The organism is Patescibacteria group bacterium (assembly GCA_041653535.1).
Lineage (GTDB): Bacteria > Patescibacteriota > Patescibacteriia > JACRDY01 > JACRDY01 > JBAZFH01.
Genome location: JBAZFH010000004.1, coordinates 57,398 through 114,450 on the forward strand (window position 1 = coordinate 57,398; position 57,053 = coordinate 114,450).

Consider the following 57,053-nt stretch of genomic DNA (forward strand, 5'->3'; position numbering starts at 1 on the left):
ACAATTAATAAAAATATGATACCAGATGACACCCGTTCCCCTTTTGATCCATCCGGTATTCGTCTTGGCACACCAGCTCTTACCACCCGCGGAATGAAAGAAAATGAAATGCATCTCGTCGCCGAGTTGATTGATAAAGTAATTTGTAATATTGATAACGATGAAGTGAAAGCAGAAGTAAAAAAACAAGTGAAGGAGCTGACTGATAAATTTCCACTCTATCCAGGAATGGAATATTAAAAAAAATAGAATCTGTATAAAGAGAAAAGCGCCTTCCATTTGGTTGGCGCTTTTGTTGATGACTGACTCACAGTGCGAACGAAAGTTGTTCACTATTTTTCTTAGGTGCCGCAGGTTTTGGTTCAGCGGCTAATATAATTTGATTTTTTGGCTTTTTTGCCGGTGGAGTATTTTTTTCTTTAAGTTCCTGCAAGTAATCAGAGTGCAGCATAGCAGCAACTCCGTACTTCACGCAGGATAATTGAATGCCACCGCTCCTAAACAGCCAATTATTTTTGGCTTGCGCGGCCGAAACCGCCCAAGAATATCCCAGTAACTTTCGGTCTGGGACGCTGACTATTACGTATTTTTGCGCAGGCTTTTTAGCCATTAGCGTCCCTCCTTTATATTGTTAATGTGCGATTTTTTAGGCTGAATTAATTATAGCACATCTACGAAAAAAGTCAAGTTTTTTTTGGGGGGGGACAAACTGGGGGCAATTTTTGTATTGTAAGTAAAGAGGAAATAGGCTAAAATGAATGCACTAAAAAACATTTCCTCTATGACCGATATTTTGCAAAAAATACCTCCACAAAACCTCGAAGCCGAACAATCAATGCTCGGCTCTCTTTTGATCGACAAAGATGCAATTATCAAAATTTCCGATATTATTACTTCTGATGACTTTTACAAAGAAGCGCACCGGATTATTTTTGAAGCCATGCTTCACCTTTACGAAAAACGCGAACCGATTGATTTGCTTTCACTGGGCAATCGACTGGAAGAAACTAAACAACTAGAAAAAGTCGGGGGTCGCACTTATCTTGCTACACTAGCCAATGCCGTACCAACTGCCAGTCACATTGTTACTTACGCCCGCATCGTTTCCAAAAAAGCCATACTCCGTAAACTAATCAATGCCGCTACCGAAATTGCCGAGATTGGTTTTTCCGAGAAAGAAGACGTGGAAGATATTTTAGACAAATCGGAAAGAAAACTTTTTGCGGTTTCGCAACAATCGCTTAAACAAGCCTTTACTCCTATCAAAAGCGTCCTCTCTGATGCCTTTGAGCGTATTGACGAACTACATCGTGAAAAAGGCAAACTGCGCGGTATTGCTTCCGGTCTTAAATCGCTTGATAATCTTTTAGCCGGCTTCCAACGCTCCGATCTAATCGTTCTTGCCGCTCGTCCGTCTGTCGGTAAAACCGCCATGGCTCTGGATTTTGCCCGCCACATTGCGGTTAATGAAAAAATTCCGGTCGGTATTTTTTCTTTGGAAATGAGCAAAGAACAATTGGTCGATCGCTTGCTTTGTATGCAAGCCGGCATTGGCTTATGGAAAATGCGCACCGGTAAACTATCGGATCGCGATGATGATTTCTCCAAACTTGGCTACGCCATGGGAGTGCTGTCTGAAGCGCCGATTTTTATCGACGATACTGCTATGACAAACGTCATGGAAATTCGTACCAAAGCACGCCGATTGCAAATGGAACACGGTTTAGGTCTAATCATTCTTGACTATCTGCAACTCATGGAAGGTCGCGGCAATGTAGAAAGTCGCGTTTTGGAAGTAGCTGAAATCACCCGCGCTCTTAAAGGCATTGCCCGTGAACTCAACGTTCCAGTGATTGCGCTGTCACAGCTTTCCCGAGCCGTCGAACAACAAATGGGACCGGCGATACCAAAACTGGCTCATTTACGCGAATCAGGATCTATCGAGCAAGATGCCGACGTGGTAATGTTTATTTATCGTAAAGCCGCCGACCGTAAATATCGCGTCGAAGATCTAACTCACGAAGAACGACATTTAGCGGAAATTCATGTTGCCAAACACCGCAACGGTCCGACTGGTATTATCAAAACGTACTTCGAAGAAGATCAGGTCAGTTTCAAGGACCTAGAGCAAAATTTTACCGAAGAACCACAAATGTCCGAATAAAATAAATTTAAAACGAATTGCAATAATACAATTATGTTTAACAAGATAAAACACCTCAAGGATCTGCGAAATCAGGCCAAAACATTAGAAAATGCCCTGGAACAAAAAACCATTACCGTCGAACGTGGCGGAATTAGCCTGACTATGGATGGCAACCAAGCAATTCGTGAAATCAAAATAAATCCTGAACTAACCCCTGGACAAATCGAAAACATTATTCCTCCTTTATTCAAAGAAGCCAATGATCGTGTACGTCGACTAATGGCCGAAACTATGCAATCAATGGGTGGACTAAATTTTCCTGGAATGTAATAAATATACAGCGCTTTGTGCCGACTTATGGCTAAATTTCCTCCGACAATGCAGAGGCTGATTGAAGAATTTTCCGCACTACCAACCATTGGTCCAAAAACCGCGGAAAGATTTGTTTTTTATTTGCTTAAAAACAAAGATCGCATTACCGGGTTGCAAGAAGCTCTAGAAAATCTAAAAACTAAAGTAACAACATGTGAAACATGTCATACTTTCTCCGAAAAATCTCCCTGCTATATTTGCTCTAACCCCAAAAGAGATCAGTCTGCTGTCTGCGTTGTAGCCAATACCACCGATCTGGCGGCGATTGAAAACACTAATAACTATAACGGTCTCTACCATGTCTTAGGCGGTAGTGTTAATCCGCTGGAAGATCAGCAAAGACTTAATGTTGAAACTTTAATAAACAGAATTAAAAATAATGAAATAAAAGAAATTATTCTGGCTTTTAACCCTGATATCGAAGGCGAATCGACTATTATCTATTTACAAAAGCTGCTCAAACCACTGGGAGCTAAAATCAGTCGTCTGGCTAAAGGATTGCCAATGGGTAGCGATCTGATCTATGCCGATGAAATAACGCTAAGCAGTGCTCTGGAAGAACGTAAAGAATTATAGAATATAATAACATTACCCCTGCAAAATTAAAATATGCCCAAATTAGCTGGGGTTGTTTTGGGCATATTTTCTAGATTTTACAATACAATATTTTATTTACTGAGACTAAAGGTTGGTAGGAGTTGATTTTTTATTAATTATTTTCTTAATTCGTTCAATAAACTCCTCGTTGCTAACACCCTTTTGAATATAATCATCTATTAAAAGTTCCTTTATCCACTTTTCAGCTTCAATCGACAAATCAGCGTTGGTTAACAAAACAATGGGAATATGAGCTGTTTCCTTTTCTTTCTTCAACCTATTAGATGCTGTTAGCCCATCTTCTATGGGCATATTCATATCCATCAAGATAAGATCTGGCTGAAAACGTCTGGCCAGTTCTCTTCCCTGAATGGCATCTGGAGAATAAATAACTTCGTAACCAATCTTTGCGGCTAGACTGCCATAAAGGCGACGCATAACCTCATCGTCGTCAATGATTAAAACGTGAACTTTTTTTTGTAATGTGTCCATATATTTTTCTAATATTTTACAAAAGTATTATTTGACATCAAGATACTCTCTTACTTTTTTTACCAAATCTCGATATTCCCATTCACTCTTAATCATAAAATCTAGAATTCCTATTTTTTTTGCGCGACCAATCGTGCTGGAATCATGGGAGTTACTCCACATAATAACCAGAGCGTCTTTACCCCACTTATCTTTGCGAAGATTCTCTAAAAAATAAAAACCATCAGTATTTGGCATTAAATTATCAACTATAATAAAATCAGGATGTTCTTTAAGTGCCTTATCCAAACCATCTTGACCATTAAATGCTTTGGTTACTAGGAACCCTTCGTGCATAAACTTGTCAGAAATGCCGTTCAAAATAGACAACTCGTCCTCGATGATTAAAATTTTTTGTTGTGAAGCGTTCATAAAATTTTATTTTAATTCTAACCTTTTTGTTCCCTCTTTCTTTTCCATACCCTTAAGCGGAATGGTAACATAAAATGTTGACCCTTTATTTTCTGTTGACTCGAACCAAATTTTTCCACCCGTTTTTTCAAGCGTTGATTTAATTATATATAGCCCAAGACCGGTACCATCAGGATCCTTTACTCGCGCATTATCAGCTCGAAACATTTTTGTAAAAATCTTCGATTGTACAGCTTTGGGAATACCATAACCAGTGTCAGCAACTGAAATGATAAAATCGGATCCATCCTTTTTTACACTAATACTTATTTTTGCTCCTGACGGAGTATATTTAACAGCGTTTGTGAGCAAATTTTGAAAAATCATCTGAATGATATTTGGATCAGCATTAATCAAAGGAACATTTTTCTCAAAATGTGTCTCTATCTGCAACTTTTTTCCCTCGATCTTCATGCCAAGATCCTTCAAAACATCTTCTGCTACCTTTTTAAGATTTAACTGTTCTGGTTCAACGATAAAGACGCCCAGATCAACTCTCGAAACATTAAGAAGTGCGGTTATAAGACCAATCATTCTGTCATTGGCATTTTTTATTTCCACAAGATATTCGCGTTGTTTGTCATTAATCGGTCCAACATCCTCATCGAGAAGCATGCCAACATATCCCTTTAAAGCAGTAAGGGGCGTACGAAGCTGATGCGAAGCAATAGAAACAAATTCATCTTTTGCTACGTCAAGTGAACGCAGTTCTTTATTTATTAATTCAGTTTTTTTGGCAATTACCGCTAGTTGTTTGGCCGTTGTTACCAGTTTGTTTCTGACAGTTTCCTTTTCCTTAGCCACTATCGCGAGTTTGCGTCTGACACTTTCTGCTTCTTTGGCGGTCATAGCCAATTTCTTTGCCGTTGTTACCAGTTTGTTTCTGACAGTTTCCTTTTCCTTAGCAGTTACGGCTAGTTGTTTAGCGGTAACAACCAATTTACTCCTAGTCTTCTCTTTCTTTTTAGCCGAAACCCTTAGCTTAAGAATCGTATTATCTGTAGTAGAAATAACAGTTTTTTTGTTCATATACAAAAATTATTTTTTTGTTTTATAGCCTGGTATGCAAAATTAAAACCTTAGTCTATTTTATTCAAAAATTGATAGCGAAAAGGTAGAAATAAGACAGTCTCGCATTCCTTAAATTTTATTATAGCACGATAATTGAGGTCCATAAACGTCCCGGAACGATATAATGCTAAAAACCAAGCCAAATCACGCCTATTGCGCCAGACGGTTAACAACAAAAAATGTTTAAATTGAGATATTTTATATAAAGACTCACCGCCAATCACCGCTAATATTTTTTAAAAAAAATCACCCCATAATCATCGGGTTACTAAAAACACCCCCATAGTCGGGGGTGTTTTTATTTTAGTCAATTTTTTCGATTTGGATTTCGGTGAAACTCTGACGATGACCGACATTTTTGCGGTAACGAGTTTTTCTCTTATATTTCACAACGGAAACCTTTTCAGCTCGACCTTGTTTTACAATTTTAGCAATGACCTTTGCCCCGCTAACCACTGGTTTTCCCACCTTCACGTCATCACCGTCAGCTACAAGTAAAACATCGTTAAACTCAAAATTATCGCCTTGTTTGGCGTTAATTTTCTCAATTTTGACTTTATCTTTGGCAGCTACAGTATATTGTTTGCCGCCGGTTTTTATTACTGCAATTTTCATATGGGCGTATTATAAACCATTATTTTTCCCCTGTCAACAAACTAACGGCATCCCCTATTTTTATATTATTTTTCTCACAAAAACCAGCATTTACTTCCAAAACAGCATTAACCGGATCCGAAGATTTAACAACGGGAATATAAGCGCCTATTGGTAGCGAAACATTTTTTTCTACACCTACTATTCTATTATCTTTAATCCAAATTATATCTAAAGAAAAAAACATGTTTTTCATCCAAAAAGAGCGGATTGCATAATCAGGATAAATAAATAACATTCCAGTATTAGAATCTAGCTTTGCTCTACCAGACAAACCTTTATTCCTCCTGGTTGTATTATCGGCGATCTCTACCGCGATATTTCTACCACCTATTCTCACTGTGCCATAGTGATTTTTTTCAAAAAAATTTTGTTTGACAAATAAAACTAAGAAAACAACAATGATCAAAAAAACTACCGATAAATAAAATTTATTTTTGAAAGTCAGTGGCATAAAATCTCATTAATTCTCTAGCTACTGCCGCTGCTGTGCGGCTGCCCTCTTCACCTTCTTCGACCAACACAGTAATAACAATTTGTGGATCGCGGTATGGAGCAAAGCAGGTAAACCAAGCGTGATTAGCTTTATTACTGTTCCATTGCGCTGTACCGGTTTTTGCCGCCACTTTGATTGGTAACTCGGCAAAAGACCTGGCCGAACCAGCAAGCACGGCTTCACGCATACCCTGACGTACAATTGCTAAATTTTGCGCTGGAGCTATATTAGAGCTGACAACCAATGGTGAAATATTTTCCTCTCCGATACTACCTACTATTTGCGGCTGATACATCGTTCCACCGTTAGCAATAATAGCCGTCCAATTTGCCACCTGAATCGGCGTAACCAGCAAATTACCCTGTCCAATAGATAAATTGTAAGTATCACCCAAATACCACTGTTCTTTAGCGGTTTCATTTTTCCATTGCACTGTTGGTACAAAACCGTCTGCCTCATTATTTGAATCAATACCGGATTTTTTTCCTAAGCCAAATTTTTCCAACCACTCAGCTATTTTTTCCGGACCCAAACCGTTAAATTCATAACCAGCGGTAGGATTGCCACCAGTAGGAAAGCCTCCTCCAATCATATAAAAAAACGTATTAACTGACTCGGCAATGGCTTTATAAACATTAGTTATACCATGACCGCCAGCTTTCCAATCGGGAAAAAACCACTGTCCTATACTGATACCACCGGTACTATTAAAACTGGTGTTAGCCGTAATTATATTTTCACTTAAAGCGGCGGTCGCCATCACCGGCTTGATAGTTGAACCGGAAGGATAAACACCAGATACCACGCGATTGAATATTGGTTTATTTTGATCAGCTAAAAGCTCGGCGTATTTAGCGCTAGATATTCCTGCGGCAAAATCATTGGCGTTGTAAGCCGGCAAGGAAACAAGCGCTAAAACCTTCCCGTTTCGCGGATCAAGAGCAACAACTGCCCCACGTTTTTTATTATATTGCGTCAGAATACTCTGTAACGCCTCCTCTGCCTTAGCCTGTAATTCATAATCAATATTAAGAGTCAAATCCCTACCCGCTTTAGCTGAATTTTCAGTTATTGTTTGCACTTCCCTACCCCGAGCATCAACCTCTACTTGTTTTTTACCGTTATTCCCTCTCAGTTCTTTTTCGTTAACTAATTCCAAGCCGGTTTTTCCGATGCTGTCATTTAAAAAATAATCATGACTGCGCTTTTCTTCATATTCTTCCTGAGTCAAAAAGCCAGTATAACCAAAAACATGCGATAAGGAAATGGTTTTTTTATCGCCATCACTTAATAAATATTGTCTCTGCGCACCTTCTTCCAACAAAACTCCCGGCAGATCAAATTGATTGATGGTAAATTGAATAATCTGACCATAATCTATACCTTGCCTTAAAACTATCGGCTGATAAGGATATTTTTTATTGGCGTCGATCTTCTCCTTTATTTCATCAATACTAACACCTGCTAAACCAGCTGTTCTTTCTAAAACATTTTCCATCCGATCTTTTTCTTTGGGTAATTCCGCTGGTATTAAAAGTAAATTATAGCTTGGTATGTTTTTTACCAGTTGTTTTCCGTTACGATCAAAAACGACTCCTCTTTTAGCCTTAACCGTAATTATTTTTATACGATTTCCTTCCGCTAAATCATGGTAGTAACGACCCTCAATAATTTGCAAATAAAAACTACGACCAATCAAAATCAAAATAAAAAAAACTAAAATTATCCCAAATAATTTCAATCTGCCAGGACTGATACTTAGACCCAAAAAAGCAGCTTCCGGACGATCTATTTTGATTTTTTGATCACCGTTTTCTTCGAACATACCCTCTGTCCAAGATATTCTCTTATCCCGACTTAAAAAAGGTTTTGAAATTCTATCTTCGCGAATACTAAAAGGATTATCCATATAACATGAGTTATCTTCGCCCGCTAACCAAAAATACTGAACGAAATCTTTTACTAAAAATTCTTAATAGGGTAAATAAAACCCCTAAAAATATAATGCTAAAAAATAGCTGCAAAAATACACCGCTTAGATATCCGCCGGTTAAAGATATCTCTAAATTAGAAATACCAAAATAATAAAAAATATTTACGTAAATAAAATTTAAAAAATTAAAACAGACAAAACCAACACTACTAAGAATCAGTAAAGAGAACAAAGACCTGTTGGTAAACAATAAAGAAAAAACAAAATTTATTAAAATTAAAGAAAAAATTAACGGCAACAATATATTTCCGAAAACAAGCGGCGAATACATTTCTAATACCATCGCCGAGATCATAGCCGACCATAGCCCCAAACGATAATTTATCATCAAGGTAAAAAAGAATAACAACGGCACGACAACGTTAAAATGATTCCAAGGAACGGGTAGCGCTTCTATAAAGCTTAATTGAAAAAGCGTTGTAATAATTACTAAAATAAAATACAAAAAAAATTTTATAACATTTTTCTTCAACATATTTTATAAAACCAAAACCGTTACAATATTAAGCTGTCTATAATCAACAAGAGGATTAATATAGGCCCGAGAAAAAAGTTCACTAGAAGTAGTATCAATCTTTTCCACACTACCAATCAATAAGCCTTGAGGAATTCTATATTGCAAGCCAGAAGTAATAATAGTATCACCTACTTTGACATTTTCATCGCGGGGAATCATTTCCATCTTTACGCTCAAACCGTGTTCACCTTCAACCACACCTAGAGTTTGCTCCTGGTTTTGAATTGTAGCAGCAACGCGAACCTGGTCGTCATTTAATAACATAACGGTTGAAAAATTATCTTCAACTTCGATGATACGTCCGATCAAAATCCCCTCACCGGCGATCACTGGGGAACCTTCTACCACACCATTATTCTTGCCTCTATTGATAATAACCGCAGAAAGATTACTTGCTGCCGAACGAGAAACAACACGGGATAAAATATATTTATACTGCTGTCCTTCTAAAAAATTAAGTTGCTCTCTCAAGATTTGATTTTCTATTTCCAAATTTTTTAATTGAGAAGAATCAAGGGTAATTTGCTCTATTTTCTTCTGCAATTCTTGGTTTTCCAATATTAAATCTCTTTTACTCTTACCGCTACCGACTGCAGTGGCTGCAGTATAAAAACCAGTCTGAACCGGTGAAAAAATCCTGGAAATAAAACCGACAATATAACTTAACCCACCGCTAAAATATAAAAAAACAAATAATAACGCTATCACCCCGATAGCTATCCACCATTTAGTTATCCGTTTATACCCCACTTGATACATAAACTATTTTTTGTTTTAATTCAAAAATTATTCATCGGTGGTCAAGGGGATCAACAGATCTTTGAGGTTTTCCAAATCTTCTAAAATCATTCCCGTTCCGCGAGCTACGCAAGTTAACGGGTCGTCAGCCACGCGTACGGGTATCTGAGTCGCTTTAGAAATTATTTTATCTAAATTTTTTAGTAATGCTCCGCCACCAGTCAAAACCATACCTCTCTCATAAATATCAGCCACCAAATCAGGCGGGGTTATCTCTAACGCCGCTTTGATATTTTCAATAATAATTTTTACTGAACGAGACAAGGCTTCACGTATTTGCCCGTCAGTAACCATAATTTCCTTGGGCAACCCGGAAACGAGATCCCTACCGCGCATTTCCATATCTAACTTATCTTTTAGCTCTCCTGCCGAACCAATACGTTTTTTTATTTCTTCGGCAACAGGCTCTCCCAAAAGAAGATTGAAATTTTCTCTAGCATACTGAACAATATTTCTGTTCATTTCATCTCCTGCCACGGTAATTACTCTGGAGGTTACTATACCACCTAAAGAAATAACCGCAATTTCAGTAGTACCACCACCGATATCGACCACCAAGTTGCCGATCGCTTCTTGAACCGGCATACGCGCGCCGATAGCCGCCGCCATCGCTTCTTCAACTAAAAAGACTTGCCGTGCTCCTGCCGCCAGTACGGCGTCTTCAGCCGCTTTACGCTCCACCTCGGTAATATCAAGAGGCACACCAATAACCACTCGCGGTCGGGGAAACAAGGAAAAACTTTCCGAGTGAACACGGTCAATAAAAAATTTTAGCATTTTTTCGGCAACTTCAAAATCAGAAATAACACCATTGACCAATGGTCGAGAAACAGTGATATGCGGTGGCGCCTTACCAATCATTTTTTGAGCATTGGCTCCGACCGCCACGATTTGTTCGGTACGATTATTGATTGCGACGACGGAAGGCTCGTTAATAACAATGCCTTTACCCATAACATAAACTAAGGTATTGGCTGTTCCCAGATCAATACCTAAATCTTTGGAAAAATATCCCAACAATCTATCGATTAAAAACATAGTTTAAATTTTTGACTTTATGCGTTCAATCAACTGTGGTAATTCTATTAATTCCACTTCTTTCTTTCCCCGTTCTTTAACCTCTATTTTATTGCCGGTTTTAGCAGAAATTACGGCTCTAAACGGCATTCCCAGCAAATCAGCTTCGGCAAATTTTACCCCGGCGGAAACATCAATTCGGTCGTCAAATATTACCTCAATTCTCTTCTTTTGTAAATCATCGTAAACCGCCATGGCTTTTGTCTTAATCTCTTCGCTGTCTAAATTCAAACCAATAAGATGAACGTGAAAAGGTGCAACGGCAATCGGCCAAATGACACCTTTATCATCGTGATTTAATTCGACCACGGTTGCCATCAAGCGAGAAGGGCTCATACCGTAAGACCCCATGTAGACCATTTGGTTTTCTCCTGCCTCATTCTTGTAAGTAAGGTTAAACGCTTCCGAATATTTATAGCCCAGGGAATAGATGTCGCCAACTTCGATTGATTTTTTTTCAACCCAATCTTTATAGTCAGACTTTAATCCGAAATCAGCGATCACTTCCTGGTTAAAATCATCTTTATTAACGGCAATTTTTTTAGCCTCGTCGATAATATAAATTGAATCCTCGCCCGCCTCGCAAAGCGTTTGGAATTCGTAAGAATATTTAGAAAAAGAACCACCAGAGGAAATAGTAACATAGGTCCTGCCGCCCATTCCTAAACGAGAAAATACTCTCATATATACATCTTTCATCTTTTCATAAAATAATTCATGCTCCTCCTTACTTTTAGAAAAAGAATAAAGGTCTTTCATTAAAAATTCTCGCCCGCGCATTAAACCGGATTTAGCTCTAGCCTCATTTCTAAATTTATTTTGTATTTGATAAGCGTAAAAAGGTAAATCCTTGTACGAAGAAATATAATTTTTCATGATTTTAGCGATCGCCTCCTCATGGGTGAAACCCAAACCCAATTCAGTACCATTTTTCAAGGAAGTCTTAAACCAATTATCAACCACTTCATCGCTCCAGCGTCCGGTTTTTTCCCAAGTTTCTTTATCTTGCAAAACAGTCATGTATATTTCCTGCCCACCAGCGGCATTCATTTCTTCACGGATAATATGACAAATATTATTTAATGTTCGTAAACCTAGCGGCAAATAAGAATACACCCCCGCCATTTCTTTATTAATAAAACCACCGCGAATCAAGTATTGCGCATTAATTGAGGACTCATCTTTTGGCGCGTCTTTTAACGTCTTAGTAAAAAGCTTTGACTGTAACATAAAAATATTAATAATTAATAGCCGTTTGAATCAAAACTACTGACATGATCACGGTGGTCCTTGGATAAAAAGAAAAATTCCAGCATTGCCAAAATCGCAATCAACAATAGTCCATTCCACCAAAAAAGCAAACTATGACTAAATAAAATCAAAGAAACAATCACTAACAAAGCAAACCAGATCCCTTGCCGCAAAGCCGTGGCAACTTGTTTTACTGCTAATTGATTTTTTACAAACCAAAGTCTAAAAACCAAACCAAAAACCGAAAATGAACTGGTTAAAGCAAAAGCAAAAGTAAGGTAAAAAAAGACGAAACCAAGCACTCCGGCATTAAACGGATCGATCATATACAAAACCACAATCCAGCAACCCCAACATATCGCCGAGACAAAAATCATCGAAAAAATATACTTGCCAAGAGTCATAAATCAAAAAAGTCCTTTTTAATCAAGGTCTGTGTAACTTGTTATAGTTTAACAAAAAAAAACGGTCAAAACAAGCCGAGCTGATTAAAAACCAAAACAGCCACCGCTAACTTAAAAACCTCAGCTTTTCCACAATCTCCTCCCCCATTATCTTATTTACCTGATTAATAACCTTTTTTTGATGGAGCTGTAATTCTTGAGCAACAACCGAAGAAAGACAAGCCACGGTCAAAGTCTTGTCTTTCAGATATAAAGCCTTGGCTTTTTTCTCCGCAGCAGAAGACAAAAATCCACGCACTACCTGAGCAAAAGCGTTAACCACCATTGATGCCTCCACCTGTTTTGCCACTCCGGCTTTTTTAACAACCCTTGGTAATATGTTTTTTATCGAGTCCATCTTGTTTTAAAATCTTAAATATGTAATACTTGTAAATATCTTCGTATATCTAAAGTCCCGCCATGCTTTCCCCTAGGCACTGTTATAAAATTACGTGAATTAGCCACAAAGGGTTAAGGGTCGTCCAGACTTCATCTTAACCCTATTTTTTTGCTATTCGCGGTATTGGCAAATATTACGATAATCACAAAATTTGCAAGGCCAACCGGGCGTCGGTGAAAAATCGGATTGTTTAATTTTGTCGACTATTTCGATAATTCTTTCTTTTATATCATTTTTATCTTTTACCGAACCAACAAAAGAAACCGGCTTACCGTCTTCAATATAATAATAAGTCAATTTAGTCGGCTTTAGTCCGAAAGACTCTTCGGCAGCTAACTGATAAATCAAAAGTTGATTTTTGTCATCATCTTTGGCTTCGGTTTTAGCCTGACCGGTTTTGTAGTCGATAATTTCCACACCATCGGCGATCTGATCGATACGATCAACTCTACCAGAAATACTATAAGGTCCGACCTTAATAACAAAAGGACTTTCCAACCGCAACGGTTGTGGCTTGGTCTCCTTGATCACCTGATAATATTCTTTCAATATCTTCCGACCCTTTTCTTTATATTTCTTTTTAATATCAGGATCTGGATACCACGCGTCTATCCAACAATTTTCATACAAATCAAGTAATACTTCTAACGACGGGATTTTTGGCTCCTTGCTATTTTTACTTTCACCAAACAAATCAACTTGACCGCCGCCGCCTTGAACCATTTTTTCAAAAAATTTTTGCAGCGTATTATGGATAGTTGAACCAAAGCTAAAGCTGGGCTTACCAAAAGTAGGAATCTTGAGAATATAGGCGTATTTGTACTGCAATGGACATTTATCAAAGGATGACAGTTGCGAAAAAGGAAATTTTTTGGGAATCGGCAAATAAAACACTTTCTCTTTTTTTGTCACGTTATATTTAATGTCATCGATTTTTTCTTTGATTACTTTTTTATCTTCATTAACTTCACTTTTATAACCGATTTCATCCAAAAATCTTGACATCTTTTTGCGTCGTGCCCCGCCATAATCTTGCGCTGAAGTAAAAAATAATCCGGTTTTAGCCCGAGTCATCGCTACATAAAACAACCGCCGTTCTTCTTGTAAATGAACATCGCCTTCCGGCAAAACTTCTTTTATTAGCTCATCCGGTATTTCTATAGCATCTTCGCGCTCCGGAGTCGGAAAGCGCAACTGCACCATATTGACGATAAAAACATACTTAAACTCCAAACCCTTTGATCCATGCACGGTCATTACCCGCACCACATCTGGTCCGGCTTCCATGTCTAATTGCAGTGACCCTTCATCGCCAGCCTCCAACTCCAATCTAATTTTCTGCATAAATTGCTTCAGTGTTGCCGGATCACTTTCCTGCTCAAAAGCCTTTATTTTATTATAAAACTGCCGTAAATAATCTAATCCCTCTCTACCTACAGTATCTTCATGATCCTTTAGATATTCCAGGTAACCGATATCGGTCAAAAAAGTAACAAGCAACTCACCAACGGTTTTTTCTCGCGCCAGATGACTGTGCCGCTCAATGAGAGTCAAAATCCTACTAACCTCTTCTACGGTTTTTGGCGACAACTTATTATTCAACGCCGCTTTTTGCAAACTCTCAAATAACGACCAACCTTTGTAATATGCTTGATGCGAGAGTTCAACCAGATCTTGATTGGAAATATTGAACACTGGAAAATTTAATACCCGCCAAACCGCCGGACTCTCATGATAATTATCCAGCAAGTTAAAATAAGCTAAAACATCTAAAATAATATCCTTGGAATAAAGTCCGCGTAAAGCCAAAAACTGAAACGGAATACCAACCCGCGCCAAGGCACTATTAAAAGGTTTGGCGTGACTATTGGCACGAACTAATATAGCAAAATCAGACCAAAGTAAATCTTTGTCTGCTTTTTTTAATTCTAAAATCTTTTTAATCACACCGTCGACTTCCTGACTGGCAGTTTTGAAAGATAAATGTTCGATAGCGCCTTTGATCTTAGTTGGTGAAACTAATTTTTTATCAATTTTTTTGAACCTCTTTACGTCTACACCTTTTTTCTTGGCTTGAGCTAAAATTTCCTCCGACTCGTTAAGCTTACATTCTAGACGATTGGGGTTGTTATGCTGAATAAAATCGTAAGCGGCATCTAGGATAATTTGCGCCGAACGATAATTTTGAGTCAACACTATTTCTCTGGACTCTGGATAATCACTTTTGAATTCCAAAATATTGGAAATCGAAGCGCCGCGAAAACGGTAAATAGCTTGATCGTCATCGCCAACCACGGTAACGTTATTTTGCGGCTCGGCTAGAAGCTTAATCAACTGATACTGCGCCCAGTTAGTGTCCTGAAACTCGTCAACCAAAACATACTTAAACTGCTCCTGATATCTTTTTAAAATTTTTGGTCGATCCTGAAAAAGTTTGAGCGTATAGTTGATCAAATCACCAAAATCAAACGCGTTATTTTCTAACAACAACTGCTGATAAACATGATACGCTTCTGCTACTTCGTTGATCCTTTTTACCTCCAAATTATCATCATTTTTTTCTTCCTCTATTTTCTTCTTTTTATCTCTAATTGCTTTAACCGATACTTTTCCTTTTGTACTCTCCATACCATCCAAATTGATCTTCAATTTTTCGGCATATTCCAAATAATCTTGCGGTCGAATCACTTCGTCTTTGGCGCGGGAAAAATGTTTAAGTAACGCATGAATAAATTTAGTGGGATTTCCCAACGGTCGGTAGTAATCCAGATTAAACCGATCGAGATTCTCCCGCACTAACAACCATTGCGCCGTATCATCAAGGATCTGAAAATCATTGGATAAACCGATATCTAACGCGTGTTGCTTGAGGATTTTTTCACAAAAAGAATGAAAGGTAGAAATCCACAAATCAATATAACCATAAGGTAAAAGCTGATCGACTCGCTCTTCCATTTCTGCGGCGGCTTTTTCCGTAAAAGTAACCGCCAGTATTTCTTCGGGTTTAGCTTTACCTTCCAAAATCAACCAAGCGATTCTCTGAGTAATCACCGTGGTTTTACCAGTTCCAGCACCAGCTACAATCAACACCGGACCGTCGCCATAAGTGACTGCTTCTTTTTGCTCCAAATTAAGATTTTTAGTTATTTCTTTGGTTTCCATACTGCCAATATTTTAGCACAGTCTTGGCTATTTTTCATAGTCTAAACACTGTTGACTTTTTAAAGTGAAAGACGTATAACATATTGAAATAGAACTTTGACAAAACCCCTTAAAATAAGGGATAAAAAAGGAGAATTCAAACATGAGGGGAAAAAAATAAAAACACCAATGATTTTTTTAACGACCCTTCTCTGGTAATTTTAGGTATTTTTGGCGCCCCTTATCTGATCTGGCTGGGTATTTCCGGTATCTACAACTACTTTCAAGACCACACCGTCGGTCACCTGACAAACGTCAATCCTGGGAAACACTGCTTTAAACGAAGGAGAAAACATCGTGGGTAAAAAAAACAACAGTTTCTTCAGATTTCTTGCTCATCTCTTTATCATGGCAACAATTCTATCGCTGGCAGTAGGAGCCACGGCTTGTAAAGATAAAAAAATAAAAAAAGACGACCAGACTGCTCAGCAAAACAGTCTGCGCGACGAATTGAGGAGAAACAAACAAGAAATTGAATCAACTATGACAAAAATCAACCAAGAAATCAATAAGGCCGAAGGTGCTCTCCAATCCTTAAAATCAGCGGCCAAAGAATGCCAGATGGAACTGAATAAAATAAAAAAAGAAGAAGGAATCGAAACTTACCAGCAGGCTGTAAATAGTCAAAAGGCAAACAACAGACTGCAATGCATCGCCGCCAACCAGGGATATATTGATTACATAAACCAATACATCTTTGAGTCCAAAAGTTCCAACGAAAATTTACTGTCGGTGAAAAGGCAGCTCGACGCTGGCATTACCGCCAGTGAAGTTCTCAACAATGAAGGTAACCTGCAGAACCTCCGCGAAACCTTAAAAGAATTCAGTCAGAGGTACGGGAAAAATCAAGGCAATGAAATAATGCCGAAATTCACCAACCTTCCAGCTGAGGACCTGGAAAAGTTAAAGCAACAATCGTGGGAAAAGATTCAGGAACAAACAAAAAATCAGCAACAAATAAATCGCGATGCTGTCACGGGACCGCCACATCTCGTACCCCACGGCTCGGGTAGTTCCGGACCGCCGATACCGCAGCGGACAGCCGACAGTCTCGAATGAAGAAAAAATTTTCCTGACCTGGTCGAAAAACCTGCAGAATAAACGACACGAATAACCAAAAAAGCGAGGAACAACAATGAATATTCAATGGGTTAAAACAAATACTGGTTTTGCCATCTCGTTAATCATCGCCTTGATTATCACGGTAATCGGCGCAAAATTCGGCAGAATCTGGCTATCATCTTTTGGCTTGCTGCTGGCGGCCAGCGGTGTACTGCTCAAAATTATGTACAGCGCCAGTGCCAAACCGGCAAAAATCGCCCTGGCGATAATTTCTTTAGCAGCCGCATTAGTCGTTTTTGTCTTTATCGCCGGACTGGACTCGCTGCTTGTCCTAATCACGGTCTATCCATGGATCGCCGACAAAATCGTAGGACAGACCAATATGAACGTCTACCTTGCCAATGCTATTGCTGTTGTCATGGCCGTAGTAGTGCTCTACGGAATGCATATCACCCGCAAAAATCGCCCGGCAGGAATAGCGATTTTAGCCGTCGTCATGATCAGTTATTACGTCATGCTTTTTATCATGGCGGTCGAGCCAAACTTTGACCAAAACGGCAAAGCGGTAAAATGTTACGCCCAAATACCCGGGGGCGATATCGAATACGTCAACTGCAAGTACAAAGTCCATCCGGTTTACGCCACACTGGTGAAACCGGTGACGACAGCGGTCGCCCTACCGGAACGGGCGACAAAAATCATCCCTTATGCCGAGATCCAACTGTTTGATCCGCGAACCGGCGAGGCAATGTACTGGTTCAGCCAAGACCAAAACGGACGTTTTGAACTTTACAACCGTCCGGGATTTCACTCTCAAACCGGACAAATGCTGCAACCGGTCAGTAAAGCGGCGGCGGATCTGATCGTTCGTAATTTGCAGGAAAAAAATATCAACGCCTTTGCCTTGACGGAGAAAGAAAAAAAGTTATTCAACGACAAAGTAAATGGCGACGTTATCGCAACCAACGGCGTCAATGGTCTGATCAATTTTATCGACCAACATCAGGAACGCCTGAAACAGGAGTGAATCAAAAAAAAATGAAAGCTCTGATCATCAGTTGTAGTCATTGCCGCCGCGAATTTGCCGCCGATACCAAAACAGCGGTGGCAACAAAAGAAATTATCAAAAAAATAGTTGCGGGTTGCGTTATCACCTGCACCTGCCCACACTGTAACAAAAAACAGCGGGCGACAATTTGGTTCGCCAATACCAAAAAGTTGCTGCGCTACTAGCAAAATATAAAACCCACCGACTCTCGTCCTGGTGGGTTTTTCTTTATATAAAGTTACACCGTTTTATAATTTCTTATTACCGCCCTGACCACGCCCTGAATCAACGGATCTTTGACGTAAATCGGGTCCATGTCTTTGTTGGCCGGTTGCAGACGAATCCTGCCGACTTCCCGATAAAATCTTTTTAGTGTGGCATAGGCGTTATCAAGCAGCGCTACTACTGTGTCACCGTTGTTAGGGCTAGGATTGCGCTCTACCACTACGTAGTCGCCGTCCAAGATCCCGTCTTCGATCATACTGCTGCCTTTTACCTGCAAGACATAAGAATTTTCTTTATGAAGTACTAAATTTGCCGGAATGGCTATCGGCTCGGGATTAGCTATCGCTTCTATCGGTTCACCGGCAGCAATCAGACCCATCAAAGGTAAATTAACTATCTCGGTAATATTTATATCATCGCTTTCCACCGAAATCAGCTCTATCGACCTGGCCTCATTAGTCGAACGACGCAGCAAGCCCTTTTTCTCCAACGCCTCAATATGCTGGGCAACCGTTGCTACTGAAGAAAGCTTAAAATGACTGGCAATTTCACGAAAGCTAGGAGAGTAACTATGGGCAATAATAAAATCACGGATGTATTCGATTATTTCTTGTTGTTTTTTGGTGAGACCCATATTGGTAGATGGTAGTTAGTAGTTGGGGGTTAGGGACAGAATCAACTTTTGATTTTTAGCGGCTAGCTTTTTTTAAATCGTCTTCGCTCGTGCCAAGACAAATTAGTGGGCCTAATTATTTATTATTTGCTAACCGCCAATCATCACCCGGTGATTCATACTTCTATTATACCGAACAAAAACCGAACGTCAAGAATACTTATCCACAACAAAAAATCACCCTTTATTTACTATTTCTTTTTACTATTGACAAAAATATTCTAAAATGCTATTATATAAAGATTTGAAAATTGACAACCAATATTTTTTTTCAGAACTTTCAGAACTAAGGAGGTAAAGAGAATGGTCGCGATCACAACAATCACCGCCACCCCGGGCACGATCACCGTGCCGGTCGCCAAAAAAACCAACGACATGATCGTTGTCGTCTTCCAAAAGGACGGCGACAACATCATGGGCAAAATCCAGAAAGACAAAAAAAGACGAAACAAAATCGTCTTCGTGAACGGCTATCACCGTCACGTCGAATCGATCAAAGCTGGCAAAAAAAACGTTTTGTGGACATCACCCCTGCCTGACGACGGCGAACGGTGGCTCGTGGACGTTGTCCACGACAACAAACCCAAAGACCCGGAGCGCGGCGCCCTATTCGTGCGGCTGCAAAAAAACCTGACCGCCGAAGAGAAGGCGGTCCAGCGCGCCGAGGAAATGCGCCTGGCGCCGATCGTGGCACTCGGGTTCAAAGTCGAGGAAGCGCAGGTGATCGAAAAAATCGCGGCGAAAATCCGCGAACGGAAACTGTTTTCGCAATTCCGCGACTTCGCCAGCGCAAAATCGCTCAACGTGGGCGTCAACCGTCTCAGCGCCGACGCGCACCGAATGTTCAAGGCGTTGGTTCTGGAGGCAAACAAAATCAGCGAGCGTCCGGAAATGTGGGGCATTACCCACAAAATGTTCGAAGCGGCGGTCATGTGGCTCGGTCTCGAGTCGACCGACGCCGCTTTCATCCCCCAGGGTAAGCGCTGGTACGTTTGCATCTGCGGCACGGCAACCCGTGCCCGCAAAGGCGCGAACGAAGTCCAGTGCGACGCCTGCGGTCGACGGGCGGTGCTCGACGAAGCCAAAGATGTCGAGCAAAAAAAGGTGGCTTTGGTCGAAATGGCCGCCGCCATGCAGCAAAAGTGGAACGGCAAATAGCGTCGCTGTCGACAAATTATTCATCAAGCGGATTCGAAAGGATCCGCTTTTCTTTTTGCATAAAAAAACCGGCGAGATAACTCCCGCCGGATTTGATTGTTATAAAATTTTGGTTATATCCTCCTTTTCTTCGGGAACGATAATTCGTCTGCCAATATCACGAAAACGACTTGATTGATCCGCGATAAGCAAACGACGCAAGGCTTGCGCGTTTTCCGCCTCGCCATGAAGCAGCATAACCCGGTTTTTTTCATCAATATGCTGCCGCAAAAAATCCACCATACCGGGTCCGTCTTCGTGAGCCGAGATGCCAAAAAGCGTCAATACATCGGCTCTGATAATTTTTGACTGACCGTAAATCCTTAACCGCGTTCCCTTTTGAGACATGGCGATTTTACGACCGCGAGATTCGCGAACGGAAAATCCGGTCAAAATCACCAAATTACGAGGATCGTCAATGCCATTCGCCAAATGATGAACAATTCGACCGGCATCACACATGCCGGACGCCGCCATGATAATAACCCGCTGCTTAGCGTTCAACTGCTGCGACTCGGTTTTATCCAGGGTCTGGGTAATGCCGCCGTTGGTCAAAAAATCCGGATACTGCAACTCCCGCAAATAACCGGCAAGTTGAGAGTAAACGTTGCTGACTTTAATTGCCAACGGACTGTCCAGATAAATAGGCATCTGCGGTATTACCCCTTCTTCACGCAGCGTATAGAGCATGTAAAGCAGCTCCTGAGTACGCTCCAGAGAAAAAGCGGCGATCAGCACCTTGCCGTCACGATCGTGTGTTTGACGAATTTTTTCGATCATTTCTTGTTTTGAGACTTCAAACGACAGGTGGCGGTCCGCTCCATAAGTCGACTCGGTAACCACCAGATCAGGAAATCTTTCGTCCGACGGCAAGCCCAAGAAATCTTGTCTCGGATAAAGAATCATGTTCTTTTTCCGTCCGACATCGCCAGTAAACAAGATTGAACGCTTACGACTTCCTTCGCGCCAACGGATAAGAAAAGCCACTGACCCAAGAATATGACCAGTAGGCAGAAGCTTCAACTCCATGTCGTCGGCCATGCCTTTTAACGGTTTCCACTCATTTGGCGGTCGATCAACCAGTCTCTCTGTCAGCCATTCCACGTCCTGTTCAGAATAAAGAGGATAAATGGCCTCCGACATGCCTCCGCCCTTGGAATTTTGACGATCGTGCCGCGGCTTGTCTTTTTTGCCTTTACCTCTTAGGTCTTGGTCTCCGGTCTGTCGGCGAGCCTGATCTAGTTTGCGCCGATGTTTTTCCAGCCACAACGCTTCTTGTTTGGCAATACGGGCTGAATCGATCAACATCAAGGGCAACAATTCCCGAGTCGGAGAAGAAACAATCACTTGACCATGAAATCCCCTCTTTCGCAGTAGCGGCAAAAGACCGCTGTGGTCGATGTGTGAATGGGTTACCAACACGTACCTCAAATTCACCTGCAAACGAGCCAGTTGATGAACCAAAGAACTGTTGTGGGTATATGCTTTAGCAACATTACCCTGTTGCGACCCCATATCAACCAGTATGCCGCTGCCAGCATGAACCAACAGCGTACAAGAACCAGTTACCTGACCAACCGCGCCTAGCGGGATAACATCCACGACTACCCCCTTCTACGCATTTATTTTCTGCGTCAGTTATTAGCACTTTATTTGTAAAAGGTCATTAAAGTACTTTAGATAATTTTTCATAAAAAAGCAACCGCAAAAAACGGCAGTTTTCCCCGTCAAAAAAATTACTGTTTTTACAATTTGTATATGATAATCGACACTCCATCCGGAGATTGACGATCAATACTGGTCGGCGTCCAGCCTGGAATAGCAAAGGCGTAAGAAATCACCCTGGTTCCGGGTTTTAATTCTTTTCGTAATTTTTCCGGGAGCTCATTATTTTCTAAATTAGTAGGAATTCCAAAAAAATACACTACTGTCGCTTCGGATAAATCCACGTGAAAAAAATTATCTCGCCGGAAAAACAAATTTTCGCTAGGGTGAAATATTTGCCTGATCCGACAAATCAAATACATAAATAAGGAAACTTCGATACCGACGGTTTTAATACCAAATCTCTTATTCACTTCAAAGACCAGTGCTCCAGCACCACAGCCAAGATCGTAAAAAACGTCACAATCTTTGAACTCCGCTAAAGCAAAAATCCGCTGCCAATCTTTTTTGTCAGTTGGTATCCAGGGTGAGAATCTTTTATAAGAAATCAAAAAAGTAATAATAAACGCCAAAACTATCAATACTATTATCAAATCGATTGTTTCAAAATTTATATTCATGCGCTTATTATATCTTGCGGGTAAATATCTGACAACTCAGCGCTTCTCATAAATCCGTGCTATTGACAATATTATCCCAAAATCATAAGGTATAGTATTCTCAGGCGTCAATCTTGGAGGTTTGCCAAGCGCAGGCTGACAAGATTAACGAGCGTTCATTGAAACCGCCAGCCTAACGGACTGGCACTATCACGAAAGGAGTGGCCAAGATGCCACAATTTCTTCTTCCGGAAACGGAAAAATTGTACGAAAAATTCTGCGGTCAAGGTAAAAAACTTGCAGAAAAAATTCAGCACCAACATGAAAAAAAGGCGCAGGAACTCCGCAAACAAGTAAAAACCTCTCGAGACGATCTGGCAGCAAAAATTTGCGATGCGAAAACCGAAGCAAAAAAAGAATTACTGCGTCGGCAAGAACAAAAAATCTTGGAATTGGAAAAAAAGGCAGCTGTCCTCTCTGACAAAGAATTTTGGTTCGCTGCCACTCAGTATATGTTGCCAGAAGAGTTCGACCTTGAAAACAGCACTGATTACAAACGATACCCCACGATCGCTGATTGGGCTGAAAGCAAAGCACGACGGGTCGAACAAAATAAAATCCTTACCAAAGGAAGTATTATCCAACAAACATTTGGTACCATGCCTCGCTATTTAATCGAATACCCCGGCGGGAAAGGCTTTTTCATCTGCGCGGTGCTCGACGAAATCGGTAAAAAAACCGAAGTCATTTGGATGACCGACTCGGTCAAACAGATGAATGACGATGAGTTACGCTTAGTAGACTTTTCTCTCAGCCAATAAACATTAACAAATCGGGCGCTAAATGCAGTGCCCGATTTTTTTATTGTAAAAAAATCGTCCTTATTTCTAAGGACGATTGTTAGAGATTTTAGGAAACTTCTTCGAAATCCCATCCACCGTCTTTCTGATAGATCCAGAGCATTTGGACGTCCATACCATGCCACTTGGCGCTAATCTTTTCTTTCAACTTGCGCATGTCATCAACCAGATACTTTTTGGCATCTTCGGTCGAAGCAAACGCCGCCGTCCCGCCATAAGCGCCACAGTCTTCGTGCTGAGTAAGAATCACTCGATTGCTACCGTGTAATTCGTGTGACAACTCGATCTGCCGAAAAAGAAAACCGGCTTCAACACTGTCGGGATCGGCGACAAAAGTTTTACAAGCGCCGGCGACAGACACTAAATCGATATCACCGACATAACTATGAATTACAAGCCATTTTTCGATTGCTTCGTGCAGCCGAAAATCCATGCATCGAACTAAAATATTCCTACAGTTGTGTGACATATTGATAAATTATTTTAGATTATTATAAATTAATGTCTTGGTCAACGCAGACTATTTATCTAACGGTTGGTTTGGTAAATTGCGGTATTTTTTCTTTTTGGCAACCTTAATCCGCACCAACTCTCTTTCGATTTGGGCGCTCAGCGCGGCAAACTCTTCGGAATCGAAACGTTTTTCGGAAAGCAACTTTTCCGCCCTGGCTTTCGCTTCTTCGGCTCGCTTCTCGTCTATTTCTTCGGCATATTCGGCGCTGTCAGCAAGGATAGTCACCTTATCTGGCAATACTTCAATAAAACCACCGGCGATGGCAAATATCGCTTCCTCACCGTCTTTGACAGTACGCAGTTCTCCCGGTAAAACAGCCGAAACCAAAGGAATGTGCCCTGGTAGTACCGTAATTTCCCCTTGCACGGTCGGAATAGTAACCTGGTCGACTTCTTGCGAGTAAACCTTGCGCTCCGGAGTGGTAATTTCGAATTTTATTTTTTTCATAATAAACAGTAGTTAGTCTTTAGTGGTTAGGCATATTTCTAACATCCTGACTTCCTAACCCCCTATTTCACTTCATCAATACTACCTTTCATGTAAAAAGACTGCTCTGGTTTGTCGTCGTGTTTACCGTCCAAAATTTCTTTAAAACCACGAATGGTTTCCTTTAACGTTACGTAACGACCTTCTGTGCCGGTAAAAGTCTCCGCCACAAAAAACGGCTGGGACAAAAATTTCTGGATTTTCCTAGCGCGAGAAACGGCGATTCTGTCCTCGTCAGAAAGTTCTTCCATACCTAAAATCGCGATAATATCCTGCAAATCTTTATAGCGCTGTAAGACTTTTTGCACCATACGAGCCACATTATAATGCTCTTGTCCGACAATCAGCGGATCGAGAATAGTGGAAGTGGAATCCAGAGGATCAACGGCAGGATAAATACCAAGCTCGGACAGCGAACGAGATAGCACCACGGTCGAATCCAAATGACCAAAAGTGGTAGCTGGCGCCGGATCAGTCAAATCGTCAGCTGGAACGTAAACCGCCTGCATAGAGGTAATCGATCCTTTAGGGGTAGAAGTGATTCTTTCCTGCAGTTCACCCATTTCAGTAGCTAGTGTCGGCTGATAACCGACAGCTGACGGAATACGACCAAGCAAAGCTGACACTTCTGAACCCGCTTGAGTAAAACGAAAAATATTATCTATAAACAACAAAACGTCTTGATTTTTTTCATCCCGGAAATATTCGGCTAATGTTAAACCAGATAAGGCGACTCGCAGACGACTTCCCGGCGGTTCGTTCATTTGACCAAAAACCAAGGCGGTTTTTTCCAACACGCCGGAAGCTTCCATGTCGCGATATAAATCGTTGCCTTCCCTGGAGCGTTCACCCACACCGGCAAAAACAGAGTAACCACCGTGCTCCTGGGCGATGTTACGAATCAATTCCTGAATCACCACGGTTTTACCTACGCCGGCGCCGCCAAACAAACCGACCTTGCCGCCTTTGACGATAGGACAAATCAAATCAATAACTTTAATACCGGTTTCTAATATTTCTACTTTTCCTGATTGCTCTTTAAACTCTGGAGCCGCGCGATGAATCGGATAATATTTTTTTACACTGACCGGTTCTTTATTGTCCAACGGTTCACCCAAAACATTAAACATCCTGCCAAGAACTTCGTCACCAACCGGCATAACTATCGGCTCGCCGGTATCGACTATTTCCTGATCTCGCTTTAAACCATCAGTCGTACCCATGGCAACGGTTCTCACCAAGCTACTGCCCAAATGCTGCTGAACCTCCAAAACCAAAGTTTGACCATTTGGCATTTTGGCTTTTAGAGCATTGTAAATCCCGGGCAATTTTTCAGTAAAAGCCACGTCCACGACCGCGCCGATAACTTGTTTAATTTTTCCCTTGTTCATAATAATAGTTATTAGTGGTTAGTGGTTAGTGGTTAGTAAAAAAATCTAACTACCAACTATCAAACACTAAATTATTAATTTGTAACTATTCCAACGCTGCCTTACCGCCGGCAATTTCGGCTATTTCCCTGGTAATTGCCGCCTGCCGCGCCTGGTTATATATCAACGTTAACTCATTAATCATGTCGCCGGCGGCGTCGCTAGCGTTACGCATCGCCAACATTCGAGCGCTGTGTTCAGAAGCATTGCTTTCCAGTAAAGCCTGATAAACCTGAACTTCCAGTAATCTGGGTAACAATTCCTGCAAAATAATTTTGGGATTTGGTTCAAATAAATACTCAAAATTTTGTTGCTCAACCGAACCGTCGACACTATCAACCGCTTTTTCGACTATGCCTAGCATTTGGTCGGGATCAGGAATTATCGGCAAAATCTGTTTGGTGCGCGCTATTTGTCGCAGTGAAGAAATATAGTCGGTATAAACCAAAACCACCTGATCATATTTACCGGACAAAAAATCTTTAACCAGCATTTTGGCAAGCGGTCTAATACTGAGAGAGTTTTCCACCACGTCGGCTTTTTCAAACTCAGCGACCAGATTATATCCCATTCGGGAAATGATTTTTGCCGACTTTCTACCCAGCACCAAAAAATCAGCAGCTAGTTCCGGGTTTTTTTCCTGAGCCCGTCGTAAATATTCTTTAGCCACCCTGACTACCTGTTGGTTAAAAGAACCGCACAATCCCCTGTTGGAACTGACTAAAACCAAAGCGATTTTTTTGACTTGTGCCCGACGGGTAAGCAACGGGTGCAGTCCGGATTTAGTTTTTCCGGCAACGCTTAAAACCAGCTGCCAAGCAAGCGTAGCGTAAGGACGAGTCGCCAAAACGCCGCCAACCGCTTTACGCATTTTGGAAGAAGACACCATTTCCATGGCTTTGGTAATTTTTTTAGTGTTTTTCACCGATTTGATCCGGCGAACTATATCCCTAGTACTAGGCATAAAATAGCTTTCGGCTTTCAACACGCGGCGATAGACCGCGGGCTGCAAGCTTAATGCGTCTATTTAATTATATAATCCAGTGTCTGCTTGTAATCGTTAACCAAATTTTTTATTCCATTTTCTATTTCTTCAGTCAAATCTTTTTTACTGACAATTTCTTGTAGCACCTTCTTACCGTTAATATCCAGATATTTATGAAAACCGGCCTCAAATTCCTGTACTTTCTCCACTGGCACATCATTGAGATATCCGTTGATACCGACATAAATAATAATTACCTGATGATCAATCGACATCGGTACATACTGACCTTGCTTAAGTATTTCTTGCATGCGCTGACCAAGACTTAACTGATTACGGGTAGTTTCGTCCAAATCAGAACCAAACTGGGCGAAAGCGGCGAGTTCGCGATATTGCGCCATGCTAAGTTTTAGCTTACCCGCTACTTTTTTCATCGCCTTTATCTGTGCAGCTGATCCGACGCGAGAAACGGAAATACCTGTATTAAGAGCCGGACGGACACCTTGATAAAACAAATCGCTCTCCAAAAAAATCTGTCCGTCGGTAATAGAAATAACATTAGTCGGAATATAAGCCGAAACGTCTCCGGCCTGAGTTTCGATAATCGGTAAAGCAGTCAACGAACCACCGCCATTTTCCTGGCTAAGTTTGGCGGCACGTTCCAATAAACGAGAATGTAGATAAAAAATATCTCCTGGATAAGCTTCTCGTCCTGGCGGACGGCGCAAGAGTAAAGATATTTCTCGATAAGCGACGGCGTGTTTAGATAAATCATCGTATACTACCAAAACATCTTTTCCTTGATCCATAAAATATTCACCCATAGCGCAACCAGCATAAGGAGCAATGTAAGAAAGCGAAGCCGGATCAGAAGCGCCGGCTACCACCACGATGGTATATTCCATGGCTCCGCGCTTTTCTAGTTCGGCAACGATACGAGCAATTTTTGATTCCTTTTGACCGATCGCCACATAAATGCAAATAACGTTTTGACCTTTTTGGTTGATAATCGTGTCGATGGCAATAGCGGTTTTACCGGTTTGACGATCGCCGATAATCAATTCACGCTGACCGCGACCAATGGGAATCATAGCATCAATCGCCTTAATACCGGTTTGTAGAGATTGGCGAACCGCTTCGCGGGTGATAACGCGAGGAGCAATTTTCTCTACCGGATAATAAGTAGCAGCTTTAATATCTCCTTTGCCGTCTAACGGCGCCCCGAGCGGATCGACTACCCTACCGATTAGCCCGTCTCCCACCGGAACTTCCAATATTCTGCCGGTAGTTTTTACCGTATCACCTTCTTTTATCCCCACATAATCGCCCAAAATCATTGCCCCAACAGATTCTTCTTCCAGATTTAGCGCCACGCCAAAAATTTTCCCGGGAAACTCCAACATTTCCGAAGACATGCATTCAGACAACCCGGCGATACGGGCGATGCCATCTCCGACTTCAACCACCGTACCGGTGTTTTCCAGCCTTACTCCGGTTTTAAAATCCTTAATCTGTTTTTTTAGACTTTCAATAATGTAATCTTTTGTAGTGCTAGACATAAAATAAATTTAAATATTATATTTTTTAAATAATGTTTTGCCGCAAATCGTCCAAACAGGTATTAATACTGGCATCTAAAATCTGGTCGCCGATTTTCAAGACCATACCGCCCAGCAGACCCTCGTCAACCACATTGTTAACATTTATCTTGACAGCCCGATTAATTTTTTTTATCTTCTCTACCAAACTTTTCTTTGCCGCTTGGTCTAACGGTCGCGCCGAGTAAACAACAACATCGATCACTCCAGTTTGCTGCTTGTCATACTCGGTAAACTCCTCGATTATCCGATCTGCTAGTTTTAAACTTTTATTTTTAAAAAGCATTCCAACCAAATTTTCAGCTGCTTGGTCAACCTGGGTCTTACTCATATCTGCGGTTGCTTGATAAAAAGCGGCGGCGTATTTTTTAGCAGAAAGCTTTTTCATAAATTAATTATTTTATCTTCTCTATTGCATCTTCTATTACTTTTTTGTCGATATCTTTGGTCAAAGCGCTGCCAAGAACCTTTTTTGTGACAGCCACTACCAAATCTGCGACTTCTGTTTTAGCCGCAGACACCATCTTGTCTTTTTCCGCCGCCAGCTGTTCTTTGCCCTGGTTTACCAATTTGGCGACATCTTCCTTGGTTTTATTTATTGTTTCTTTACGATTTTCCTCAGCCTGTACCTGGGTTTGAGCTAAAATCTCCAAAGACTCTCTTTTAATTTCAGCAATTTTCTCTTCTCTTTCCTTTTTACTACTCTTGACACGCTCTTCGATTTCTTGGGCGTCGCGCAAACTTTTTTCTATTTTTGCCGAACGCTCATTCATAGTCTTGAGTAAAGGTTTGAGCGCAAAAAACCACAAAACCAAAAGAACAATAACAAAATTTACCAGCTGAGCGATAACCAATTTTACGTCAAGATGAAACGTTTCAATTAATGATTCCATATTGGGTAGCTAATATTTTTTAACCCCGAAGGACTAGTCTAAAACGACTGATCCTCCGTTCGTCAAAAAGTATTATTTGATACCAAAAGCGATAACCAAGGCGTAAATAGCAACCGCTTCGGCAAACGCCATGGCAAGCAGCATCGGGACAAGAATCTTGCCGGCGGCTTCAGGATTACGACCGATTGATTCCATGGCCTTAGCACCGATTTTACCAATACCAAGCGCTGGTCCGATAGAACCAATGCCGATTGCCAAGGCTTTCGCAAGCATTGTTAAATCCATATTTTTTTTAATATATTGACCATCAATTTAGACTGTTTTTTTGTTTATAGTCCCCTGATGATCATTTAATTATTTCCTAATTAATAATGACTAACAGACAGTAGTTAGTGGTTAAAAAAATCTAACAACTAAACACTGGCAACTAGTTAATGTTCTTCTGCCGTACTGGCAATAGTCAAATAAACTAAAGTCAAGACTGCAAAAATTAAAGCCTGAATAATACCGACGATTATCTCTAAAAACATAAAAGGAATCGGCAGAATAAAGGCAAATAAAGCCGCCATGGAACTAAGCAGTACTTCTCCGGCAAAAATATTACCGAATAACCGGAAGGATAAAGAGGCGACTTTGGCAACTTCACCGATAACCTCAACTATGCCGACAAAAGCCTTGATCGGGTTTACTAGTACAATCGCCGGATCACGCAAAACTTTTTTCGGAATTTCGGCTAAAGCTTTAAGATTGATAAATTTATTAAAATGTTTCCAAAAACCAATCATCAATACCCCGGCAATATGCGAACCGACAACGGCGAACAATGAAAGCGCTAACGTAGTGTTCAAATCAGCCGTACCGCCGCGAAATAATGGAATAAATACTTTATGACCTTCTGCAACTTCATTAAAACCGATCGAACCGACTCCCGGCAACAATCCCAGCCAATTGTTTAAAAGAACAAACAAAAAAAGAGCGAAGGCAATGGGAAAAAATTTCAGCGACTTTGCCCTGCTGCCGGTAACGGTATCGCAAAGATTCAGCGCCCCGTCAACAACCATTTCGAAAATATTTTGAATACCTTTTGGTGTTTCTTTCAATCGCAAACGCACGGCCAATGACAATACAACAACTAATATAACGACCACCCAAGTATTAATCAACGAATTGGTAACGCCAAAGCTACCCACATGAAATATCGGTTCAGCAAAAAGAGTCGGCTCATGACCGATTTCGGTCTGTACTTCACTATGAACGCCAGAAATTTGCGTTTCTATATTGTTGTCGCCAGCTTCACTTGTCATCTTTTTTTTCTTTTTTATTAAACTCTTCCATTTGTTTTATTGCCGCTCCAGCTTCGCGAACTATACCAAAGGTCGAAATAACAAAAGCAACCCCAACCGCCGCCAGATAGAGCCAAGGATCGGTACCGTATTTTTTATCAAGCCATTGCCCGATAAATATGGCGCCGATAACCGGAAAGGCTATCCAACCGCTAAGTTGAAAAAAAAGTATCAACGCGGGACGCCACCACAAATCATTTGAATCCCCGGTTTTTTTATCTTTGGTCATATTTTTCAAAAGCAGCTACGAAAAAACAACAATATTATAAAGCACTTTTTATTTTTGGTCAACAAAAAAATTTTTAGCTTTTAACACCCCCCCCCTCTTCCACTATTGACTTACTTGAAAAAATATGGTAAAAATACAAAAACATAAAACAACTACAAAAACACGCTTTTTAAAAAATTAAAAAGGAGAACTATTGAACGCTTTACTTAACTATTCAGTAATTTTGGCATTTGTCTTCTTGTCAGCCGGCATGATCATCCAGATCAAGAAAACCTTAAAAAGAAAAACCGCTAAGGATATCTCCTTTTACGAGGTGCTGGCAAGACTGCTTGCGACAATGATTTTCAGCGCCAAATATCTCATGGTTTCAGACAAAGCGCTGATCATCGGCAGTTCGATTTTCAACATCACCTTTCTTGTATATTTTATAATCATCTGCGTAGTGATGGTACAAGAAAAAAAACCAGCTTTTATAGCCGGTTTTTTATTTTACTTTTTTATTTAAATCCCAAAAAGCTTTTTTGCATTGGCTGTTGTGGTTCTCGCCACTTCTTCAAAACTCACCGCCCTAACCTCGGCAATTTTTTTTGCAACAAACTCGACATAAATCGGTTCGTTACGTTCTCCTCGATGCGGTTCGGGTGCCAAAAAAGGCGCATCGGTTTCCACTAATATTTTTTCCAGCGGTATAATTTTTGCTATCTCCCGCAATTCCAATGATTTTTTAAAAGTAATAATACCGGTAAAACCAATATAAAAACCAAAATCAATAAACCCTTTTGCTTGGACCAGATTGCCTCCAAAACAATGCACTACCCCTTTTAATTTTTTATTTTTTACTTTTAATCTTAAAATTTCTAACAAATCGTCATACGCCCCGTAAACGTCTTTCTTTGTTCCCCGACAATGCAAAACCAAGGGCAGATTGAGTTCATCTGCCAAATCAATAAATTTGTTTAAAGTTTCCACTTGAATTTTTTTTATCTTATCAGGATCATCTTTCATTTCGTCAAAGTAATAATAGTCTAACCCCACTTCTCCTAACGCAACCACCTTATCTGATGATTTCGCCAACTTCCTGTACGTGTCATAATCAAAAACTTCCTGACGAGTAACAAATTTATATTCCTTGCCATCAAATTTTGCCGATTCGGTAATATCCTGCGTCAGATGAATCGGATGCAAGCCGACCACCGCATAAACACCTTTTTGATAATTTTGCGCAATTTTTATAGTGCGCCGCGAGGTTGAAAGCTGCGAACCGATATTAACGAGCCAAGTATTATTAGCCAAAGAACGCCGAATAACATCTTCGGCGTCTTTACTATAAGCGTTAAAATTTACATGACAATGGGAATCAACCAACATAAGCAGCGGAGACAGGTATTTAATGCATTATTACCAAAAAATTTTAAATTACGCTCTTTAACTGCCGTAACAATTCCGGCAAAAGCGGCGCCAAAAATTTAGCCATAGTAACAAACCAAGGAGTAATACTGGAATTTTGCAACTGTAATGTCAACCATTCATTTATCGGATATCGGGCAATAAAAAATAAAACTAATCCCAAAGTAAAAGCACCTTCTAAAAAACCAAGTAACCCGCCGGCAAGACGATTGATACCGCTTAAAAAAGGAATAAAAGTGACAAATTCAAACATGCGATCAAAAAAGTAAAATACTAACCCGACTAAACGATTGACAAAAATCAAAATAATTACAAAAGATATCACTTTTCCCAAATCACCGTCACCCCAAATAAAAGAGCCCCAGCTGGCTAATCCCAGATAATAATGACCGGCAATAAAAGCGCCGGCGGCTATGCCGACTAAAGACCCCAAAGCATGAATAAAACCAAACCATAAACCAAAAAGCACGAAACCGCCAAGAAGAATCAATAAAACGAGATCAAAAATTGCCATAAGCAACTTTTTATTAATTATTTTTATTTATTCAAACTGTATAAAAAATAATAATAACGATGATGCAAACCACTGCCAGAATCCCCCAATACAAAACCGGTCGTTCTTTTTTTTGTTTCTGACGTTCCTCAATATTATATTTTTGAGCAATATTTTGATCCATAATAATTTAAAAAATTACGTCCTATTTTTTACCCTCAATAATAACCGCGAATTCTCCTTTTACTATACCATTTTTCAGCTCTAGTTCAAGCTCCTGCGCCGTTCCGCGGTAAATCGTTTCAAATTTTTTGGTCAACTCACGACCGATAACCACTTGCCTGTCAGCGACACCGAAAACAATCAATTCTCCAATCAACTTAATTATGCGATGACAGGATTCATAAAGAATAATAGTCCTACTACTGGCGATAATTTCCTTTAAAAGAGTCTGCCTGCCTTTTTTGTGCGGCAAAAAACCAAGAAACAAAAACTGGTCGCATGAAAATCCCGCCACTGAAGCCAGAACTGCCAACGCCGTCGGACCGGGAATCGGTACGATTTGTACCTGTGAACCAAAACGTTCGATCGCTTTTTTGACTAAATAATTTCCCGGATCAGATATTCCCGGCGTACCAGCATCAGAAACTAAAGCAATATTGCTGCCTTCGCGCAGTTTATTTAAGATAAAATCTATTTTTTCTATCTTACTATGCTGATGATAACTTAATGTTGGTTTTTCCAGATGATAATGTTCCAAAAGTTTTTTGGTTTGTCGAGTGTCTTCGCACAAAATCAAATCAACCCCTTTCAAAATATCCAATGTCCGCAGGGTAATGTCCGCTAGATTGCCGATAGGGGTGGCGACAATATATAAAAACATAAAAAAATAATTATTTTCTCTACACTGCTTTTTCCGCAGCTGCCCCTACTAACTCCATGTTTTGTCCGCAGCAAACTAATATCCCGCCGCCGGCCTTAGTCACTTCGACCTCATTACCACAAATGGCGCAATAATATTTTTCGCCGATTTTTTTAACAGCCATATTATTTTTTATTATTTGGTTAAGACAATTTTTATCTTATTTTCCCAGATACCATGAATATTGCATTCTTCTAAAAATCGCAAATCCGTATCCTGGTCAAATTTCAAAGTAAACTCCGTTTCTGGTGGCGTATTAGGTTCCAGTTTATTTTTTGCAATCAAAATATCGCCATTATAAACGGCCACCCACATAATATAATGTTCCGGCATCATCGGATGAACAATCTCCCCTATTTTTACTTTAAGCTTAAATTCCTTGCCAGCTTTTATTTTTTTAGGCAACTCTACAAAAGGAATATGCTTTTTTTCAAAATCATTTAGATAATTGAGGTCTTTTGGTTGTTTTATTTCCATAAATTTAGTAGCCTTATGAATTAATTTGCTACAAAAATTATACCAAAATTAGCCCAAAAAATCAAATGCCTCTAATTTTTTAGAATCTCAACCGGCATACCTAGAACCGACCAATTATAAATCCATTTAGCGTCAGGGGTATACATATTAACGCAACCATGACTCATCGGATGACCAAAATTAGAATGCCAGTAGGTACCATGAATAGTATACGGACCCTTAAAAGACAAAACCCACGGCACACCAGGCAAGTCGTACCCTGGTCCAAACATATGAACGGTCGGTCTTTTACGCCAAATGCTGAAATTACCGAGAGGAGTTTTGAGGTATTTCGTACCAGAAGAAATTAAAAAGCTTCGCACTAAAAATCCGCTGTCGTAAGCATACAATGTTTGTTTACTGCCCGTATCAACTAAAATTAATTTCCCAGTCACGTTAATGTCTGGCAATTTGTCCGGCGCCACTACTATTTCCAGCGATTTGTCATCATCAAACTGACCAATCGCCAACTGGACACCAGTTGTTAAGTCTTGATCAAAGGCAAAAAATTTTTTTTCTTCTCTGCCAAACGAATCGAAAATCTTGACCGAAGGAGAACCGGTGTATCCAGCACCAACTATGATTTCTTTTTTCCCGTCGCCGTTTGTATCACCACTGGCGATATTAACCCCTCCCTTAAAATCATCACCAAAAACTTTCCAGGAATTAATCTTTGAGCCATCGATACGTCGCAAATCAATTACTGGCAAAGAATTATACCGTCCGGCGCTGACCATTTCCGTTTTTTTATCCCCACCAAAATCTTCCAGAACCATCGACAGACCCAAACTGTCAATATAATCATTACTTTTAAAACCGAGCTTCAAATCATTACCGTTTTTATCAAAAATTTTTACCTCTGACTTTGCAACATTATATACTCTGGCAACCGCTATTTCTTCTTGATCGTCTCCGTTGATATCACCAGCGGCAATATTTATACCCTGGGTGTAGTCTTTGGCAAAAGCCATCCAACCGATATTAATCTTAGGCGTTCCCGTTCCGTCAAAAATTCTAACGTGCGGACCGCCGCCTTTACCCGGAGCGGTGACGATCTCGTCTTTTTTGTCATTGTCCAGGTCGGTTCCCACAACTTGAATACCGCCGGTAAAATTTTTATCGTAAGCTAAAAAATCTCTTAAATACGACCCGTCACTGTCAAAAATCTTAACCATTGGTTCACCGCCAAAACCCATGCCAACAACTATTTCACTCCTACCGTCACCGTCAATATCTGCCGCAGCAAGACTGAAATTTTTTACCACCGTATCAAAAGGAAAAAATTCTTTTTCTATTTTTAGCGTCTCGCTATCGTAAATCCTGATTAAAGGTTTTGCCGCGACTAAATCTTGGCTATAAACCGCAAAATAAGGCCAGCAAAAAAAACTGGTCAAAATAACCAAAAACGAGCCTATTTTACTGCTCTTTTTTAAATTCACAAAACGATTAATTTATCTCGTCGATCACTACTATTTTTTTGTTCTCCAAAATGCTGTACAAAAATCTATCGGTTATATCTCGACGATATTTATATTCAGTCACCGGCATAAGAGTAAAATTTATTTCATAATTCAAATCTTTTTCAAATTTTCTTATCAAACGACTCAGTTTGTCACGATTGATACTGCCGACAATAAACAAATCCGTTGGCGCGCCGACAAAACCAACGAAGATACCGGTGAGTGCCATATATTTTACCGATCCTATTTTACCGATTTTTTTGACTAAATCGTTTTCGATTAATACCTGAGCTTTTAATATTAAAGCTTTTAATTCTGCAAATAAAACATGGTCCACGTTAATCTGATAATATTTTTTTTCTTGCTTATTATATTTATTTTTTTTTCCGTTTCTTGCGCCCGCTTTTTCACCTACTTTTTCATCGCGCTTAAAAGTTTTTACTAGCCCCAAATCTTCAAGATTTTGCAGTTCTCTCCTTACAGCGTTAATCTGCAAATGCGTTAGTCGGGTTAACTCTCTGACATAATAGGAGTTTTCCGAATGGTTTAAAAAAATCCGTAAAAGTTTTACTCTAGTTTTTGAACCAAATAGGTGTTCAAGCATAAAATTGAGTAACAACTGACGGTAAAAAGCCGCCAATAAATTACTATTTAATATTTCTCTTGTTTATAGTATAATATAAACCATAAAAATCCACAACGACAAAACAATATATGATCCCCAGGTTTAGCCAATTATTTATCTATTCGCCTGATAAAAGCAGCTCGCTGTGTAAAATTTTTATTACCACACCAAGCCTGGATAAAGAACAGTCCTTAGGACGACTTTTTGGTATTATCGAAATAGAATCAAACGATCGTGGACTTTGGGACACCATAGAAAATCTAGCGACGCTTCTGGAAAAAAGCTATTATGGTGAAGATAATATTTTGATTGACGTCGGCCGACCAACTAAAGAAATATCAGTCGAAGAAACATTTGAAAAAACAATTCAAACTTTTAATGACAAATTAATAGAGCTGATCAAAGGTGGTAAGTTGGCAAAACTTTTAGAAAAAATGAATATTACCGTTGGGGTTTTAAAAAATAAAAAACTTTATTTTGCCGCCGTGGGTAATACTAGCGCCTTTTTGCTTCATCAACTCAAAAGCCAAGAATACCGCATGATTGATGTTCTGGACAGCACTGGCGGCAGGGAAGAAAAAATCAATCCTTTCAAAATACTCTCCAACGTAGTTAACGGGGAAATCGACAAAAATGACTCCATGATTTTTTGTACCAATACCCTGTTAGACTATCTATCGCTTGATAAAATCAAACAGACTTTAACCACCCTAGATCCGGCGGCAGCCAGTAGACATCTTAAAGATTTGCTTTTGGAAGCTAGTATTAACACCGTATTTGCCAGTATTATACTAAAACTAATACCGGACGAAGAAGAAATAAAAAGTCAAAAAGAAATCCGTTTACCCCAAAGATCTCTCAATACCTTGATTTCAACGGAAAAAACCACCGAACAATATCTTTCTCCCCCATTCAAGTTCAACCTGATCAAATATTCAACTATTATTTTACGCAGCGCAAAAAATACCATGGCAGCAGCTTTTAGCTATTCCGTACAGAAAGCGAAATCCGCTCAAGAAAAAAGACAGCAAAAATCCAAAGAAACCCAAATTATTGATGTTAATAACGAAATAGAAATAACCGACACAACACCGATTGCAGTTGATGAAGAATCCTCAATTGACGCGAAATTTATCATGCCAATACAGGAATACGCGATACCAACGACAGAAACCGTAGAAACACCACTATCAGCACAAATAAAATCGAAAGGTCAGCCAAAATCAATAATAACTCCACAAAATCAAACCAGCGTAAAAATTGCAACCAATCTTTGGATGGTTATAAAAAAAGCAGCTGTTTACGTCATACATACAACAAAAAAAACCGCCATTTGGTTGGGACGCACTGGTAAGTCTTTATATTATATTATTACCAATAAAGACCAACAACGACGAAAGGAGCGACAAAAACTATACTCTCTTTTTATTAGTTGGCTTGCTAGTTACGTCCGACGATTCAGAGCGCTACCGCCGTTAAGCAGAAAACTGCTTATTTTTTCCGCCGTTCTTTTTGTTCTCTTCGTTTTTAGTATCGCCCAAACCAGTTACAATAAAACAGCGGCAAAACAAAGAGCTGTTTTTGACAATTCCGTATCTCAGATTGAAGCGTTAAATGACAAAATTCAAGGAGCATTAATCTATAACGATGAAACACAGGCTCAAGATCTTTACAAACAGGTTCAAGATATTTACTCTCAACTAAAAATCAACGGTAAAGACGAGGTCAAAACCGCCGGAGAGATTAAACAAAAAATGGACGAAGTGTCAGCCAGACTTCAGCACGTAGCAAAAATTAAAGCGCAAAAAATAGCGACGCTGGAAATCCCGGAATCACCGGCAAACATAGCGGCTATGAACATCGTTGGCACAAAAATATTTTTACTAAATAGTAATAATAACTCTCTTTACTATCTAGACACTGCTGGTTCGGAAATAAAACCTTTGAATCTCAGCTCAAACGATCCCCAGATAAAGTTTGGTCTACTTTATAATAATGATATTATTTATTATCACGGTGGCAACGGTCTGATACGCTTTACTACCAAGGAAAGCAAGTTAGAAAATGTTAATATTAATCTAAACGGCCAAGAAAATAAAGTCACGGATATCGAGTCTTATAATAATCGCCTTTACGTTATTAGCGCTGCCAACAATCAAATTTATCGCTATACGGGTAATCCCGAGGGTTTTGGCGAGCCCAGCAACTGGGTTAAAGACTCCAACCGAGATTTGAATACTGCCGTATCTATGACTGTAGACGGTGATGTTTATATTCTGCAAAAAGACGGCAATATTCAAAAATTTACTTCTGGACGTAAACAAAATTTCAGTTTATCAATGATCGAGCCAAAATTAAACGAACCACAAAAAATCTGGACCGATTCGAAATCAGACAATCTCTATATTTTAGATAAATCGGGTCGAATAGTAGTTGCCGATAAATCCAATGGCAAAATAACAACGCAATATGTAGTAGAAGAATTAACTGGTTTGACAAATTTTATCGTGGCAGAAAAAGATAAAAAGATATACCTTCTAACCGACACTTCCAGTATCTACCTGCTCAATCTCTAGAATATTTAGACACTAAAAAATCCAGCTGCGAAACTATGCGGCTGGATTTTATATTTTTAGAAGTTGCTTTTACTTCAAAGTAACTTTAGCACCAGCTTCTTCCAGTTTGGCTTTAATTTTTGCAGCGTCTTCTTTGGAAGCACCTTCTTTTACCATCTTTGGAGCACCGTCAACTAAGTCTTTAGCGTCTTTCAAACCAAGATCAGTAACTTCGCGCACCGCCTTAATAACACCAATCTTGTTAGCACCAGCGTCGGTCAATTCAACGTCAAAACTGGTTTTTTCCTCAGCTGGAGCGGCAGCAGGACCGGCAGCGGCCATCATGACCGGAGCGGCAGCAGCAGAAACACCAAATTTTTCTTCTAAAACCTTGACTAATTCCGCTAAATCAAGAACCGATAGCTTCTCGATTTGTTCGACCAGAGTTTTAAATTTTTCTGGCACTTCGACGACTTTTTTTTCTTCTGACATAAATTTAATTCATTTATTCCGCACGAGGCGAAAATTATTTTATTTATTTAGTTATCTTGATTAAACGCTTTTTTTATCTTTTATACCGTTAAGCACTACTACTAGTCCGCGCAGATTACCCTGCAAAACGTTTAGCAGCCCGGACATTGGCGCGGCTATACTGCCAACCAGCTTGGAAAGCAACTCTTCTCTCGTTGGTAACATAGACAGACTCTTAACCATCTCAGAAGCAATAACTTTATTTTCCAGTAGCCCGCCGAGCACTTTTAAGACTTCGTTATCTTTGGCAAAGGTACAAACTGTTCGGGCCGGAGCTACGTCGTCATCATAAGAAATAGCCATAGCCATACTACCTGGCAACTGACTCAAATCAATATCGATTTTGGCTTCGTCTAACGAACGTTTAAGCAATGTTCTTTTTACTACCATGTAGTCGAGTCCGTTTTTGCGGCATTCGCTTCTTAGTTTATTTACCGCGCTAACTTTTAGTCCGGCAAAACTAAAAAATACTACTGACTTAATCTTTGATGCCTTATCGGCAAAATCTTGGATAATTTCCTGCTTTTGTTGTCTTGTTTTTGGCATATATATAGCAACTAGCGGCTAAAAGTTAACGGCTAAAACCGCTTTCCCTAGCCTATTATTTACAAAAAAACTGCGGATCTACCGCAGAAATAAGCCAAAAAATGGAGATGTTTGGCTGTTTTACCTACACGGGACTTATTGTTTGCCCGTGGTCTGCGGCAAACCCTTTTAAATAAGGGTAAAATTTAGATGTCCACAGTATAACAAATCTCTAAAATAAGTCAAGAAGTCATCCCGCTAACCAGCACTAACCATCTTCAACTTCAACTCATAATGAAAAAATCCTGCCAAAAGGCAAGATTTTTTCATATGGGCCGGGAGGGATTCGTGTCCTGGGCAGCGCTCACCGTTCCCAGGGTCGCAGTTCGCGACGCTCGTCTGCGTTCGCCCTTGGCGAACTTAACTCGCTTCTGCCCGTGCGAATCTTCCTCATCAAAAGAAAAAATTGCAAGCCAAAAGGCTGCAATTTTTTCTATGGGCCGGGAGGGATTCGCACCCCCGAAGGCAAAGCCAGCTGATTTACAGTCAGCCCCATTTGACTGCTTTGGTACCGACCCATGGAGCCGTTGCGCGGATTTGAACCGCGGACCTACTCCTTACCATGGAGTTGCTCTACCAGCTGAGCTACAACGGCTTATTTTTTATCTTCAAAAGATAAAGGCTTTCCTAAATCGCGTATCTTTTTAGCAAATTCTTTAATTTTATTATTTTCTGGATTTACTTTCTTCAGATGAGCCAATGTATCTTTAGCCTCATCCTTATCGCCCACAATTATACAGATATCTATCAAAGAGTCAAGATATCTGGGATTATTTGGCTCTAGACCAACCGCCTTTTCCAAACTATCTTTAGCTGAACTATAGTCACGGGATTCCTTATAAACGTTGGCTAAATCGAAATAACGAACCGCCGCCTGTGAGTCTAACTCTAAAGACTTTAAATAATAACCTCTAGCTTTTTCCAAGTCTCCTTGAGCGATGGCGATATTGCCCAAACGCGAATAAGCATCAAAGTTATCAGCGTTCATTTTGATAATATATTCAAATGTTTCTTGAGCCTGATCAAGTTTTCCTTTTTCCCAATACAAATCACCCAAACCCTGATAAGCTTCAATGTTTTTGTGGTCCAAAGAAATCGCGTCAATGAATTTTCGTTCAGCTGCCTCGAACTCCTCTTCCTCGGTCAGCTTTCTTCCTTCACTGACTAAATCGCCGGCTTGTTGAATTATTTTTTCTTTTTCTTGAGGTGTATGAGCCGAAACTTTAGCTCGATATCTTTTTTCTAAATCTAAAACATTTTGATAGGTTGTTTTGAAGCTTCCAAATATTTTTTCTAGCGTCGGCTTCATTTTTTTAGCCATTTTTCTACTACTCTCTACTAAATTTCTCCTCAATTTTTCTCTCACAATTCTTTTCTTAACCAAAGAATCTTGACCAGAAGAAGACGCATTGACATCAATATTACTTAATGCAGGAAATTTTTTGACAATAATAATAATCACTACAAGAAGACAAATAACAATCACCGCTAATGCAATTATATTGGCTATTATCATAAACTATATTTCGTTAATCAATTTTTGAAATCCATAACAATCCAGGCTGGCTCCTCCGACTAAAAAACCTTCCAAAATATCTATCCGAGAAAAAAATTCAATAGTCTGTTCGTTGACCGTACCGCCGTAAATCACTTTAAAATTTTTATTAAATTTATCAATACCGTATATCTCAATTAAAACATGACGAATCATCTGACAGCTTTCTTCCACCTCCTTTGTAGTAGCGGCGCGACTCCCCCGACTAGTACTAATCGTCCAAAATGGTTCATAACTAACGACTATTACTTCGTCTTTTTGCGGGTCGACTCCTTGTAATGCTTCGCTGATCTGCTTTGCCACTACCGCCGCCGTTCTACCTTCTTGTTTTTCGTTCCAATCCTCACCAACACAAACTATTGGAATCAAACCATATTGTACGGCGGTTTTGATTTTGCGGTTAACCATGATAAAATCTTCTTTAAAAAAATTCTTTCGCTCAGAATGTCCTAAAATAACATAACTACAACCAAGCTCGACAAGCATAGCGGGCGACACCTCTCCTGTCAATGCGCCAAAATCTTTTTCTGCACAATTTTGTGCGCCGATTTTTATTTTTGATCTTTTTAGCAATTTATTAGCTGCCGGTAAAACAGGATATGATGGCGCGATTACTAATTCGACATTATTTAATTTTAATTTTTTACACTGCTTAATCAAAAAGACACTTTTACTAAGTGTCAGGTTCATCTTCCAGTTCGCAACAACTAAATATTTTTTGTGCTTCATATTACCAATTATTTTACCAACAACGCGCACCAGTAGAATAAACCGCCCACGACCAAGGAGTATTTGGCGGCGTAACGTTTAACTCCAATGAGCATGGATCGCTGCCGCCATCTCGACTAGGATCGATCATCACCAGATAACTTTCGTTAGAAATATCTTCGGGATTATTTGCCAATATTTTATAGTCATCACCATCAGACCGATAAAGATAACATCTAGTGCAGTCATCAGTATAAGGATCGGTTGGCAATTTTACTATCAAATCAGTCGGTAGATCCGGCACCCAATATTCCGTATTCAAACCCCATTGATGCGCGCTGCAGCTGGAACTGCCTGATACCACCGCGCAAAGACCATACCAACCATAATCGTCATTTACCGCTGATTCAGGATATTTGCCATGATCCTGATAATAAATGGCTAATGCCTTCTCAACCTGCTGAACGTCACTAATACGCGTCGCATCGCGAGCTTTGATTCGCACCTGACCAAAAACAGTAATGCCGATATTAACCAACAAAATAAGAATGCTAATGCTTACCATCATCTCTATCAGGGTAACACCTTTTTGATTTCTACTGTTTTCCATACTGGGTAATATTATACAATATTTTGCCAAAAGATAAAAACCTTAAATAATATTTTTTTCCACTTTTTTCACCTCGCCAATTACTGCTAAATTTAGCTGGTTTTTAACAAAAATATTTTGAGCAATACGTTTGACGTCACTAGCTTTAACCTTTAGTATTTTTTGCAATTTTTCTTTCGGCTCCATTATTTTTCCCGATAATAATTTTTGCTTCGCATACCAATCCGCTAAATGCGCCGAGTCTTCCAAATCGATAGCTAGTTTACCTCGCAAAAATTCCTTCGCTCTTTCTAACTCCTCGTCTGTCACGCCATATTTCTTTATTTTTTCCATTTCCTGCCAAACCAACCCGACTGCCTCACGCCAACGCTTTTTATCTAACCCCGCCTGAACAACAAAACACCCCGTGTCTTCATAAACATTGTTTGTCGCTTTAATATAATAAGCGAGCCCCCTCTTTTCGCGAATTTCAATAAAAAGACGCGAGCTCATTGTTCCGCCCAGTATCGTTGCGAGCAAATATGCCGGGTAGATGTCGACATCACGATAGCCATATGCCGACCAACTCATCGCCAGCTGCACTTGGTCTGTTTTTTTATACAAAATTTTATTTTGCGCTGACCGTTGACTGCTTAAAAATGGCGTAAAACTTATTTTATTTCTCCGATTATCTGCTTTTTCAAAATACTTTTTAACCAAATTAATATCGGTTTTTTGAAAATTACCAGCTAGACCTAAAACCATATTACTCGGCTGATAAAAATACTGCCAATATTTCAAAATCTTTTCTCGATTAATAGACCCAACGGTCTTTTTTGTTCCGATTATCAGCTCTCCTAGCTTATTACCGGAAAAAGTAAGCTCTTCGACCAAATCTTCAACGTACATAATGGGATTATCTTGATACATATTCATTTCTTCCATAATTACTCCTTTTTCTCGTTTTAATTCTTCGGCTGAAAAGACAGAACTAAACATCATGTCGGAAAGCAGTTCTAGCGCTAATCTCTTTTTTCCGGCGTTAACTTTGACATAATAACCGGTATGGTCCTTGCTAGTAAAAGCATTGTAATCGGCCCCCACGGAGTCTAGCTCCTGAGAAATAATAAAAGTTGACGGTCGCTTCTTCGTACCCTTAAACATCATATGTTCCACAAAATGGGAAATACCACGGACATCCTTATCTTCATAACGAGACCCGGCTTTCACCAACAACAAAGCCGTAACCGTTTGTGTTTCTTTTCGCGGTGCCAAAATCACAGTCAAACCGTTTTTCAAAACGTATTGTTTATACATAATGATAATAATTTTAAATTATAAATCTTAAAATATAAAAAGACAACGACTTGCTCAAATACGGAAATGATTTTTTCTTTTATAAATAAGGATCAAAAAAACTCCGAGAAAAATCATCACCCCAAATAAAATCAACAGAGCAAGCAACTTATCTTTACTCTGCAAAAAAAGCGTCAACGAGCCGAAAAAAGCGGAAAATAAATACAAAATTAAGACTGCCTGCCGCTGCGATAAACCAACATCAAGCAAACGAAAGTGTAAATGTTTACGGTCCGAGGTTTTAAAAGGATTTTTGCGCTCCCAAAAAAGTCGCCGCGCCACTACCCAAACCAAATCCAAAATTGGTATGCCCATCACTAAAAGAGCAGTGGCGATTTTACCGCCGGAAATGATGGATAAAACACCCAACATAAAACCAATAAAAAGCCCGCTTTCGCCTAAAAATATTTTAGCCGGATAAAAATTAAAAAGTAAAAAACCCGCAGTAGCGCCAGCCAAAACAATAGTTAAAATTGCCGTTTCTGGCTGCCACCAACGAGTCGCTGTCGATAAAAGAAAAATAGCAATTGAACCAATAGCGCCTATACCCGCCACCAGCCCGTCTAGACCGTCTAAAAGTTTGACGGTATAAATCATCAACATTAACCAAAAAAAAGTAAAAATATCGGCAATCAAAACAAACTTAAAAACTTTACCACCCCAGGACAACAGCGTGAATTGATATTGATTAAAATATAAAAATCCACCCAAAGGATTGGTGATTTTGTCCACGCCGATACCTCCGATAATCACGGTTAAAATTGCCAACACCGGCCAAACTAACTGCTTAATCGGACTGAGATTATACTTATCATCCAAAATCCCGCCGATCATCAAAAATAAACCAGCAATAAATAAGGTAAAAATATTATAGAGGCTGATATTTTTACCCACCAAAAAATCAGTGCAAAAAGCAAAAAACCAGACAACGACAAAAAAAGCAAAAAATATCGCCAGCCCGCCCAAAAGCGGTACTGCTTTTTTATGAATTTTGCGCGCCGGATCAGCTTCTGGTCGATCCACTATCTGCCAACGCCAAGCGACTCGTTTTATTAGCAACGTAAAAACTGCCGCCAAAATAAAGGCGGCTAAAAAACCCAGCGCAAAAACAATATATAAATTCATAAAATATTACTCATCAGTTACTCTGATTTTTCCGCCAATATCATAAATTATTTTACTGCCCCGCTTAAACTGATTCTGAATTTTCATATTAGCCAAAGCATTAGCCAGTTTTTCCTGGATTACCCGGCGCAGTGGTCTGGCACCAAACTGCGGATCAAACCCCGCCCAGGCAAGCTCCTCGATCGCCGCTGGCGTTACCTCTAGAACCACACCTTCTTTTAATAAGTTATTGGCTATTTTTTTGGTCATTAAATTGGCAATCTGGATCACTTCTTTTATAGTTAACGGTTTGAACACATTAATTGCGTCAAAACGGTTTAAAAATTCCGGCTTAAAAAATTGATTTAATTGATTGTCAACCAAATCATTTTTAATTTGTTCAATATCAACACCGGTTTTAACCTGGTCTTGAATATATTTAGTGCCGGCATTAGAAGTCATAATAACAATAGTATTGGTAAAATCTACCGTTCTGCCAGCGTTATCAGTCAAACGACCATCATCCATTACCTGTAAAAAAAGATTTAAAATATCGGAATGGGCTTTTTCGATTTCATCAAATAAAATTAAAGAAAACGGGTTGTTGCGCACCGCTTCAGTGAGTAGTCCGCCGCTCTTTTGACCAGTAGGAGCGCCGATCAAACGATAAAGGCTTTCTTTAGTTTGGTATTCGGACATATCCACTCGAATCATCAAATCCTCATTCCCAAAATAAACAGCCGCAATCGTTTTGGCTAGCTCGGTTTTACCGACACCGGTCGGACCTAAAAATAAAAAGTTGGCTATTGGTCTGGTCCCCTCGCGCATTCCAGCACGTGCCCGACGGAGCGCTGCTGCCACTTCTTTCACCGCTTCTTCTTGGTCGACCATTCTTTGATGTATCTCCTGTTCAAGACCGACCAACTTCTCCGACTCTTCTTCGCTTATTTTAGTTAACGGAATACTGGTTTTTTGTGAAACAATAGTCGCCACATCTTCGCCTAACACCGCTGATTTTTGACCCCGACTTTGCGCTACGTAAACAGCTGTTTCTTTTAAAACATCCAAAGCTTTAGCTGGCAGATAACGATCATGAATATAACGCGCTGACAATTCAACAGCGCTAACGATTGCATCGTAAGAAAAATAAATCTTGGTCTGCGCTTCTATCGATCCGACCCTGCTTTCCACAATCTGAATCGCCAAATCTCCCGTCGGTTCTTCTACTACTACTTTATGTAAAACCGAACTTAAAACACCAGCCGATTCAACGCTGCTATACCCTTGAGGCGTGGTAGTAGTAATAGCAACTGACCCGGTTTTACTTAAATAATTAGCCAAAGCATCAGATAAATCCAGACTTTCTTGACCACCGGTAGAAATACCAAGCAACTGATCCACGTCTTCAATGACTAAAATAATATTTCCCGAACGCTGCATTTCGTTAAATATACTAAGCAGTCTCTCGCTGGCTCCGGCAGCACTAACGCCAGCGGTAATTTTGGGAATACTAAGAGTCACCAATCGTTTATCCTGCATTACTTTAGGAACCTCGTCAGCTATCATGCGTTGGGCAATATCTTCAATAATCGCTGTTTTACCCACTCCGTGCTGACCGACCAAGACAACACTGTTGTTACCGCCCTCTATAATGCGTAAAACCTCTTGTATTTCGTCTTCCCGACCGATATTCGGTGGAAACAGCCCATAAACCGCCTGCCGCGTTAAATCAACGGAAAAAGCGTCTAAAAACGGCGTCATTACCGCGGTATAAGCTTTATTAACATCACCTTTGGGTCGTCGTTTACCCAAACGATGATGACGTTTCCATTGTTGATACAACCGTTCATTGATCTGCAGCCAAACAACAACATTTCTGATTTTATTCAAATCAATATCTAATTGATATAAAAGATCTGAAGCGATATTCTTTTCTTGATCAATGGCGATTAAAAGCTCGGCGACAGTAACTTGTTCCTGACGAAATAAATACGCTTGTTCATAAGCGCGAAAAATCACATTTTTTACAGTTGACGAGAGAACCGGCTGACCCGAAATTGCCGGAGAAATCTTAGCCATTGCCTCTTTAATACCCTTCATCAGCTTTTCGCCGTCAGTACCCAAACGACTAAAAATTACATTTGTTTTATGACTGCTTAGCGATCCAGCTAAAAGATGAATCGGTAAAACTTCCGGGTGGTGCCAATTTTTAGCTATCCGCCACGCCTGCTCTAATGCCCTGATTGCATCAGGAGAATAATTGCGGCTAATATCAATCTGTACATCTTTACCATCCAATAACTGTGCCCAAGTAGGAACACTCGGCGATATAAAATTTTTAGCTTTAACCGCCTGATCATCAAAAACTTTTTTTATGATGCTGATTTTTTTAGAATTAGCTATCTCTAAACGATAAAAAAGATACGAATCAACCAGTATGCTTATCCAAAACAAAACTACCTTTCCATCGCCGCGTAAATTTGGCCAACCGTGAAAATAATAGCTAAAAGGATTTAGGGTAATTTTTAATATCTCTCCCGACGCTATCGGCTCGCCATAAACCCATAAACCTAAAAGTAAGCCAACTGCTCCAAAAATCAACAAAACAATATTAACGGCTTTGGTAAAAAACTTTTCCATAGTTCGGCGGGCAATGTTTTGCCAGTCGATGGTTTCACCCCAATATAAAAAGTATTCTTCTTTTTTTTGCGAATTCAAATTTGTATACCAATAAGCGATTCCTAGTTCACCGCAAGAGTCACAACCACGACCCTGGCAGAAAGAGCAGACGATCGGATAAAAATGACTGATATTTTGCTTATTATCTGCCATAAATTATGAAGAAATGTTTATCATTAGTTGAAAAATCACAAAAATTGGTATCCCAATCCAAAAAGTAATCATTGCTAGCTGCAAAATAAAATACAAAATAATCAGCACAACCTTAAACAAAATAAAAAAAGTCCGAATGACAAAACTGATTATTTTACCAGTAATATCATACTGACCATACATTGGTTTGGTCCAATTTTTTACCCAAACCGCAAGACCTATATTAGATTCAAATAATTTCAAAGCGATAAAACGCCTTTTTATCAACCCCGCTAACCCCGAAGAATACCACCAAAACGGCCAATACAAAAAATTGCCAACAATATCTTTGACTACAAATCTAGCCGAAAGTATAAAAGGATTTTGGCTTTTCATCTTAGTTTATATTTTACCACAAAATATAAAAAAAGAAAAAGGGCGAATGCTTTTTCGCCCTTATAATATTATGCTTTTCCTGCCGCTCGATAGTAAATAACGCCGATCTCCTCGGCTTTAGTCGTTGCGACTTCACCCAAGTCATCATCAGCAACAGAAATATCTTCCAAAATACGTTGCAAGGCGTTTTTTACGTCCTGTAAAAAATCAGCGGCTTGCCGCGGCGGATCCTGCGATCCTTTATACTTAAGACGATACTTTTCGCCTTGACGCTGCACCACCATAATCTGCCGCCTCTCTCCCTGATAGAGAGTAATAGCATAACCGTTGCGACCGCTGTTTTTCATCAAATAACCAAGTGCGTCGCTTACCTCTTTGGCTTTTGAAGATGGCCAAATTTGGTTTTGGGAAAAGGCAACAGCCCCAAAGCTAAACGTCACCTCTTTCAATCCCTTTTCCGCCGCTAAATTTCTAACGACGTCAGGAATTTTAACCCGCGATACGGCGTCATGAATTCGCCGTACGGCTTTGGATATCTCGGCACGACCGACGTCGCGCATAAAAAACGCGAACTCATCGCCGCCAAACCGGCAAGCGCAATCACCGACTCGCAGTTGTCTCATCTTTTCACCGACTTGCTTCAACACTTTGTCAGCCAAATCATGGCCAATGACAGCATTGATTTTTTTGAAAAAATCGATATCAAAAAAGACAAAAACTACGTAGCGATCCACTTGACCAGTTTTTTGCAGTTCTCGACGCATTTTTTCGTAACTCTCGATAAAAGCGTCGTGTTTGAGCAGCCCGGTTTTGTCATCGACTTGCGACGCCAAACGCAGCGTAATTTCATTAAACGCCCGGTCAAAATTTTCACTTTCAAAAATTTTAGCTACGTCTCGCCATAATACACTTTGGGGCAAAACGCTGAAACGATTTTTGATACCCAACCGGGAGACGACTTTTTCCATGTACTGATCGTAAAGAACGAGTACCCGCGTTTGCTGCTCGACGGTTAATTGTAAAAGTTTTTCCCTTGCTCCTACCACCGACCTAACGGGCTGGCGGAAAAGAACTTCTTTTACTTCACGCTTACGCCAAAACAAAAGTCGTTGCCACAACTTATTTAGCCAGTGAAAAATATTTTCTCGACGAAAAGTTTCTTTTGTCAAACCGTTATTTTGCCTGCTCATACTTCCCCCTCTCTTATATCTTCAGCAAAATGCTATTTGAGTTTTTTAGGTGCAATGGTAATGGTGTAAATGGGTAAACCATATCAATTTAACAAAATATTACGTTACTGTCAAACATAACTTGTAAAAATAAACAAAATAAAAATCCCGCCCCTACAAAAAAGCGGAATTTTTTATAAAGAAAAGTTTTTCAAAGATTACATTTTTATCTCAATATCAACGCCGGCAGGAAGACTTAAGCTCATTAACGCGTCTACAGTCTTTGGAGTTGGGTCAATAATGTCAATCAAACGCTTATGAGTACGCATTTCAAACTGCTCTCGAGCGTCTTTGTGGACAAAAGTAGACCGGTTGACGGTAAAGACCGCCTTTTCTGTAGGTAGCGGTATTGGTCCCATAACTCTAGCACCGGTACGACCAGCGGTTTCCATAATCGTCCGAGTCGACTGATCAATAATCTTATGATCATAAGCCTTAATCTTGATCCTGATCCGCTGATGAGCTTTCTCATCCTTAACCTTCTTGGTTATTTTACTACTTACGGTTGTCATCTCTTTTGACTTAATTATTAAACAAACTCGAGTTCCCCACAAAAATTTCGTGAGGAACTTTCAGTTTACTTGATAATATTAAGAACAACTCCAGCGCCAACAGTATGACCACCTTCGCGGATAGCAAACTTTTGCTGATTTTCCAAAGCGATCGGGTTGATCAATTTGACAGTTAGTTTAATAGTGTCGCCAGGCATAACCATCTCGGTTCCGGCTGGTAAAGTGATCTCACCAGTTACATCGGTAGTACCAACATAAAACTGGGGTTTATAACCAGCAAAAAATGGTTTGTGACGTCCGCCTTCTTCTTTGGACAAAACGTATACTTCGGTCTCAAACTCTGTGTGAGGAGTAATAGAGCCAGGTTTAGCAAGAACCATACCGCGTTCAACCTCATCTTTTTTAATACCGCGAAGCAAAATACCGGCGTTATCTCCAGCTTGACCTTCGTTTAATGATTTATTAAACATCTCGATGCCGGTAACTACGGTTTTGCTGGTATCGCGAAGACCTACTAATTCAACTTCTTCGTTAATTTTGACAATACCGCGTTCTATTCTGCCAGTAACAACAGTACCGCGTCCTTCGATCGAAAAAACGTCTTCGATAGGCATTAAAAACGGCTTATCAATATCACGCTGAGGTTGCGGAATGTATGTATCTAACGCTTCGAGAAGTTTATCAATACATTCAGACTCAGGACCATTAGGATTTTCCAAAGCCTTGAGAGCTGAACCGCGAATAATCGGAACCTCTTTGCCTTCATATTCGTATTTAGTCAAAAGATCGCGAACCTCGTCTTCTACTAAATCAATCAGGTCCGGATCAGACACTTGATCAACTTTGTTTAAGAAAACAATAATTTTTGGCACTCCAACCTGATGAGCAAGTAAAATATGCTCACGGGTTTGAGGCATCGGACCGTCAGTAGCGGCAACGACTAGAATCGAGCCATCCATCTGAGCGGCACCGGTGATCATGTTTTTAATGTAATCAGCGTGACCGGGACAATCGACGTGAGCATAATGACGTTTCTCAGTCTCATACTCAACGTGAGCGGTAGCAATAGTAATACCGCGGGCCTTTGACTCGGGAGCCTTATCTAAATCATCGACTCCTTTGTCCTGAGCAGCCAAACCCTTTGTTTTTAAATGCGCCAAAATGGCAGCAGTCAAAGTGGTTTTACCGTGGTCGACGTGACCAATGGTACCCACATTAACGTGTGGTTTGCTACGATCAAAATTTGCCATAGCCTTATTCTCCTCCAACAACCTCCTGGAAAAAGCTCTTTCCTAAGAGTTTTAGCCAGTTGCTGGCTGAATTAATTAATAATACTTATAATTTTAAACTTCTTGTTTTTATGTTTAAACCTATTCTTCCTCAATCGGCTCGAACTGATAAATATCATCATTAGTTTCATCAATCGCCTTAGTTATATCTTTTTTATCATCGTCTCTCCCTTCCTCGTTCTTGTCTGCCAGAGAACCAATTATTTCTTCTTCGGAAATACCTATTTTGTTTGATTGCTGCTCTTCCCGCCAACGAGCGATGTCACGATTAATTTTAGCTAGAAGCCCTTCTTCTGTCAAACCCTCGACTGTAGATTCTACTAATAATAATTTTTGATAATCATCAATAGGTAGTACCACAAAAGAACTATCATTAGCGGCATCAAAAAACACCAGCTTGTCTCCTGTTTTTTTAATCAAATCTAATGCTTTACGAAACTCGTTAGTCATAAATTAAGCGCGCTTAGCACCGGTTCTTTTTGATATAATTTCCTCGGCAACATTGGATGGAACCGGAGAGTAATGATCAAATTCCATACTATAACTAGCTCTACCCTGAGTCATTGAACGAAGCTGAGTAGCATAACCAAACATTGAGGCAAGCGGTACTTGAGCGTCAATAACTTTCATGCCGGTACGATCACGCATTTCCTGAATTTGACCGCGTTTGGCGTTTAAATCACCGACTACTTCACCCATATAGTCTTCCGGCGTTACTACTTCGACTTTCATCAAAGGTTCAAGTATCACCGGACCGCCTTTACGACAAGCTTCTTGCAATGCCAACGATGCAGCGACTTTAAATGCAGCTTCAGATGAATCGACTTCGTGATAAGAACCGTCAAATACGGTTGCTTTAATATCCACAATCGGGTAACCGGCTACGATACCGCGTGGCAATGCCTCCCTGACACCCTTTTGAATCGCCGGAATATATTCGCGCGGAACAACTCCGCCTTTAATTTCGTCGACAAATTCAAAACCCTTACCTGGTTCCTGCGGCTCAATACGCAACCAGCAGTGACCGTATTGACCACGACCACCTGATTGACGAATATATTTACCTTCCGCTTCGGCTTTTTTCTGAATAGTTTCACGATAAGCCACTTGCGGCGAACCAACATTACATTCAACTTTAAACTCGCGTTTCATGCGATCAACAATAATATCAAGATGCAACTCGCCCATACCGGCGATAATAGTCTGCAAAGTTTCTTCGTCGGTGTGAACTTGAAAAGTCGGATCTTCTTCAGCCAATTTTTGCAAAGCAATACCCATTTTTTCCTGATCAGCCTTAGTCTTTGGTTCGACTGCCACGTGAATAACCGGTTCAGGGAAACTAATAGATTCTAAAACTATAGGATGATTTTCATCGCACAAAGTGTGCCCGGTAAAAGTAGCTTTGAGACCCACCGCGGCGGCGATTTCCCCGGAATATACTTCCTCCACTTCCTCGCGATGATTAGCGTGCATACGTAAAATACGGCCGATTCTTTCGCGTTCACCGTTAGTAGCATTATAAACATAAGAACCGGATTTGAGCATACCTGAATAAACACGGAAAAAACAAAGCTTACCGACAAAAGGATCGACAGCGATTTTGAAAGCCAAAGCGGCGAAGGGTTCGCTATCATCGGATTTACGGATCATTTTTTCGTCTTCATTACCAATAGCATGACCTTCAACTGGAGGAATATCGAGCGGAGACGGTAAATAATCAACAACAGCATCAAGTACAAACTGGACACCTTTATTTTTAAGAGCCGAACCAACAACTACGGGAACGATCTTGTTTTCGATAACAGCCTTACGCAAAACCGGCTTTAGTTCTTCGTTGGTTACCGTCTCGCCGTTTAAATATTTATTCATTAAAGCTTCGTCGTTTTCACAAATAGCCTCCACTAACTGCGCCCGGTATTTTTCCGCTTTTTCCTTCAACTCACCCTCCAAATCAGTTTCTTCCCACTTGGTACCAAGATCATCGGTATAACGAATCGCTTTCATTTTAAACAAATCGACAATACCTTCAAACTTATCTTCAGCACCAATAGGCAGTTGAATCGGATGGGCGTTTTTGGTCAAACGATTGTGAATAGAATCCAAATCTTTATAAAAATCAGCGCCGGTACGATCCATTTTGTTAATAAAAGCCAGTCGCGGTACTTGATATTTATCGGCCTGGTGCCAGACGGTTTCTGATTGCGGTTCAACACCAGCAACACCATCAAAAACAACCACACCGCCGTCAAGGACGCGCAAACTGCGTTCTACTTCAGCGGTAAAATCTACGTGGCCTGGAGTGTCGATTAGATTGAGACGACAGTCTTTCCAAAAACAAGTAGTGGCGGCAGAAGTAATAGTTATACCGCGCTCCTGCTCTTGTTCCATCCAGTCCATAGTAGCAGCACCTTCATGAACTTCACCGATTTTATGCTTTTTACCAGTATAAAATAAAATACGCTCAGATACTGTGGTTTTACCCGCATCAATATGAGCGATGATTCCGATATTACGTGTTTTTTCCAGACTATACTCTCTAGACATAGATAAATGTAGTAAAATGATTATTTAGCAAAATGAGCAAAAGCTTTATTTGCTTCAGCCATACGATGAGCATCTTCGCGTTTTTTGATTGCCGCGCCCTCCTTATTGTAAGCATCAATAAATTCTGCCGCCAGGCACTTGCTCATCGGCATGCCTTTACGAGCCTTAGCAGCAGTAATCAACCAACGAAAAGCTAAAACATTACGACGATCGCCGCGAACTGGATAAGGGATCTGATAATTAGCGCCGCCGACACGTCGAGAACGTATTTCCAAAAGCGGAGCAACGTTTTTAATAGCTCCATCAAAAACTTCTATGGGGTTTTTCTTTGTTTTTTCGGCGATAATATCAAAAGCCTTATAAATAATATTTTGAGCAGTGGTTTTTTTACCGCGCTCCATAATATAGTTAGTAAATTTGGCAATAACGACATTGTTGTATTTGCTGTCTGGATAGATTTTTCTCTTTGGTGCTTGTTTACCACGCATAATATAAAAGATTAAAATTAAGAAGCTGCTTTTTTATCCCTCTTGGCGCCATAGCGAGAGCGACCGCGTTTGCGACCGGAAACGCCTTGAGTATCATAAACACCGCGAATTACTTTGTAACGAACTCCTGGCAAATCAGAGGTTCTGCCGGCTTTAACCAGCACGATGCTGTGTTCCTGTAAATTGTGACCTTCACCAGGAATATAAGCGGTAACTTCCATACCGTTAGACAAACGAACACGAGCGACTTTTCGTAACGCTGAGTTTGGTTTTTTCGGAGTTCTGGTAAACACTTTTAAACAGACGCCGCGCTTAGCAGGACTACCATTTGGCAATATGGTTCTTTTACGATGCAAAGTGTCTAACGTAGATTGCATTGCAGCGTATTTAGCTTTTTTCGGCTGAGCTTGTCGGCCGTGACGGATTAGTTGACTGATAGTTGGCATAATTTAGCTGATATCCAAAGCAACTAGTTACTGCAACCCAAAAAGAAAAACTAGTAGCTTATAATTATTTAAAAAAATACCTTAATTAAAAGGTAACAATAGAATAGCATTAAGACTTTCGGTAGTCAAGGGATTTATCACCTGGTGATAATTTTTCTTAAAACCCCAGTATTTTGTAGTTTTACCTTATTTCCGTCCTCAACTTTATTATCTAATTTTAGACAAATTAATCAAATCTAGACCAATTCCTGTACTCTCCCCACCAGACCATTGGTTAGCCGGACTTTTATACCCCGCGGATGATGCCTGCCCGGACTCAAAATATCTTTGACAATACCAAACGTCAGTTGACCTGTCGGCTGGTCGGTCTTGAGGACAATCAGCACCTTGGTCCCGGGGTGTATTTTACTACGGTCTTCGACAGATATGTCCTTTAGAACAACCAATAAACCAGATTCCAGACCCATTGAAATAAACTGCCAAAAATCGAATACCCTGGCAAAAAACTGTCCAATATCACTAAACCGAGCAAAACAAATGGTCCGTTTTTCTCAAAACGATATTTAAACTCGTTGAACCGATCAGGCAGCGCGGCAAATAAAACTTTAGATCCGTCGAGCGGCGGAATCGGGATAAGGTTGAAAACAAGCAAAACCATATTTACCAAAGAAAGAAACATCAAAAATTGCAGCAAAAGATTATCCGGAGAAAGATTGGTATAAATCCGTAAAAACTTAAAAGCTAAACCAAAAACAACCAAACTGGCAATATTGGAAAATGGTCCGGCTAGAGAAATAATAGTCGTCCCCCACTTTTTATTGCGCAAATTATACGGATTATACGGTGCTGGATTACCCCAACCGAAACCGACGAGCAGTAACATAAAAAAGCCGAGCCAATCAATATGTGCCAGCGGATTTAAAGTAAGCCGACCCATATCCTTGCCAGTACTGTCACCCAAGCCGTAAGCGGCTAAAACGTGAGAAAATTCATGAATAGTAATCGCGTAAACCACCGCCATTACCCAAAGCAAAAAAGAAATCGGATCGGAGAACAATAAATTTAGCATGGGAGTTGATTTATTTTTTATTTTCTGTTATCCTAATTTTACCTTAATAAATAATTCGAAGCAAGTAACTAGTGGCTAGCAATTAGTAACTAGCGGCCAGAAAAATTCTAGCCCCCAGCTACCAGCTACCAGCTACTATCTACCAGCTACTATCCATATGGCACGAAGATGCGAAATTTGCGGCAAGGGCCCTAAAAAAGCCGCGAGCCGTTCCCACAGTAAAATCAAAACTTTGCGTAAACAATACCCCAATCTGCAAATCAAAACCGTTGACGGTAAAAGAAAAAAAATTTGCACCACTTGTCTCAAAACCATCAACCGTAAAGGTGCTGTGAAAAAAAAGAAATAATAATTTTTCCAAAAAACACCTCCAAATATCCGGGGGTGTTTTTAGTTATCAAAAACCGTTTAAATCTTACCGGTCTTTATCTGCTCTTGAATCTTTTTCATCAAATCAAGATAAAATTCCAGATTATTAAGCGTAGCCAGACGCAGAGCCAAAACTTCATTAGTTTTAAATAAATGGTGCAAATAAGCCCTAGAATATTCGCGCAACGCAGGGATTTTTGAGTTTTTATTTATTGACCTGAAGTCATTTTTAAACTTAGTATTTTCAATATTTATTGTTTCATAAAACTTGCCGGACAAATTGTTATTTTTCCAAACAAATAACCGACCATGCCGACCTTCGCGAGTTGGTATCACGCAGTCAAACATATCTATGCCGGACTTGACCGCCGCTACTATTTCCTCCGGTCGACCTAACCCCATAAGATAACGAGGCTTGTCTAGCGGTAATATCGGAACAGTCCAGCTTAAAATATCTTTCATCTTTTCTCGCGGTTCACCCACTGCCACCCCGCCAATAGCATAACCGTCAAAATCAAGCGCCTCCAGTTGCTTGGCGCTTTTAATTCGCAAATCTTTATAAACCGACCCCTGAACTATCCCGAACAACCCCTGCGTTTCTTTATTTTTTCCTTTTAACTTTTTACTTTTTACTTTACTATCAAAATATTTTTTACAACGCGTTGCCCACCGAGTAGTCAACTCCAATGATTTCTCGGCATATTTTTTTTCGCACGGATAAGGTGGACA

At 40.1% G+C, this 57,053-nt stretch carries 67 protein-coding genes and 2 tRNA genes (2 of these 69 running past the window's edge); 11 read left to right on the forward strand and 58 right to left on the reverse strand.

Annotation, left to right across the window (positions count from 1 at the left end; genetic code table 11):
* Positions 1–240, forward strand: the final stretch of a protein-coding gene (gene glyA, locus WC310_04550; protein ID MFA5359055.1) for a serine hydroxymethyltransferase. 1,005 nt of this gene lie to the left of the window's left edge; only the last 240 of its 1,245 coding nucleotides appear in the window; the start codon falls outside the window, past its left edge; its stop codon occupies positions 238–240.
* Positions 241–307: 67 nt separating this feature from the next.
* On the opposite strand, the gene WC310_04555 is transcribed toward glyA, so the two are convergent.
* Complete coding sequence (locus WC310_04555) at positions 308–610, reverse strand: hypothetical protein (protein ID MFA5359056.1); 303 nt, start codon at positions 608–610, stop codon at positions 308–310.
* Positions 611–754: 144 nt separating this feature from the next.
* Here WC310_04555 and dnaB point away from each other — a divergent pair, with 144 nt between their 5' ends.
* From dnaB to recR, 3 genes are read left to right on the forward strand one after another with little or no spacing between them, the layout of a single operon-like run.
* Entirely contained in the window at positions 755–2,164 is a 1,410-nt protein-coding gene (dnaB, locus tag WC310_04560; GenBank protein ID MFA5359057.1) for a replicative DNA helicase, read from the forward strand.
* Between the two features lie 33 nt (positions 2,165–2,197).
* Entirely contained in the window at positions 2,198–2,476 is a 279-nt protein-coding gene (locus WC310_04565; protein ID MFA5359058.1) for a YbaB/EbfC family nucleoid-associated protein, read from the forward strand.
* A 27-nt stretch (positions 2,477–2,503) separates the two neighbouring features.
* Complete coding sequence (gene recR / locus WC310_04570; GenBank protein MFA5359059.1) at positions 2,504–3,094, forward strand: recombination mediator RecR; 591 nt, start codon at positions 2,504–2,506, stop codon at positions 3,092–3,094.
* A gap of 105 nt (positions 3,095–3,199) precedes the next feature.
* Here recR and WC310_04575 read toward each other — a convergent pair whose 3' ends face one another.
* The 14 genes from WC310_04575 to WC310_04640 form a co-directional block, all read right to left on the reverse strand.
* Positions 3,200–3,607, reverse strand: a complete 408-nt coding sequence (locus WC310_04575) for a response regulator (GenBank protein MFA5359060.1) — start codon at positions 3,605–3,607, stop codon at positions 3,200–3,202.
* Positions 3,608–3,634: 27 nt separating this feature from the next.
* Entirely contained in the window at positions 3,635–4,018 is a 384-nt protein-coding gene (locus tag WC310_04580) for a response regulator (protein MFA5359061.1), read from the reverse strand.
* 6 nt (positions 4,019–4,024) lie between these two features.
* Positions 4,025–5,086, reverse strand: coding sequence for a HAMP domain-containing sensor histidine kinase (locus WC310_04585; GenBank protein ID MFA5359062.1), 1,062 nt, complete (start codon positions 5,084–5,086; stop codon positions 4,025–4,027).
* A gap of 345 nt (positions 5,087–5,431) precedes the next feature.
* On the reverse strand, positions 5,432–5,743 hold the full coding sequence (rplU, locus tag WC310_04590; protein ID MFA5359063.1) for a 50S ribosomal protein L21: 312 nt from the start codon (positions 5,741–5,743) through the stop codon (positions 5,432–5,434).
* A gap of 19 nt (positions 5,744–5,762) precedes the next feature.
* The gene (locus WC310_04595) at positions 5,763–6,236 is read right to left on the reverse strand and encodes a DUF192 domain-containing protein (GenBank protein ID MFA5359064.1); all 474 of its coding nucleotides are present in this window, start codon (positions 6,234–6,236) and stop codon (positions 5,763–5,765) included.
* Positions 6,214–8,187: a penicillin-binding protein 2 gene (mrdA, locus tag WC310_04600; GenBank protein ID MFA5359065.1), complete on the reverse strand. Its 1,974-nt coding sequence runs from the start codon at positions 8,185–8,187 to the stop codon at positions 6,214–6,216. Before mrdA ends, WC310_04595 begins: the two co-directional genes overlap by 23 nt.
* 10 nt (positions 8,188–8,197) lie before the next feature.
* The gene (locus WC310_04605; protein MFA5359066.1) at positions 8,198–8,746 is read right to left on the reverse strand and encodes a hypothetical protein; all 549 of its coding nucleotides are present in this window, start codon (positions 8,744–8,746) and stop codon (positions 8,198–8,200) included.
* Positions 8,747–8,749: 3 nt separating this feature from the next.
* The gene (mreC, locus tag WC310_04610) at positions 8,750–9,547 is read right to left on the reverse strand and encodes a rod shape-determining protein MreC (GenBank protein ID MFA5359067.1); all 798 of its coding nucleotides are present in this window, start codon (positions 9,545–9,547) and stop codon (positions 8,750–8,752) included.
* A gap of 27 nt (positions 9,548–9,574) precedes the next feature.
* Positions 9,575–10,624: a rod shape-determining protein gene (locus WC310_04615; protein MFA5359068.1), complete on the reverse strand. Its 1,050-nt coding sequence runs from the start codon at positions 10,622–10,624 to the stop codon at positions 9,575–9,577.
* Positions 10,625–10,627: 3 nt separating this feature from the next.
* Positions 10,628–11,893, reverse strand: coding sequence for an aminoacyl--tRNA ligase-related protein (locus WC310_04620; protein MFA5359069.1), 1,266 nt, complete (start codon positions 11,891–11,893; stop codon positions 10,628–10,630).
* 14 nt (positions 11,894–11,907) lie between these two features.
* Entirely contained in the window at positions 11,908–12,318 is a 411-nt protein-coding gene (locus WC310_04625) for a hypothetical protein (GenBank protein MFA5359070.1), read from the reverse strand.
* Between the two features lie 106 nt (positions 12,319–12,424).
* Positions 12,425–12,715, reverse strand: coding sequence for a DUF721 domain-containing protein (locus tag WC310_04630; protein MFA5359071.1), 291 nt, complete (start codon positions 12,713–12,715; stop codon positions 12,425–12,427).
* A gap of 153 nt (positions 12,716–12,868) precedes the next feature.
* Complete coding sequence (locus WC310_04635; protein MFA5359072.1) at positions 12,869–15,919, reverse strand: ATP-dependent DNA helicase; 3,051 nt, start codon at positions 15,917–15,919, stop codon at positions 12,869–12,871.
* Positions 15,920–16,119: 200 nt separating this feature from the next.
* Positions 16,120–16,254 (reverse strand): hypothetical protein, encoded by a 135-nt coding sequence (locus WC310_04640; GenBank protein ID MFA5359073.1) that lies wholly within the window; start codon positions 16,252–16,254, stop codon positions 16,120–16,122.
* Position 16,255: 1 nt separating this feature from the next.
* On the opposite strand from WC310_04640, the gene WC310_04645 reads away from it, so the two are divergent.
* From WC310_04645 to WC310_04655, 3 genes are all read left to right on the forward strand, one after another.
* Positions 16,256–17,017, forward strand: coding sequence for a hypothetical protein (locus tag WC310_04645; GenBank protein MFA5359074.1), 762 nt, complete (start codon positions 16,256–16,258; stop codon positions 17,015–17,017).
* Positions 17,018–17,093: 76 nt separating this feature from the next.
* On the forward strand, positions 17,094–18,047 hold the full coding sequence (locus tag WC310_04650) for a hypothetical protein (protein MFA5359075.1): 954 nt from the start codon (positions 17,094–17,096) through the stop codon (positions 18,045–18,047).
* A gap of 11 nt (positions 18,048–18,058) precedes the next feature.
* The gene (locus WC310_04655) at positions 18,059–18,253 is read left to right on the forward strand and encodes a hypothetical protein (GenBank protein ID MFA5359076.1); all 195 of its coding nucleotides are present in this window, start codon (positions 18,059–18,061) and stop codon (positions 18,251–18,253) included.
* A 53-nt stretch (positions 18,254–18,306) separates the two neighbouring features.
* On the opposite strand, the gene lexA is transcribed toward WC310_04655, so the two are convergent.
* On the reverse strand, positions 18,307–18,927 hold the full coding sequence (lexA, locus tag WC310_04660; GenBank protein ID MFA5359077.1) for a transcriptional repressor LexA: 621 nt from the start codon (positions 18,925–18,927) through the stop codon (positions 18,307–18,309).
* A gap of 342 nt (positions 18,928–19,269) precedes the next feature.
* On the opposite strand from lexA, the gene WC310_04665 reads away from it, so the two are divergent.
* The gene (locus tag WC310_04665) at positions 19,270–20,124 is read left to right on the forward strand and encodes a hypothetical protein (protein ID MFA5359078.1); all 855 of its coding nucleotides are present in this window, start codon (positions 19,270–19,272) and stop codon (positions 20,122–20,124) included.
* A 99-nt stretch (positions 20,125–20,223) separates the two neighbouring features.
* Here the strand turns inward: WC310_04665 and WC310_04670 are convergent, their stop codons facing one another.
* Together WC310_04670 and WC310_04675 are read right to left on the reverse strand one after the other, a co-directional pair.
* The gene (locus WC310_04670; protein ID MFA5359079.1) at positions 20,224–21,765 is read right to left on the reverse strand and encodes an MBL fold metallo-hydrolase; all 1,542 of its coding nucleotides are present in this window, start codon (positions 21,763–21,765) and stop codon (positions 20,224–20,226) included.
* A 143-nt stretch (positions 21,766–21,908) separates the two neighbouring features.
* Positions 21,909–22,448, reverse strand: coding sequence for a hypothetical protein (locus tag WC310_04675; protein MFA5359080.1), 540 nt, complete (start codon positions 22,446–22,448; stop codon positions 21,909–21,911).
* 209 nt (positions 22,449–22,657) lie between these two features.
* Between WC310_04675 and WC310_04680 the strand changes: the two genes are divergently transcribed.
* Positions 22,658–23,248, forward strand: coding sequence for a hypothetical protein (locus tag WC310_04680; protein ID MFA5359081.1), 591 nt, complete (start codon positions 22,658–22,660; stop codon positions 23,246–23,248).
* Between the two features lie 88 nt (positions 23,249–23,336).
* Here WC310_04680 and WC310_04685 read toward each other — a convergent pair whose 3' ends face one another.
* From WC310_04685 to WC310_04775, 19 genes are all read right to left on the reverse strand, one after another.
* Positions 23,337–23,756 carry a carbonic anhydrase gene (locus WC310_04685; protein ID MFA5359082.1) on the reverse strand — a complete coding sequence of 140 codons (420 nt, stop codon included), beginning with the start codon at positions 23,754–23,756 and terminating at the stop codon, positions 23,337–23,339.
* 51 nt (positions 23,757–23,807) lie between these two features.
* A complete protein-coding gene (locus WC310_04690) occupies positions 23,808–24,248 on the reverse strand; it encodes a F0F1 ATP synthase subunit epsilon (GenBank protein ID MFA5359083.1) in 441 nt (146 codons plus the stop codon).
* A gap of 62 nt (positions 24,249–24,310) precedes the next feature.
* Positions 24,311–25,678: a F0F1 ATP synthase subunit beta gene (atpD, locus tag WC310_04695; protein MFA5359084.1), complete on the reverse strand. Its 1,368-nt coding sequence runs from the start codon at positions 25,676–25,678 to the stop codon at positions 24,311–24,313.
* An 85-nt stretch (positions 25,679–25,763) separates the two neighbouring features.
* A complete protein-coding gene (atpG, locus tag WC310_04700; GenBank protein ID MFA5359085.1) occupies positions 25,764–26,681 on the reverse strand; it encodes an ATP synthase F1 subunit gamma in 918 nt (305 codons plus the stop codon).
* A gap of 59 nt (positions 26,682–26,740) precedes the next feature.
* Positions 26,741–28,261 carry a F0F1 ATP synthase subunit alpha gene (atpA, locus tag WC310_04705; protein ID MFA5359086.1) on the reverse strand — a complete coding sequence of 507 codons (1,521 nt, stop codon included), beginning with the start codon at positions 28,259–28,261 and terminating at the stop codon, positions 26,741–26,743.
* A gap of 25 nt (positions 28,262–28,286) precedes the next feature.
* Positions 28,287–28,688, reverse strand: coding sequence for an ATP synthase F1 subunit delta (gene atpH / locus WC310_04710; GenBank protein MFA5359087.1), 402 nt, complete (start codon positions 28,686–28,688; stop codon positions 28,287–28,289).
* Positions 28,689–28,695: 7 nt separating this feature from the next.
* Positions 28,696–29,193 carry a F0F1 ATP synthase subunit B gene (atpF, locus tag WC310_04715; protein MFA5359088.1) on the reverse strand — a complete coding sequence of 166 codons (498 nt, stop codon included), beginning with the start codon at positions 29,191–29,193 and terminating at the stop codon, positions 28,696–28,698.
* Positions 29,194–29,265: 72 nt separating this feature from the next.
* A complete protein-coding gene (gene atpE, locus WC310_04720) occupies positions 29,266–29,478 on the reverse strand; it encodes an ATP synthase F0 subunit C (GenBank protein ID MFA5359089.1) in 213 nt (70 codons plus the stop codon).
* A 146-nt stretch (positions 29,479–29,624) separates the two neighbouring features.
* A complete protein-coding gene (atpB, locus tag WC310_04725) occupies positions 29,625–30,497 on the reverse strand; it encodes a F0F1 ATP synthase subunit A (GenBank protein ID MFA5359090.1) in 873 nt (290 codons plus the stop codon).
* Complete coding sequence (locus tag WC310_04730; protein ID MFA5359091.1) at positions 30,487–30,765, reverse strand: AtpZ/AtpI family protein; 279 nt, start codon at positions 30,763–30,765, stop codon at positions 30,487–30,489. The genes atpB and WC310_04730 overlap by 11 nt, the downstream gene beginning before the upstream one ends.
* 306 nt (positions 30,766–31,071) lie before the next feature.
* Complete coding sequence (locus WC310_04735) at positions 31,072–31,200, reverse strand: hypothetical protein (protein MFA5359092.1); 129 nt, start codon at positions 31,198–31,200, stop codon at positions 31,072–31,074.
* A 66-nt stretch (positions 31,201–31,266) separates the two neighbouring features.
* Complete coding sequence (locus WC310_04740) at positions 31,267–32,133, reverse strand: TatD family hydrolase (GenBank protein ID MFA5359093.1); 867 nt, start codon at positions 32,131–32,133, stop codon at positions 31,267–31,269.
* A 43-nt stretch (positions 32,134–32,176) separates the two neighbouring features.
* Positions 32,177–32,686, reverse strand: a complete 510-nt coding sequence (locus WC310_04745) for a CvpA family protein (GenBank protein MFA5359094.1) — start codon at positions 32,684–32,686, stop codon at positions 32,177–32,179.
* Between the two features lie 31 nt (positions 32,687–32,717).
* Positions 32,718–32,849, reverse strand: a complete 132-nt coding sequence (locus WC310_04750) for a hypothetical protein (GenBank protein MFA5359095.1) — start codon at positions 32,847–32,849, stop codon at positions 32,718–32,720.
* A gap of 21 nt (positions 32,850–32,870) precedes the next feature.
* The gene (gene rsmI / locus WC310_04755) at positions 32,871–33,548 is read right to left on the reverse strand and encodes a 16S rRNA (cytidine(1402)-2'-O)-methyltransferase (protein MFA5359096.1); all 678 of its coding nucleotides are present in this window, start codon (positions 33,546–33,548) and stop codon (positions 32,871–32,873) included.
* Positions 33,549–33,567: 19 nt separating this feature from the next.
* Positions 33,568–33,711: a desulfoferrodoxin FeS4 iron-binding domain-containing protein gene (locus WC310_04760; protein ID MFA5359097.1), complete on the reverse strand. Its 144-nt coding sequence runs from the start codon at positions 33,709–33,711 to the stop codon at positions 33,568–33,570.
* A gap of 11 nt (positions 33,712–33,722) precedes the next feature.
* Complete coding sequence (locus WC310_04765; protein MFA5359098.1) at positions 33,723–34,064, reverse strand: class II SORL domain-containing protein; 342 nt, start codon at positions 34,062–34,064, stop codon at positions 33,723–33,725.
* 71 nt (positions 34,065–34,135) lie between these two features.
* Positions 34,136–35,542, reverse strand: coding sequence for a L,D-transpeptidase family protein (locus WC310_04770; GenBank protein MFA5359099.1), 1,407 nt, complete (start codon positions 35,540–35,542; stop codon positions 34,136–34,138).
* Positions 35,543–35,549: 7 nt separating this feature from the next.
* Complete coding sequence (locus WC310_04775) at positions 35,550–36,167, reverse strand: hypothetical protein (GenBank protein ID MFA5359100.1); 618 nt, start codon at positions 36,165–36,167, stop codon at positions 35,550–35,552.
* Positions 36,168–36,277: 110 nt separating this feature from the next.
* Between WC310_04775 and WC310_04780 the strand changes: the two genes are divergently transcribed.
* Positions 36,278–38,764: a hypothetical protein gene (locus tag WC310_04780; protein MFA5359101.1), complete on the forward strand. Its 2,487-nt coding sequence runs from the start codon at positions 36,278–36,280 to the stop codon at positions 38,762–38,764.
* A 69-nt stretch (positions 38,765–38,833) separates the two neighbouring features.
* On the opposite strand, the gene rplL is transcribed toward WC310_04780, so the two are convergent.
* The 20 genes from rplL to WC310_04880 all read right to left on the reverse strand — a co-directional run bounded on the left by rplL (position 38,834) and on the right by WC310_04880 (position 55,955).
* Entirely contained in the window at positions 38,834–39,235 is a 402-nt protein-coding gene (gene rplL, locus WC310_04785) for a 50S ribosomal protein L7/L12 (GenBank protein MFA5359102.1), read from the reverse strand.
* A gap of 60 nt (positions 39,236–39,295) precedes the next feature.
* The gene (gene rplJ, locus WC310_04790; GenBank protein MFA5359103.1) at positions 39,296–39,820 is read right to left on the reverse strand and encodes a 50S ribosomal protein L10; all 525 of its coding nucleotides are present in this window, start codon (positions 39,818–39,820) and stop codon (positions 39,296–39,298) included.
* Between the two features lie 475 nt (positions 39,821–40,295).
* A tRNA-Tyr gene (locus tag WC310_04795) sits at positions 40,296–40,377 on the reverse strand.
* A gap of 1 nt (position 40,378) precedes the next feature.
* Positions 40,379–40,454, reverse strand: a tRNA-Thr gene (locus WC310_04800).
* The gene (locus WC310_04805) at positions 40,455–41,375 is read right to left on the reverse strand and encodes a tetratricopeptide repeat protein (protein MFA5359104.1); all 921 of its coding nucleotides are present in this window, start codon (positions 41,373–41,375) and stop codon (positions 40,455–40,457) included.
* 3 nt (positions 41,376–41,378) lie between these two features.
* Entirely contained in the window at positions 41,379–42,143 is a 765-nt protein-coding gene (tpiA, locus tag WC310_04810) for a triose-phosphate isomerase (GenBank protein ID MFA5359105.1), read from the reverse strand.
* A 13-nt stretch (positions 42,144–42,156) separates the two neighbouring features.
* A complete protein-coding gene (locus WC310_04815) occupies positions 42,157–42,732 on the reverse strand; it encodes a prepilin-type N-terminal cleavage/methylation domain-containing protein (GenBank protein MFA5359106.1) in 576 nt (191 codons plus the stop codon).
* Between the two features lie 42 nt (positions 42,733–42,774).
* Positions 42,775–44,028 carry a pitrilysin family protein gene (locus WC310_04820; GenBank protein ID MFA5359107.1) on the reverse strand — a complete coding sequence of 418 codons (1,254 nt, stop codon included), beginning with the start codon at positions 44,026–44,028 and terminating at the stop codon, positions 42,775–42,777.
* Positions 44,029–44,082: 54 nt separating this feature from the next.
* Positions 44,083–45,192 carry an MraY family glycosyltransferase gene (locus tag WC310_04825; GenBank protein ID MFA5359108.1) on the reverse strand — a complete coding sequence of 370 codons (1,110 nt, stop codon included), beginning with the start codon at positions 45,190–45,192 and terminating at the stop codon, positions 44,083–44,085.
* Between the two features lie 6 nt (positions 45,193–45,198).
* The gene (locus WC310_04830; GenBank protein MFA5359109.1) at positions 45,199–48,003 is read right to left on the reverse strand and encodes an ATP-dependent Clp protease ATP-binding subunit; all 2,805 of its coding nucleotides are present in this window, start codon (positions 48,001–48,003) and stop codon (positions 45,199–45,201) included.
* Between the two features lie 3 nt (positions 48,004–48,006).
* Positions 48,007–48,378, reverse strand: coding sequence for a hypothetical protein (locus WC310_04835; protein ID MFA5359110.1), 372 nt, complete (start codon positions 48,376–48,378; stop codon positions 48,007–48,009).
* A gap of 68 nt (positions 48,379–48,446) precedes the next feature.
* Positions 48,447–49,568 (reverse strand): GGDEF domain-containing protein, encoded by a 1,122-nt coding sequence (locus WC310_04840; GenBank protein MFA5359111.1) that lies wholly within the window; start codon positions 49,566–49,568, stop codon positions 48,447–48,449.
* Positions 49,569–49,765: 197 nt separating this feature from the next.
* Positions 49,766–50,119 carry a 30S ribosomal protein S10 gene (gene rpsJ / locus WC310_04845; GenBank protein MFA5359112.1) on the reverse strand — a complete coding sequence of 118 codons (354 nt, stop codon included), beginning with the start codon at positions 50,117–50,119 and terminating at the stop codon, positions 49,766–49,768.
* Between the two features lie 65 nt (positions 50,120–50,184).
* Positions 50,185–51,369 carry an elongation factor Tu gene (tuf, locus tag WC310_04850; GenBank protein ID MFA5359113.1) on the reverse strand — a complete coding sequence of 395 codons (1,185 nt, stop codon included), beginning with the start codon at positions 51,367–51,369 and terminating at the stop codon, positions 50,185–50,187.
* A 120-nt stretch (positions 51,370–51,489) separates the two neighbouring features.
* Entirely contained in the window at positions 51,490–51,858 is a 369-nt protein-coding gene (locus WC310_04855; GenBank protein ID MFA5359114.1) for a hypothetical protein, read from the reverse strand.
* 3 nt (positions 51,859–51,861) lie between these two features.
* On the reverse strand, positions 51,862–53,952 hold the full coding sequence (gene fusA, locus WC310_04860; protein ID MFA5359115.1) for an elongation factor G: 2,091 nt from the start codon (positions 53,950–53,952) through the stop codon (positions 51,862–51,864).
* 20 nt (positions 53,953–53,972) lie between these two features.
* Complete coding sequence (rpsG, locus tag WC310_04865; GenBank protein ID MFA5359116.1) at positions 53,973–54,440, reverse strand: 30S ribosomal protein S7; 468 nt, start codon at positions 54,438–54,440, stop codon at positions 53,973–53,975.
* Between the two features lie 17 nt (positions 54,441–54,457).
* On the reverse strand, positions 54,458–54,886 hold the full coding sequence (gene rpsL, locus WC310_04870) for a 30S ribosomal protein S12 (GenBank protein MFA5359117.1): 429 nt from the start codon (positions 54,884–54,886) through the stop codon (positions 54,458–54,460).
* A gap of 236 nt (positions 54,887–55,122) precedes the next feature.
* On the reverse strand, positions 55,123–55,314 hold the full coding sequence (locus WC310_04875; GenBank protein ID MFA5359118.1) for a YwbE family protein: 192 nt from the start codon (positions 55,312–55,314) through the stop codon (positions 55,123–55,125).
* 5 nt (positions 55,315–55,319) lie between these two features.
* Positions 55,320–55,955 (reverse strand): site-2 protease family protein, encoded by a 636-nt coding sequence (locus tag WC310_04880; protein MFA5359119.1) that lies wholly within the window; start codon positions 55,953–55,955, stop codon positions 55,320–55,322.
* 157 nt (positions 55,956–56,112) lie between these two features.
* Here WC310_04880 and rpmB point away from each other — a divergent pair, with 157 nt between their 5' ends.
* Positions 56,113–56,304, forward strand: coding sequence for a 50S ribosomal protein L28 (gene rpmB, locus WC310_04885; protein MFA5359120.1), 192 nt, complete (start codon positions 56,113–56,115; stop codon positions 56,302–56,304).
* A 59-nt stretch (positions 56,305–56,363) separates the two neighbouring features.
* Here the strand turns inward: rpmB and tgt are convergent, their stop codons facing one another.
* Positions 56,364–57,053, reverse strand: the 3' portion of a protein-coding gene (gene tgt, locus WC310_04890) for a tRNA guanosine(34) transglycosylase Tgt (protein ID MFA5359121.1). It continues 441 nt past the right edge of the window; 690 of the gene's 1,131 nt are visible here — the last part of the coding sequence; its start codon lies off the right edge, out of view — the gene reads right to left on this strand; it ends in the stop codon at positions 56,364–56,366.

Bases quoted from the DNA above. Each gene is read 5' to 3' on its own strand.
- WC310_04635 (MFA5359072.1), bottom strand. From the start codon at position 15,919: ATGGAAACCAAAGAAATAACTAAAAATCTTAATTTGGAGCAAAAAGAA.
- rplJ (MFA5359103.1), bottom strand. From the start codon at position 39,820: ATGCCAAAAACAAGACAACAAAAGCAGGAAATTATCCAAGATTTTGCC.
- fusA (MFA5359115.1), bottom strand. From the start codon at position 53,952: ATGTCTAGAGAGTATAGTCTGGAAAAAACACGTAATATCGGAATCATC.
- WC310_04575 (MFA5359060.1), bottom strand. From the start codon at position 3,607: ATGGACACATTACAAAAAAAAGTTCACGTTTTAATCATTGACGACGAT.
- WC310_04630 (MFA5359071.1), bottom strand. From the start codon at position 12,715: ATGGACTCGATAAAAAACATATTACCAAGGGTTGTTAAAAAAGCCGGA.
- tpiA (MFA5359105.1), bottom strand. From the start codon at position 42,143: ATGAAGCACAAAAAATATTTAGTTGTTGCGAACTGGAAGATGAACCTG.
- WC310_04665 (MFA5359078.1), top strand. From the start codon at position 19,270: ATGGTCGCGATCACAACAATCACCGCCACCCCGGGCACGATCACCGTG.
- atpH (MFA5359087.1), bottom strand. From the start codon at position 28,688: ATGAAAAAGCTTTCTGCTAAAAAATACGCCGCCGCTTTTTATCAAGCA.
- WC310_04555 (MFA5359056.1), bottom strand. From the start codon at position 610: ATGGCTAAAAAGCCTGCGCAAAAATACGTAATAGTCAGCGTCCCAGAC.
- rpsG (MFA5359116.1), bottom strand. From the start codon at position 54,440: ATGCGTGGTAAACAAGCACCAAAGAGAAAAATCTATCCAGACAGCAAA.
- WC310_04735 (MFA5359092.1), bottom strand. From the start codon at position 31,200: ATGATTATAAAATATACAAGAAAGGTGATGTTGAAAATCGAACTGCCG.
- WC310_04685 (MFA5359082.1), bottom strand. From the start codon at position 23,756: ATGTCACACAACTGTAGGAATATTTTAGTTCGATGCATGGATTTTCGG.
- atpF (MFA5359088.1), bottom strand. From the start codon at position 29,193: ATGGAATCATTAATTGAAACGTTTCATCTTGACGTAAAATTGGTTATC.
- WC310_04835 (MFA5359110.1), bottom strand. From the start codon at position 48,378: ATGAAAAGCCAAAATCCTTTTATACTTTCGGCTAGATTTGTAGTCAAA.
- rplL (MFA5359102.1), bottom strand. From the start codon at position 39,235: ATGTCAGAAGAAAAAAAAGTCGTCGAAGTGCCAGAAAAATTTAAAACT.
- WC310_04605 (MFA5359066.1), bottom strand. From the start codon at position 8,746: ATGTTGAAGAAAAATGTTATAAAATTTTTTTTGTATTTTATTTTAGTA.
- WC310_04880 (MFA5359119.1), bottom strand. From the start codon at position 55,955: ATGCTAAATTTATTGTTCTCCGATCCGATTTCTTTTTTGCTTTGGGTA.
- WC310_04805 (MFA5359104.1), bottom strand. From the start codon at position 41,375: ATGATAATAGCCAATATAATTGCATTAGCGGTGATTGTTATTTGTCTT.
- WC310_04615 (MFA5359068.1), bottom strand. From the start codon at position 10,624: ATGTTTTTAATCGATAGATTGTTGGGATATTTTTCCAAAGATTTAGGT.
- WC310_04745 (MFA5359094.1), bottom strand. From the start codon at position 32,686: ATGGCAATTTTTGATCTCGTTTTATTGATTCTTCTTGGCGGTTTCGTG.
- WC310_04740 (MFA5359093.1), bottom strand. From the start codon at position 32,133: ATGTTGGTTGATTCCCATTGTCATGTAAATTTTAACGCTTATAGTAAA.
- WC310_04620 (MFA5359069.1), bottom strand. From the start codon at position 11,893: ATGTTACAGTCAAAGCTTTTTACTAAGACGTTAAAAGACGCGCCAAAA.
- atpE (MFA5359089.1), bottom strand. From the start codon at position 29,478: ATGGATTTAACAATGCTTGCGAAAGCCTTGGCAATCGGCATTGGTTCT.
- WC310_04825 (MFA5359108.1), bottom strand. From the start codon at position 45,192: ATGAATTTATATATTGTTTTTGCGCTGGGTTTTTTAGCCGCCTTTATT.
- atpA (MFA5359086.1), bottom strand. From the start codon at position 28,261: ATGTCTAGCACTACAAAAGATTACATTATTGAAAGTCTAAAAAAACAG.
- WC310_04840 (MFA5359111.1), bottom strand. From the start codon at position 49,568: ATGAGCAGGCAAAATAACGGTTTGACAAAAGAAACTTTTCGTCGAGAA.
- atpD (MFA5359084.1), bottom strand. From the start codon at position 25,678: ATGAACAAGGGAAAAATTAAACAAGTTATCGGCGCGGTCGTGGACGTG.
- rsmI (MFA5359096.1), bottom strand. From the start codon at position 33,548: ATGTTTTTATATATTGTCGCCACCCCTATCGGCAATCTAGCGGACATT.
- WC310_04640 (MFA5359073.1), bottom strand. From the start codon at position 16,254: ATGTTTTCTCCTTCGTTTAAAGCAGTGTTTCCCAGGATTGACGTTTGT.
- WC310_04565 (MFA5359058.1), top strand. From the start codon at position 2,198: ATGTTTAACAAGATAAAACACCTCAAGGATCTGCGAAATCAGGCCAAA.
- mreC (MFA5359067.1), bottom strand. From the start codon at position 9,547: ATGTATCAAGTGGGGTATAAACGGATAACTAAATGGTGGATAGCTATC.
- WC310_04830 (MFA5359109.1), bottom strand. From the start codon at position 48,003: ATGGCAGATAATAAGCAAAATATCAGTCATTTTTATCCGATCGTCTGC.
- WC310_04765 (MFA5359098.1), bottom strand. From the start codon at position 34,064: ATGGAAATAAAACAACCAAAAGACCTCAATTATCTAAATGATTTTGAA.
- WC310_04690 (MFA5359083.1), bottom strand. From the start codon at position 24,248: ATGAAAAAAATAAAATTCGAAATTACCACTCCGGAGCGCAAGGTTTAC.
- rplU (MFA5359063.1), bottom strand. From the start codon at position 5,743: ATGAAAATTGCAGTAATAAAAACCGGCGGCAAACAATATACTGTAGCT.
- recR (MFA5359059.1), top strand. From the start codon at position 2,504: ATGGCTAAATTTCCTCCGACAATGCAGAGGCTGATTGAAGAATTTTCC.
- WC310_04675 (MFA5359080.1), bottom strand. From the start codon at position 22,448: ATGAATATAAATTTTGAAACAATCGATTTGATAATAGTATTGATAGTT.
- WC310_04595 (MFA5359064.1), bottom strand. From the start codon at position 6,236: ATGCCACTGACTTTCAAAAATAAATTTTATTTATCGGTAGTTTTTTTG.
- rpmB (MFA5359120.1), top strand. From the start codon at position 56,113: ATGGCACGAAGATGCGAAATTTGCGGCAAGGGCCCTAAAAAAGCCGCG.
- WC310_04750 (MFA5359095.1), bottom strand. From the start codon at position 32,849: ATGGATCAAAATATTGCTCAAAAATATAATATTGAGGAACGTCAGAAA.
- atpB (MFA5359090.1), bottom strand. From the start codon at position 30,497: ATGACAAGTGAAGCTGGCGACAACAATATAGAAACGCAAATTTCTGGC.
- WC310_04820 (MFA5359107.1), bottom strand. From the start codon at position 44,028: ATGTATAAACAATACGTTTTGAAAAACGGTTTGACTGTGATTTTGGCA.
- WC310_04775 (MFA5359100.1), bottom strand. From the start codon at position 36,167: ATGCTTGAACACCTATTTGGTTCAAAAACTAGAGTAAAACTTTTACGG.
- rpsJ (MFA5359112.1), bottom strand. From the start codon at position 50,119: ATGACAACCGTAAGTAGTAAAATAACCAAGAAGGTTAAGGATGAGAAA.
- WC310_04585 (MFA5359062.1), bottom strand. From the start codon at position 5,086: ATGAACAAAAAAACTGTTATTTCTACTACAGATAATACGATTCTTAAG.
- lexA (MFA5359077.1), bottom strand. From the start codon at position 18,927: ATGGGTCTCACCAAAAAACAACAAGAAATAATCGAATACATCCGTGAT.
- WC310_04855 (MFA5359114.1), bottom strand. From the start codon at position 51,858: ATGACTAACGAGTTTCGTAAAGCATTAGATTTGATTAAAAAAACAGGA.
- WC310_04760 (MFA5359097.1), bottom strand. From the start codon at position 33,711: ATGGCTGTTAAAAAAATCGGCGAAAAATATTATTGCGCCATTTGTGGT.
- WC310_04625 (MFA5359070.1), bottom strand. From the start codon at position 12,318: ATGACTCTTGGCAAGTATATTTTTTCGATGATTTTTGTCTCGGCGATA.
- rpsL (MFA5359117.1), bottom strand. From the start codon at position 54,886: ATGCCAACTATCAGTCAACTAATCCGTCACGGCCGACAAGCTCAGCCG.
- WC310_04650 (MFA5359075.1), top strand. From the start codon at position 17,094: ATGAATATTCAATGGGTTAAAACAAATACTGGTTTTGCCATCTCGTTA.
- WC310_04655 (MFA5359076.1), top strand. From the start codon at position 18,059: ATGAAAGCTCTGATCATCAGTTGTAGTCATTGCCGCCGCGAATTTGCC.
- WC310_04580 (MFA5359061.1), bottom strand. From the start codon at position 4,018: ATGAACGCTTCACAACAAAAAATTTTAATCATCGAGGACGAGTTGTCT.
- WC310_04730 (MFA5359091.1), bottom strand. From the start codon at position 30,765: ATGACCAAAGATAAAAAAACCGGGGATTCAAATGATTTGTGGTGGCGT.
- WC310_04680 (MFA5359081.1), top strand. From the start codon at position 22,658: ATGCCACAATTTCTTCTTCCGGAAACGGAAAAATTGTACGAAAAATTC.
- atpG (MFA5359085.1), bottom strand. From the start codon at position 26,681: ATGCCTAGTACTAGGGATATAGTTCGCCGGATCAAATCGGTGAAAAAC.
- mrdA (MFA5359065.1), bottom strand. From the start codon at position 8,187: ATGGATAATCCTTTTAGTATTCGCGAAGATAGAATTTCAAAACCTTTT.
- tuf (MFA5359113.1), bottom strand. From the start codon at position 51,369: ATGGCAAATTTTGATCGTAGCAAACCACACGTTAATGTGGGTACCATT.
- WC310_04815 (MFA5359106.1), bottom strand. From the start codon at position 42,732: ATGGAAAACAGTAGAAATCAAAAAGGTGTTACCCTGATAGAGATGATG.
- dnaB (MFA5359057.1), top strand. From the start codon at position 755: ATGAATGCACTAAAAAACATTTCCTCTATGACCGATATTTTGCAAAAA.
- WC310_04780 (MFA5359101.1), top strand. From the start codon at position 36,278: ATGATCCCCAGGTTTAGCCAATTATTTATCTATTCGCCTGATAAAAGC.